Annotated in this window: 52 protein-coding genes (1 of these 52 cut by a window edge); 13 read left to right on the forward strand and 39 right to left on the reverse strand. The window is 62.4% G+C overall.

Going from position 1 to position 56824, the window contains the following annotated elements:
• From ACTJGZ_RS01890 to ACTJGZ_RS01900, 3 genes are all read right to left on the reverse strand, one after another.
• The coding region (locus tag ACTJGZ_RS01890; protein WP_441661268.1) for a styrene monooxygenase/indole monooxygenase family protein at window positions 1-592 on the reverse strand (592 nt) is incomplete at its 3' end.
• A gap of 129 nt (window positions 593-721) precedes the next feature.
• Window positions 722-1510: an SDR family oxidoreductase gene (locus tag ACTJGZ_RS01895; protein ID WP_441661269.1), complete on the reverse strand. Its 789-nt coding sequence runs from the start codon at window positions 1508-1510 to the stop codon at window positions 722-724.
• 255 nt (window positions 1511-1765) lie between these two features.
• The gene (locus ACTJGZ_RS01900) at window positions 1766-2674 is read right to left on the reverse strand and encodes a SphA family protein (protein ID WP_441661270.1); all 909 of its coding nucleotides are present in this window, start codon (window positions 2672-2674) and stop codon (window positions 1766-1768) included.
• A 437-nt stretch (window positions 2675-3111) separates the two neighbouring features.
• Here ACTJGZ_RS01900 and dctP point away from each other — a divergent pair, with 437 nt between their 5' ends.
• The 4 genes from dctP (at window position 3112) to ACTJGZ_RS01920 (ending at window position 6977) form a co-directional block, all read left to right on the forward strand.
• The gene (gene dctP / locus ACTJGZ_RS01905) at window positions 3112-4098 is read left to right on the forward strand and encodes a TRAP transporter substrate-binding protein DctP (protein WP_441661271.1); all 987 of its coding nucleotides are present in this window, start codon (window positions 3112-3114) and stop codon (window positions 4096-4098) included.
• A 78-nt stretch (window positions 4099-4176) separates the two neighbouring features.
• On the forward strand, window positions 4177-4710 hold the full coding sequence (locus tag ACTJGZ_RS01910) for a TRAP transporter small permease (protein ID WP_441661272.1): 534 nt from the start codon (window positions 4177-4179) through the stop codon (window positions 4708-4710).
• 2 nt (window positions 4711-4712) lie between these two features.
• Window positions 4713-6032, forward strand: coding sequence for a TRAP transporter large permease (locus tag ACTJGZ_RS01915; protein ID WP_441661273.1), 1320 nt, complete (start codon window positions 4713-4715; stop codon window positions 6030-6032).
• A 12-nt stretch (window positions 6033-6044) separates the two neighbouring features.
• Window positions 6045-6977 carry a ketopantoate reductase family protein gene (locus tag ACTJGZ_RS01920; protein ID WP_441661274.1) on the forward strand — a complete coding sequence of 311 codons (933 nt, stop codon included), beginning with the start codon at window positions 6045-6047 and terminating at the stop codon, window positions 6975-6977.
• A 42-nt stretch (window positions 6978-7019) separates the two neighbouring features.
• On the opposite strand, the gene ACTJGZ_RS01925 is transcribed toward ACTJGZ_RS01920, so the two are convergent.
• The 7 genes from ACTJGZ_RS01925 to ACTJGZ_RS01955 all read right to left on the reverse strand — a co-directional run bounded on the left by ACTJGZ_RS01925 (window position 7020) and on the right by ACTJGZ_RS01955 (window position 16198).
• Window positions 7020-7736, reverse strand: coding sequence for a response regulator (locus ACTJGZ_RS01925; RefSeq protein ID WP_441661275.1), 717 nt, complete (start codon window positions 7734-7736; stop codon window positions 7020-7022).
• Window positions 7733-10498, reverse strand: a complete 2766-nt coding sequence (locus ACTJGZ_RS01930; RefSeq protein ID WP_441661276.1) for a DUF4118 domain-containing protein — start codon at window positions 10496-10498, stop codon at window positions 7733-7735. The genes ACTJGZ_RS01925 and ACTJGZ_RS01930 overlap by 4 nt, the downstream gene beginning before the upstream one ends.
• A 60-nt stretch (window positions 10499-10558) precedes the next feature.
• Window positions 10559-12580: a potassium-transporting ATPase subunit KdpB gene (kdpB, locus tag ACTJGZ_RS01935; RefSeq protein WP_441661359.1), complete on the reverse strand. Its 2022-nt coding sequence runs from the start codon at window positions 12578-12580 to the stop codon at window positions 10559-10561.
• Window positions 12581-12643: 63 nt separating this feature from the next.
• Complete coding sequence (gene kdpC, locus ACTJGZ_RS01940) at window positions 12644-13339, reverse strand: potassium-transporting ATPase subunit KdpC (protein WP_441661277.1); 696 nt, start codon at window positions 13337-13339, stop codon at window positions 12644-12646.
• 13 nt (window positions 13340-13352) lie between these two features.
• On the reverse strand, window positions 13353-15056 hold the full coding sequence (gene kdpA / locus ACTJGZ_RS01945) for a potassium-transporting ATPase subunit KdpA (protein WP_441661278.1): 1704 nt from the start codon (window positions 15054-15056) through the stop codon (window positions 13353-13355).
• Between the two features lie 131 nt (window positions 15057-15187).
• Complete coding sequence (gene kdpF / locus ACTJGZ_RS01950) at window positions 15188-15283, reverse strand: K(+)-transporting ATPase subunit F (protein ID WP_441661279.1); 96 nt, start codon at window positions 15281-15283, stop codon at window positions 15188-15190.
• A 159-nt stretch (window positions 15284-15442) separates the two neighbouring features.
• Window positions 15443-16198: a type 1 glutamine amidotransferase gene (locus tag ACTJGZ_RS01955; protein ID WP_441661280.1), complete on the reverse strand. Its 756-nt coding sequence runs from the start codon at window positions 16196-16198 to the stop codon at window positions 15443-15445.
• 322 nt (window positions 16199-16520) lie between these two features.
• Here ACTJGZ_RS01955 and ACTJGZ_RS01960 point away from each other — a divergent pair, with 322 nt between their 5' ends.
• On the forward strand, window positions 16521-16823 hold the full coding sequence (locus ACTJGZ_RS01960; RefSeq protein WP_441661281.1) for a monooxygenase: 303 nt from the start codon (window positions 16521-16523) through the stop codon (window positions 16821-16823).
• A gap of 117 nt (window positions 16824-16940) precedes the next feature.
• On the opposite strand, the gene ACTJGZ_RS01965 is transcribed toward ACTJGZ_RS01960, so the two are convergent.
• The 20 genes from ACTJGZ_RS01965 to ACTJGZ_RS02060 form a co-directional block, all read right to left on the reverse strand.
• The gene (locus tag ACTJGZ_RS01965) at window positions 16941-17981 is read right to left on the reverse strand and encodes a TRAP transporter substrate-binding protein (RefSeq protein ID WP_441661282.1); all 1041 of its coding nucleotides are present in this window, start codon (window positions 17979-17981) and stop codon (window positions 16941-16943) included.
• 76 nt (window positions 17982-18057) lie between these two features.
• A complete protein-coding gene (locus ACTJGZ_RS01970) occupies window positions 18058-19350 on the reverse strand; it encodes a TRAP transporter large permease (RefSeq protein WP_441661283.1) in 1293 nt (430 codons plus the stop codon).
• A 1-nt stretch (window position 19351) separates the two neighbouring features.
• On the reverse strand, window positions 19352-19882 hold the full coding sequence (locus ACTJGZ_RS01975; RefSeq protein WP_441661284.1) for a TRAP transporter small permease: 531 nt from the start codon (window positions 19880-19882) through the stop codon (window positions 19352-19354).
• 152 nt (window positions 19883-20034) lie between these two features.
• Window positions 20035-20763, reverse strand: a complete 729-nt coding sequence (locus ACTJGZ_RS01980; RefSeq protein ID WP_441661285.1) for an SDR family oxidoreductase — start codon at window positions 20761-20763, stop codon at window positions 20035-20037.
• Window positions 20760-21248, reverse strand: a complete 489-nt coding sequence (locus ACTJGZ_RS01985) for a Zn-ribbon domain-containing OB-fold protein (RefSeq protein ID WP_441661286.1) — start codon at window positions 21246-21248, stop codon at window positions 20760-20762. The genes ACTJGZ_RS01980 and ACTJGZ_RS01985 overlap by 4 nt, the downstream gene beginning before the upstream one ends.
• Entirely contained in the window at window positions 21245-22456 is a 1212-nt protein-coding gene (locus ACTJGZ_RS01990) for a thiolase family protein (protein ID WP_441661287.1), read from the reverse strand. The genes ACTJGZ_RS01985 and ACTJGZ_RS01990 overlap by 4 nt, the downstream gene beginning before the upstream one ends.
• Window positions 22453-24147 (reverse strand): AMP-binding protein, encoded by a 1695-nt coding sequence (locus ACTJGZ_RS01995; protein ID WP_441661288.1) that lies wholly within the window; start codon window positions 24145-24147, stop codon window positions 22453-22455. The genes ACTJGZ_RS01990 and ACTJGZ_RS01995 overlap by 4 nt, the downstream gene beginning before the upstream one ends.
• Before the next feature lie 10 nt (window positions 24148-24157).
• On the reverse strand, window positions 24158-24634 hold the full coding sequence (locus tag ACTJGZ_RS02000; RefSeq protein WP_441661289.1) for an aromatic-ring-hydroxylating dioxygenase subunit beta: 477 nt from the start codon (window positions 24632-24634) through the stop codon (window positions 24158-24160).
• Window positions 24631-26049, reverse strand: coding sequence for an aromatic ring-hydroxylating dioxygenase subunit alpha (locus ACTJGZ_RS02005; protein ID WP_441661290.1), 1419 nt, complete (start codon window positions 26047-26049; stop codon window positions 24631-24633). Before ACTJGZ_RS02005 ends, ACTJGZ_RS02000 begins: the two co-directional genes overlap by 4 nt.
• Window positions 26050-26121: 72 nt before the next feature.
• Window positions 26122-27090, reverse strand: coding sequence for a PDR/VanB family oxidoreductase (locus ACTJGZ_RS02010; protein ID WP_441661291.1), 969 nt, complete (start codon window positions 27088-27090; stop codon window positions 26122-26124).
• A 361-nt stretch (window positions 27091-27451) separates the two neighbouring features.
• Window positions 27452-28243 (reverse strand): cyclase family protein, encoded by a 792-nt coding sequence (locus tag ACTJGZ_RS02015; protein ID WP_441661292.1) that lies wholly within the window; start codon window positions 28241-28243, stop codon window positions 27452-27454.
• A 146-nt stretch (window positions 28244-28389) separates the two neighbouring features.
• Window positions 28390-29148, reverse strand: coding sequence for a maleate cis-trans isomerase family protein (locus ACTJGZ_RS02020; RefSeq protein ID WP_441661293.1), 759 nt, complete (start codon window positions 29146-29148; stop codon window positions 28390-28392).
• A gap of 6 nt (window positions 29149-29154) precedes the next feature.
• Entirely contained in the window at window positions 29155-30174 is a 1020-nt protein-coding gene (locus ACTJGZ_RS02025; protein ID WP_441661294.1) for a carbon-nitrogen hydrolase family protein, read from the reverse strand.
• Window positions 30175-30192: 18 nt separating this feature from the next.
• On the reverse strand, window positions 30193-31116 hold the full coding sequence (locus tag ACTJGZ_RS02030) for a fumarylacetoacetate hydrolase family protein (protein ID WP_441661295.1): 924 nt from the start codon (window positions 31114-31116) through the stop codon (window positions 30193-30195).
• Between the two features lie 151 nt (window positions 31117-31267).
• Window positions 31268-32401: a cupin domain-containing protein gene (locus ACTJGZ_RS02035; RefSeq protein ID WP_441661296.1), complete on the reverse strand. Its 1134-nt coding sequence runs from the start codon at window positions 32399-32401 to the stop codon at window positions 31268-31270.
• Between the two features lie 63 nt (window positions 32402-32464).
• Window positions 32465-34792 carry a bifunctional salicylyl-CoA 5-hydroxylase/oxidoreductase gene (locus ACTJGZ_RS02040; RefSeq protein ID WP_441661297.1) on the reverse strand — a complete coding sequence of 776 codons (2328 nt, stop codon included), beginning with the start codon at window positions 34790-34792 and terminating at the stop codon, window positions 32465-32467.
• A 148-nt stretch (window positions 34793-34940) separates the two neighbouring features.
• Window positions 34941-35396: an acyl-CoA thioesterase gene (locus ACTJGZ_RS02045; protein ID WP_441661298.1), complete on the reverse strand. Its 456-nt coding sequence runs from the start codon at window positions 35394-35396 to the stop codon at window positions 34941-34943.
• 38 nt (window positions 35397-35434) lie between these two features.
• A complete protein-coding gene (locus tag ACTJGZ_RS02050) occupies window positions 35435-35956 on the reverse strand; it encodes a MarR family winged helix-turn-helix transcriptional regulator (RefSeq protein WP_441661299.1) in 522 nt (173 codons plus the stop codon).
• A 342-nt stretch (window positions 35957-36298) separates the two neighbouring features.
• Window positions 36299-37831 carry an indolepyruvate oxidoreductase subunit beta family protein gene (locus tag ACTJGZ_RS02055; protein WP_441661300.1) on the reverse strand — a complete coding sequence of 511 codons (1533 nt, stop codon included), beginning with the start codon at window positions 37829-37831 and terminating at the stop codon, window positions 36299-36301.
• Between the two features lie 90 nt (window positions 37832-37921).
• The gene (locus tag ACTJGZ_RS02060; protein ID WP_441661301.1) at window positions 37922-40258 is read right to left on the reverse strand and encodes a thiamine pyrophosphate-dependent enzyme; all 2337 of its coding nucleotides are present in this window, start codon (window positions 40256-40258) and stop codon (window positions 37922-37924) included.
• A gap of 324 nt (window positions 40259-40582) precedes the next feature.
• Between ACTJGZ_RS02060 and ACTJGZ_RS02065 the strand changes: the two genes are divergently transcribed.
• Window positions 40583-41032 carry a MarR family winged helix-turn-helix transcriptional regulator gene (locus ACTJGZ_RS02065; RefSeq protein WP_441661302.1) on the forward strand — a complete coding sequence of 150 codons (450 nt, stop codon included), beginning with the start codon at window positions 40583-40585 and terminating at the stop codon, window positions 41030-41032.
• Window positions 41033-41047: 15 nt separating this feature from the next.
• On the opposite strand, the gene ACTJGZ_RS02070 is transcribed toward ACTJGZ_RS02065, so the two are convergent.
• The 6 genes from ACTJGZ_RS02070 to ACTJGZ_RS02095 all read right to left on the reverse strand — a co-directional run bounded on the left by ACTJGZ_RS02070 (window position 41048) and on the right by ACTJGZ_RS02095 (window position 47299).
• Window positions 41048-43054: an FUSC family protein gene (locus tag ACTJGZ_RS02070; RefSeq protein WP_441661303.1), complete on the reverse strand. Its 2007-nt coding sequence runs from the start codon at window positions 43052-43054 to the stop codon at window positions 41048-41050.
• Entirely contained in the window at window positions 43051-43512 is a 462-nt protein-coding gene (locus ACTJGZ_RS02075; RefSeq protein WP_441661304.1) for a MarR family winged helix-turn-helix transcriptional regulator, read from the reverse strand. The genes ACTJGZ_RS02070 and ACTJGZ_RS02075 overlap by 4 nt, the downstream gene beginning before the upstream one ends.
• Before the next feature lie 127 nt (window positions 43513-43639).
• On the reverse strand, window positions 43640-44317 hold the full coding sequence (locus ACTJGZ_RS02080; protein ID WP_441661305.1) for a class I SAM-dependent methyltransferase: 678 nt from the start codon (window positions 44315-44317) through the stop codon (window positions 43640-43642).
• Window positions 44314-44766 carry an Rrf2 family transcriptional regulator gene (locus ACTJGZ_RS02085; RefSeq protein WP_441661306.1) on the reverse strand — a complete coding sequence of 151 codons (453 nt, stop codon included), beginning with the start codon at window positions 44764-44766 and terminating at the stop codon, window positions 44314-44316. Before ACTJGZ_RS02085 ends, ACTJGZ_RS02080 begins: the two co-directional genes overlap by 4 nt.
• 200 nt (window positions 44767-44966) lie before the next feature.
• Window positions 44967-45191 (reverse strand): YbdD/YjiX family protein, encoded by a 225-nt coding sequence (locus ACTJGZ_RS02090; RefSeq protein ID WP_441661307.1) that lies wholly within the window; start codon window positions 45189-45191, stop codon window positions 44967-44969.
• A gap of 8 nt (window positions 45192-45199) precedes the next feature.
• On the reverse strand, window positions 45200-47299 hold the full coding sequence (locus ACTJGZ_RS02095; protein ID WP_441661308.1) for a carbon starvation CstA family protein: 2100 nt from the start codon (window positions 47297-47299) through the stop codon (window positions 45200-45202).
• 188 nt (window positions 47300-47487) lie between these two features.
• On the opposite strand from ACTJGZ_RS02095, the gene ACTJGZ_RS02100 reads away from it, so the two are divergent.
• From ACTJGZ_RS02100 to ACTJGZ_RS02130, 7 genes are all read left to right on the forward strand, one after another.
• Window positions 47488-48924 carry a cache domain-containing protein gene (locus ACTJGZ_RS02100; RefSeq protein ID WP_441661309.1) on the forward strand — a complete coding sequence of 479 codons (1437 nt, stop codon included), beginning with the start codon at window positions 47488-47490 and terminating at the stop codon, window positions 48922-48924.
• A 26-nt stretch (window positions 48925-48950) separates the two neighbouring features.
• Complete coding sequence (locus ACTJGZ_RS02105; RefSeq protein ID WP_441661310.1) at window positions 48951-49604, forward strand: response regulator; 654 nt, start codon at window positions 48951-48953, stop codon at window positions 49602-49604.
• A 143-nt stretch (window positions 49605-49747) separates the two neighbouring features.
• Window positions 49748-50158 carry an aspartate 1-decarboxylase gene (gene panD, locus ACTJGZ_RS02110; protein WP_441661311.1) on the forward strand — a complete coding sequence of 137 codons (411 nt, stop codon included), beginning with the start codon at window positions 49748-49750 and terminating at the stop codon, window positions 50156-50158.
• A 60-nt stretch (window positions 50159-50218) separates the two neighbouring features.
• On the forward strand, window positions 50219-51088 hold the full coding sequence (panB, locus tag ACTJGZ_RS02115) for a 3-methyl-2-oxobutanoate hydroxymethyltransferase (protein WP_441661312.1): 870 nt from the start codon (window positions 50219-50221) through the stop codon (window positions 51086-51088).
• 56 nt (window positions 51089-51144) lie between these two features.
• A complete protein-coding gene (gene panC, locus ACTJGZ_RS02120) occupies window positions 51145-51972 on the forward strand; it encodes a pantoate--beta-alanine ligase (protein WP_441661313.1) in 828 nt (275 codons plus the stop codon).
• Between the two features lie 483 nt (window positions 51973-52455).
• Entirely contained in the window at window positions 52456-52929 is a 474-nt protein-coding gene (locus ACTJGZ_RS02125) for a hypothetical protein (RefSeq protein ID WP_441661314.1), read from the forward strand.
• A gap of 32 nt (window positions 52930-52961) precedes the next feature.
• The gene (locus tag ACTJGZ_RS02130; RefSeq protein WP_441661315.1) at window positions 52962-54230 is read left to right on the forward strand and encodes an MFS transporter; all 1269 of its coding nucleotides are present in this window, start codon (window positions 52962-52964) and stop codon (window positions 54228-54230) included.
• Between the two features lie 174 nt (window positions 54231-54404).
• Here ACTJGZ_RS02130 and ACTJGZ_RS02135 read toward each other — a convergent pair whose 3' ends face one another.
• The 3 genes in view from ACTJGZ_RS02135 to ACTJGZ_RS02145 are tightly spaced (at most 43 nt apart) and all read right to left on the reverse strand, a layout consistent with a single transcriptional unit that may run on beyond the window.
• The gene (locus tag ACTJGZ_RS02135) at window positions 54405-55592 is read right to left on the reverse strand and encodes an acetate/propionate family kinase (protein ID WP_441661360.1); all 1188 of its coding nucleotides are present in this window, start codon (window positions 55590-55592) and stop codon (window positions 54405-54407) included.
• 43 nt (window positions 55593-55635) lie between these two features.
• A complete protein-coding gene (locus ACTJGZ_RS02140) occupies window positions 55636-56631 on the reverse strand; it encodes a phosphate acetyltransferase (RefSeq protein ID WP_441661316.1) in 996 nt (331 codons plus the stop codon).
• A gap of 15 nt (window positions 56632-56646) precedes the next feature.
• A protein-coding gene (locus ACTJGZ_RS02145) for a beta-ketoacyl-ACP reductase (RefSeq protein WP_441661317.1) crosses the window boundary here: on the reverse strand, window positions 56647-56824 show its end. It continues 560 nt past the right edge of the window; only the last 178 of its 738 coding nucleotides appear in the window; its start codon lies off the right edge, out of view; it ends in the stop codon at window positions 56647-56649.

Raw genomic sequence — 56824 nt, forward strand, 5'->3', positions numbered from 1 at the left:
CCACACCCGGCACGAAGTTGAAGGAAACACGCGAATATTCCGGCGTGGGCGCCAGGCCATGCACATAGGTCAGGGCCAGGGCACGCTGGGGCTTGTCGTAAGGCGAACGGGCGGCATCGCGTTCAAACAGCTTGACTACCTCGCCCTTGCCTGCCGCCAGAATGGTCAGGTCATGTTCCGCGCTGATGCGGTCCAGTTCCGCCACGCCAACATCTTCAATGACCAGATTGCCGCCAAGCTTGGCAAATTCCTCTAGCCAGGCCGGCATTTTCACGCGCTGATCCACCGCCTGCGCGACACGGTCCAGCCGGGCGCTCCAATCCACAGCCTTGCGGCCGGGGTGCTCGGGGTCGGGCAACGCAAAACCGATGCCCTCGACCGGCGGACAGTCCTTGGCCCAATGGTCTATGTCCAGCCCGGCTTCCACATCCAGCGCATTGGCAAACATGCACTGGCTGGACATCACTCGTCCGTGGCGGATGTCATCCGGCGTGCGGTTGGTATAGACCGATACCTCGTAGCCACGTTGCAGCAGCCCGAACGCAACCGGCATCCCTGCCTGGCCGCCACCGATAATTGCAATCTTGCGCATTGTCTTCTCCTGATATTTTATTTTTTTCCGGCCTGCCGGAAACCTGTCCGGCTGAGCGGGCTCTATCCATGAAAAACGGCGCCGTGCCGGACATGCCCTGCCTCTGTCCGCCCGGCCAGCGCCAGGCAATCACCCCGCCAGCAGCGGAATCGCCGGTTTGCCCTGTTCCGGCCCCATGGCGGAATAGCCGCCATCCACGGCGTAATCCGCCCCGGTCACAAAAGACGCGGCATCCGACAGCAGGAATGCCACGACCTCACCCACTTCCGCCGGGTTGCCGACCCGGCCCAGCATGTGGAACGGCGCTGCCACGCGATCCGTTTTGGCGCGGTCGCCACCGCTCAGCTCATCCATCACGCGCGACCAGATCCAGCCCGGCGAAACCGAGTTCACGCGTATGCCGTCCGCAGCGAAATCCAGCGCCATATTGCGCGTGGCTTGCAGCAAGGCTGCCTTGGACACGGGGTACAACCAGCGGCCGGTCTGCGCCGCCTTGGACGAAATGGAGGTGAAGTTCACAATCGCGCCGCCCTGCTGGCGCAACAGATGGGGCCGCACCGCAAGCGCTGCCTGAATGGCGCTGACCACGTTGACATTCAATGCCTGCAGCCAATCAGCGCGGCCCGACCCCGGGCCGTCATCCAGATACGTGCAGGCCAGGTTCACGAGGCCATCAATGCGGCCGAAGTGGCTGGCGACGGCTTCGATGGCTGCCTGCAGCGCCGCATCATCGGTAATGTCCACCTGATGGAACACGGCACGCTTGGCGTCATCGCCCGCTGCCCGGCGTCCGCCTTCCGCGTCGATGTCGAAAATCGCCACGCGCGCGCCATAGCCCCGCAATACATCGGCCACGCCTGCGCCTATGCGCGTCGCGCCGCCTGTGACCAGATACACCTTGTCTTGCAAACCTTTCATGTCCCGCTCCTTTTTTGTGCTGTTGCGCCGCTGGCGACCAGGGTGTCAAGGCGCCTCGCTATCCATGCTTTCCATGCTAGAAGCGCGCCGCCAACACTGCTATCCACCCTGTGCAGCCAGCATCCGTTTCGTGCAGGAAATTGACGTCCTGCCTGCGTTTTCAGGGCAAACCCTTAAGGCCGGCGCAGGGTCATTGCCCAAAAAAAACGCAGGCCGGAAAGGCCTGCGTCGTCTGCGTCAAACAGCGCTCATCAATCAGAATGGCAAAGAGGCCTTGACCAGGAAGGCGCTGCCTTCCGGACGGCTGCGCACCCCCATTTCGGTCTGCCATTTGGCAGTAATCATGAAGCCCTTGTCATTGGCATACCGCAGGCTAGGGCCGATGGCAAAGGCGCGCGCCTTGCCTGGCCCGGCGTTCGGGCCATGGTCTTCGCCAATCTGGCGGAACATGAAGCCGCCTATGCCGGTGACCAGGCCATTGCCCCAGCCCCAGCCGACGGCATAATCCACGTGCAGCGCATTGCCCGAACGGGTATCGGTATCGCTATTTTTCCGGTTGATATCGAACATGAACTTGGCATCGACGTTCAAACCGGAGGCAGGCATGTAGCTGAAGGCCGCGACGGGCTGGAACGCCCAGTAGTTGCGGCCCAGGTTGGCTGAATCGTCCTGGCGGTAGCGCCCGGTCGGCGCGTACACATCCAGGCCCAGCACATAGTGCATGCTCGCGCTTGGGTGATAGCCCAGCGCCGGCCCGAAGACAATATCGCCCAGGCCGCTCTTGCGCTGGCTCTGGCCCATGGCTTCCGCCTTGACCGTCAGCAAGGGCGCAATGGCATGGAAGGCCAGCTGCCCGCCCAGCACCTGCTGCTCCGTGACCCAGACCAGGCGCGGCGCGACCACCCCGACGTTGACCTTGAAACCCGGGATGGGGATCTGGTCGCCCGACGCATTGCGCACCTTGTTGTAGTGCAGCGCGCCGGCATAGGCCAGGAAATGCACGCCAGGCGGCGGCAAGGCCCCCGACATGAAGTTCTCCAGCCCATCGGCATAGACGGGCAGGCCGCCCCCTTCCGTGGCATTGGCCGCGCCCCCTGCCAGGGCGCCACAGAGCAGCCCCAGCGTGGCCAGCCGCAGCCTTGCCTGTTTTCCTTTATTCCGCATGCTTCTTGTCTCCGGTTGTTGTCTTTGGCTGCGGCTGATGCCACTGCCTGCATGGCGCGCCCGGCTGATGGCGGGCTCCGGCCTGCGCCGCCCCAATGTCGGGCAACGGCTGCGCCTGTTTTTCCAGGCCGATGGCGGCAATGCTAGAAAAGCCCCCTGGCCACAGCTATCCACTTTTTGCAGCTGTCATCCAATTCGCGCAAGGAAATCGGCTTTCGAGGGAAAACCCCGTCCCGCCAAGGGGATGCGGATCCGCCGCGAGGCCCGCGCCATCAGGGCATACGCGTAATGGTTTCCCATCATCCCCAAATTGATATGTTGATAAATAAAATATTCAATATGGAATTAAATCCATCGCTGGCATCTGCCCTGGGAAAATCCGGTGTCCAGGCAGGCGTCATTCAGCTTCCCCATGCGGTTTTCTCGGAACTTGCACCATGAGCAAAAAACACCTTGCCCTTACCCTGGCGGCCACTGTGCTGGCCTGTCACTCTCTGGCGATTCAAGCCGCAGAAACCACACTGAAAGCCGTCAGCGCTTTCAATACCGATACCTTTTTCACTGACCGCTTCAAAGTCTTCGTCGATAAGGTCAACGAAGATGGCAAGGGCATTCTGCAAATCCAGATGATTGGCGGCCCGGAAGCCATTCCGACCTTCGAAGTCGGCAATGCCGTGCGCGCGGGCGTCGTGGACCTGGCCAACAGTTCCGCCGTGTTCCACGCCAATATGGTGCCGGAAGCCCTGGCGATGACGCTGACCGATAAGCCCATCCAGGAATTGCGGGCCAATGGCGGCCATGCCTTGATGGATCAGATTCACCGCGAAAAAGCCAATATGCTCTGGCTGGGCCGCCTGACCGATGGCCTGCAATATCACATCTACAGCAACAAGCCGGTCAATAGCGTGCAGGATCTGAAAGGCCTGAAGCTGCGCAGCGTACCGACCTACCTGGCCTTTTTCCGTGCCGTGAATGCCTCGGCGCTGCAAATTCCGCCGGGCGAAGTCTATACCGCCCTGGAACGCGGCGTGGTGGACGGCTACGGCTGGCCTTCGGTCGGCGTGCTGGATCTGGGCTGGCAGGAAAAAACCAAATACCGGGTCGAGCCGGGCTTCTATAACGTCGAAGTCAGCCTGTTCATGAATCAGAAAAGCTGGGACAAGCTCGACGACGCGCAGAAGGCCTTTTTGAAAGAAAAAGTGGAATGGGCCGAATCCCTGAACAAGGAAGACCTGGCGCTGGCAGTCAAGGAAAAGGAACGCCAGGCCCAGGCAGGCGTGCAAACCCTCGCGCTGCCTGAAGCTGAAGCCCAGGCCATGCGGGCCGTGGCCTATCAGGCCGGCTGGGATGGCATTGCCAAGACCGGCTCACGCCACGCCGCGGAAATCGAACGCCTGTTCGGCCACGGCGACGCCCAGCCCTGAGCCTGAAGCGCCCGCCACCCGCTGCCCCCCTCTCTCCGGACGCTGCCCTGGCGTCCGGACTTTTCCGAAAGGCATCCCATGCATACCCCTGCCACAGCCAGCCAGGAGCGGCCGCGCTCGCCCCTGGCCCATGCCTACCTGCTGCTCATGTCGGCCTGCGGCGCCGTTGGCGCCCTGACCTTTGGCCTGATGGCCCTGCTGATCGGTTGCGATGTGATTCTGCGCAACCTGGGCCTGAGCTGGCTGCCCTCCAGCGTGGAAATTTCCGAATACATGCTGATGATCGCCACCTTTGTGGCCGCCCCCTGGCTGTTGTACCAGGGCGGGCATATCCGCATCGACGTGCTGGTCACCAAGCTGCCGCGCCTGACGGCACAACTGTGTGAAGTGATTTGCGATCTGGTCGGTGTCATTGTCTGCGCCGTGCTGGCCTGGCAATCGCTGCTGGTCGCCATGGATGCCGCCGCGCAAGGCAGCCTGGTCTTCAAGGAAATCGTGTTCCCCGAGTGGTGGCTGAACCTGCCGCTGATGTTCGGCGCCAGCCTGCTCTGCATCGAGTTTCTGCGCCGTCTTTACCTGTCCCTGCAAGCACTGCGCCACCAAGGAAACTAATCATGGACTGGTACTACGCACTGGCCCTCATGCTGGGCACCCTGTTCTTCTTCATGGCTATCGGCACACCGGTGGTCTTTTCGTTCCTGGCCGTCAACCTGATTGGCGCCTTCACCTTCCTGGGCGGCGAGATCGGCCTGGGGCAATGGGTGCGCAACACCACCTCTTCGCTGATCAGTTTTTCGCTAACCCCCATTCCGCTGTTCGTGCTCATGGGGGAAGTGCTGTTCCATACCGGGCTGGCCTTCAAGGCTATAGATTCGATTGAAAAAGCCATAGATAAAGTGCCTGGCAAGCTATCCATTGTCAGCATTCTGGGCGGCACCACCTTTGCCACGCTGTCTGGCTCCTCCATCGCCAATACGGCCATGATGGGCGGCGTGATGATGCCGGAAATGATGCGGCGCGGTTACCACCCGACCATGTCCATGGGGCCTATCATGGCGGTAGGCGGCATTGCCATGCTAATCCCCCCTTCGGCGCTGGCCGTGATGCTGGGCAGCCTGGCCGGTATTTCCATTGAACGCCTGCTGATCGGCGGCATTTTGCCGGGCATGCTGATGGCTATCGGCTTTCTGGGCTATGTCATTATCCGCAGCCGCCTGCGCCCGCAAGATGCACCGGCCTCGGAAACAGACGGCACGCCGCTGTCCGGCATGGAAAAATGGCTGCCGTTCGTCAAGAATGTGCTGCCGCTGCTGGGCATCTTTATTGCGGTGGTCGGCTCCATGCTGGCCGGCTGGGCATCGCCCACGGAATCCGCCGCCATCGGCGTGCTGGCTTCCGTCCTGGCCACATTCTGCTATCGCGCTTTTTCCCTGAAAGCGCTCTGGAAGAGCCTGATTGAAACGGCCAAAGTGTCGGTCGTGATTCTGTTCATCCTGGCAGCGTCCACGACCTTTGCGCAGTTGCTGAGCTTTTCCGGCGCCAGCACCGGTTTTCTCAGCCTGATCAAGGATATGAACCTGCCGCCCGCCATCCTGGTGATCTGCATGCTGCTGGTGCTGCTGGTGATCGGCATGGTGCTCGACCAGATCAGCATGATGATGATTACCCTGCCCTTCTTCATGCCGCTGGCGCTGGCCGCCGGCGTGGATACGGTCTGGCTGGGCGTGATGATTCTGATCGCACTGGAAATCGGCTTGCTGACACCCCCCTTTGGTCTGTTGCTGATCGTCATGCAAAGCGTCGTGCCGCCGTCTATCCGGCTGCCGCAGATTTATGGTGCCGCCGTTCCCTTCCTGGTGATAGAACTGGTGATTCTTGCCAGCGTATTCCTGATTCCCGGCATCGCGACCGGCCTGCCCAACCTCATCAACTAGCGGGAAGCGCTCATGAAAATCGCCATTATCGGTGCCGGTGCGATGGGCAGCCTCTTCGGGGGCATGCTGGCCCGCACCTGCCAGCCCATCCTCTATGACCTCAATCAGGCCCATGTCGCCGCGATCCAGTCCCGCGGGCTGCGCATGAGCTTTGACACAGGCGACGAAGTCGCGCAGGTGACGGCCACCAGCGACGCCGCGTCGCTGCCTGCCATGGATGCCGTCATCCTGTTCGTCAAATCGCCGCACACCCGCGCGGCGCTGCTCGACGGCCTGCAAAGCGCCATTACGCCAGACACGCAGGTCATCAGCCTGCAAAACGGCCTGGGCAATATCGAGCTCATGCGCGAGCTGCTGGCTCCGTCCCAAATTGCTCAGGGCTTCAGCACCTTGACCAGCGACCTGGCCGGCCCCGGCCATATCCATGTCACCTGCGACCTGAGGCTGCATACGGCCATGTGGCCGCTCAATCACCAGCCGGACGCCCGCTTGCAGGAACTGTGCGCGCTGATGAACCAGAGCGGCCTGCATACCCTCATTTCCGATCAGGTCGAACGCGAAGTCTGGATGAAGCTGCTGGTCAATGCCTCGCTCAACAGCCTGTGCGCCATCACCCGGCAAAACGTCGGCCATGTGGTCGATCATCCGGGCACCCGGCAAATGCTGGAACGCATTGTGTTCGAGACAGCCGACATCGCCAATGCCAAAGGCCTGAATATCTCCCGGCAGGCTGCTTTGCAGCATGTGCTGCATGTGGCCGAGAAAACCCGCGGCCATATTCCGTCCATGGCCACAGATGTGTTCAACCGGCGCCCAACCGAAATCGAAGCCATCAACGGCGCCATCGTCCGCGCCGGGCAAGCGCTGCACCTGGACGCCCCGGCCACCGAATGGGCCGCCCATCTGGTGCGCTGCCTGGAACGCTACGACAACTGGGCAGGCTAGCCGTGAGCGGGCGGGTGAGCAAGCTAGCGGGCTAGCGCCTGCTCACCCCTGATGCCCCTCTATGGATAAACCGGACAGGCGATACCCTACCTGCAATTCCGTCAGCAAATACCTGGGCTGCGACACATCCTGCTCCAGTTTCTGCCTCAGCTGCATCATATAGACCCGCAGATAATGCGGCCGGTCCGAGTAGGAAGCGCCCCAGGTTTCATGCAATAGCTGCTGGTGCGTCAACACTTTTCCATGACCGCGTATCAATGCCGTCAGCAGCCGGAACTCAATCGGCGTCAAATGAACCGGCTGCCCTGCCCTGGCCACCTCGTGCGTGGCCAAATCCACCGTGACATCACCGAAACGGACTTTCGATGAAGCCGCCTCGGTATTGGCCACCACCTGGGAGCGGCGCAGCAAGGCCCGAATCCTGGCCATCAATTCCGGCACGCCGAATGGCTTGACCAGATAGTCATCCGCCCCAGCGTTAAGCGCTTCAACTTTCTCTTCTTCACGCTCGCGGGCCGACAGTACAAGAATCGGCGCGAACATCCAGCCCCGCAATTCCCGGATCAGATCCTTGCCATCTTCATCCGGCAGGCCCAGATCTACAATAATCAGATCGGGACGGCGCGTCACCGCTTCCATGCGGGCCTGCGTGCCCGTCGTGGCTTCAAAGGCGCTCATGCCTTCTTGTTCCAGCGCGATCCGGACAAATCGCCGAATGTTCGATTCGTCTTCAACAATCAATATTTTGTTCCGGCTCATGTTTTTACCTCCTCGGCATCCACGGCAGGCGCAGCATGCAAGGGCAAACGGATTTCGAAGGTCGCGCCCCGGGAATGCCCCGGCTTGGCGCTGATCGTACCGCCATGCGCCGCCACAATAGCGCGGCACAGGCCCAGCCCCAGGCCGACACCGGCAATGGACGATTCTTTTTGCCCCCGGGTAAACCAGCCAAACAGTTTTTCCGGATCCCCCGGCGGCAAACCCGGCCCGTCGTCGCTCACCAGCAGGTACATGAATGCGCCTGCGCTCATGGCACGAATCGTAATCGTGCTGTCGGGCCCGCTGTATTTAAGGGCGTTATCCAGCAGATTGGCCAGGACGCGTTCCAGCAGCAAGGCATCGACTTCCACCAGCGGCAAATCGGGCGGCAAGTCCGTGACCAGGCGCCGGCCGCCCAAAGACGCAGCCGCCCGCGCCAAGGCGCTGGCGACGATTTCAGCCAAGGCGTGCCATTCTTTTTGCAGCCTGACCCCTTCGCTTTGAATCCTGGCCAGATCCAGCAGACTGCCGACCAGACGGCGCAACTCATCGGATTCGACGCGTATGGCGCAGGCAATATCGGCTTGCTCCTGAGCCGACAAGCCATCAGGGTGTTCCAGCGTTTCCGCCAGGCCCCGTATGGCTGTCAACGGCGTTTTCAAATCATGCGAAACCGCCGAGAGCAAGGTATTGCGCATTTTCTCGCCTTCCATACGAACGATGGTGTCCTGAGCCACTTCAACGAAGTGAATGCGCTCCAGCGCTTGCCCGATGGCAAAGCAGCAGGCATCCAGCAGGCGCCGGCTGGCGGGGGTCGCCGCCAAAGCCGGTGAGCCTGGCAGCACCGCCAGGACCCCGCGCGGCGCCATCGGGCCTTTCAGCGGCAGGTACAAGGCCTGCGCCCCATTCAGGGTCTGGGTGCCATAGCCCGCTGGCTCTTCGTGCTCAAACGCCCACTGGGCCACGGACAATTCGGCAAACCCCGCATGCCAGGCCGAAAACAGACGGCCGGCGGGATCGGGCAAGATCAAGGCCAGTTGCGTTTCAAACAAGGGCGCAATGGTTTCGCGGCACACATCGGCGACCTGCTCGACGGCAATGGCCCCGGCCAGTCCCCGCGTGACACGCACCAGCGCCGCTGCCCGGCGTTCGCCATCCCTGGCGCTCCGGGCTTCTGCCTTGAGCTTGGCGGCCAGTTGCCCGATGATCAGGGCAGCGGCCAGCATCAGGCCCGAGGTAAAGAAATATTGGGTATCCCGGATCGAAAACGAAAAACGCGGCTCGACGAAAAAGAAGGTAAAGCACCCCACCGACAACAGCGACGCCCAGGCGCCCGCCAGCCGCCCCAGCCTCAGCGCAATGGCCACGACGGTCATCAGGAACAGCATCACGACGTTGGAAAGATCGAAAAAGCGCAGCAGCTGGCTGGCAAGCGCCGTGGTGGCGACACATGCCAGGGTTGCCAGCGCCAAAGCCAGCGCCGGCCCTGGCGGATGCCCAGGCGCTCCGCGCCGCCCGTCTGACGCCCCAGCAGCCCCAGCAACCCCAGCAGCCCCACGGCCAGCCCCACCGCCAGCCCCACCGCCAGCCCACCAGCCAGCCCAACCGCCGGGCCGGGCAGCTTCGATACGCACCAGCATGATGCCCATTTCAGGGTTTTCGCGCGCCACGCGTTCCGCCCAGCGGCGCCGGAAAGGCAGCGGCATCCAGGCAGCGCGATTGCCTCTATTGCCCATCAGCAATTTGGTGACATTGCGCTGCCGGGCATAGCCAAGAATCATTTGCCCGACGTCCTGCCCGGCAATATTGACGAACTCCGCCCCGACATGCTGGGCACTGGCTGCCAGCCGCAGCAAGGCCTCCTGCGCCTTGAAATTGCCCTGTTCATGCGGCAAATCCACATGCAGCACGATCCAGGGTGCCTGCAGCTGCTGCGCCAATCTGGCCCCTTCACGAATCAGGGCTTCCTGGGCAGCGTCAGCGCTCACGCAAATCATCAGTAACTCGCGGGTAGGCCAGACACGCCGGATGGCATGGGAAATCCGGTAAACATGCACATCGGCATTCACCCGGTCGGCCATGCGCCGCAGGGCCAATTCACGCAAGGCAATCAGATTGCCGCGCCGGAAGAAATTCTGGCGCGCCTGCGCCGCCGAGGGCGGCAGATAGACTTTGCCAGCACGCAGGCGCGCCAGCAAGTCGTCAGGCGGCAAATCCACCAGTACCACATCGGCTGCACGGTCGAAAATCCGGTTGGGGACGGTTTCGCGCACTCGCACGCCGACAATCCCGCCCACCACATCATTCAGGCTATCGAGATGCTGCACATTGAGCGCGGTATAGACATCTATCCCCGCATCCAGCAATTCTTCGACATCCTGCCAGCGTTTGGCATGCCGGCTGCCCTGGAGGTTGGAATGCGCCAGTTCATCCACGATCAGCAGTTGGCAGCCAGAAGCCAGCGCGCCTTCCAGGTCGAACTCCGTCATGCTGCGGCCATGATGCCGCTGCGTCTTGCGCGGCAAGGCGGGCAGGCCTTCGGTCAGCGCCAGCGTTTCCTGCCGGCCATGCGTTTCCACAATCCCGATCGCCACTGCCACGCCTTCAGCCTGCGCCTGATGCGCCGCCTGCAACATGGCACAGGTTTTACCCACCCCGGCGCATGCGCCAAAGAATATCTTGAGCTGTCCCCGCCGGGACCGCTGCAAGCCGTCTTCGAGACGCTGCAGCAGTTCGTCGGGATCAGGGCGATCCTCTGTCATTCTTTACCTCGCAATGCGATGTGCCGTGCCGGATACCAGCATGCCTGCCGGTATCCAGCGTCAGAAAAACGGAATCAGGGCCAGGTCGATCAGTTTGATCCCGATAAAAGGCGCAATCAAGCCTCCCAGGCCATAAATCAGCAGATTCCGCTTTAACAGGCGGCTGGCTGGTTCCGCGCGGTAGCGCACCCCTTTCAAGGCCAGCGGAATCAAGGCAATCACCACTAGCGCATTGAAGATGACCGCTGCCAGAATGGCCGAACCCGGGCTGTGCAGATGCATGATATTCAAGGCATCCAGGGCCGGATAGGTGGCCACGAAAGCGGCCGGAATGATGGCGAAGTACTTGGCCAGATCATTGGCCACGCTGAACGTCGTCAATGCGCCACGCGTCATGATCATCTGTTTGCCAACCTCCACCACCCGCAGCAGTTTGGTCGGGTTGCTGTCCAGATCCACCATATTGCCGGCTTCCTTGGCCGCCTGCGTGCCGCTGTTCATCGCGACGGCCACATCGGCCTGCGCCAGCGCCGGCGCATCATTGGTGCCGTCACCGGTCATGGCAACCAGCCTGCCCTCACTTTGGTATTGGCGGATCAGCCGCAGCTTGTCTTCGGGCGTCGCTTCGGCCAGATAGTCATCCACCCCGGCTTCCGCCGCGATGGCTGCGGCCGTCAAAGCGTTATCACCCGTGATCATCACAGTCTTGATGCCCATGCCGCGCAGCTCAGCAAAGCGCTCCTTGATGCCGCCCTTGACGATATCCTTCAGTTCCACGATACCCAGCACCTGCTTGCCGTCCGCCACAACCAGCGGCGTGCTGCCACGGCGCGCGACGGCTTCCACCTGGGCGGCCAGTTCACGGGGAAAGACCCCGCCCAAGGCCTCGACATGAGCCCGAATGGCGCTGGCCGCCCCTTTGCGAATCTGACGCCCGGCGATATTGATGCCGCTCATGCGGGTATGAGCGCTGAAGGCCAGGGTTTCGGCGCCTTGCAGCGCGCGCCCGCGCAAATTGAATTGCTGTTTGGCCAGCACGGCAATGGAGCGGCCCTCGGGAGTTTCGTCCGCCAGCGACGCCAATTGCGCAGCATCGGCCAGCGCCAGCTCGCTGACCTGCGGCGCCGGCAGAAAAGCCGCCGCTTCGCGGTTGCCCAGTGTGATGGTGCCGGTCTTGTCCAGCAGCAGCACATCGACGTCGCCTGCGGCCTCGATGGCGCGGCCGGACGTCGCCAGCACATTGGCCTGCATCATGCGGCTCATGCCGGCTACCCCGACGGCTGACATCAAGGCGCCGATGGTGGTGGGAATCAGGCAAACCAGCAAGGCAATCAGCACCGTGATGGTGACAGGCAGCCCGGCCCCTGTCATGACGGCCGCAAATTGCGAGAACGGCAGCAACGTCACGCACACCAGCAAAAACATCAGGGTCAGGGCCACCAGCAAAATATTCAAGGCGATTTCATTGGGCGTCTTGCCCCGCTTGGCCCCTTCCACCATGGCAATCATGCGATCCAGAAAAGCTTCGCCTGGCCTGGCCGTGACCCGCATCACGATCCAATCGGACAGCACACGCGTGCCTCCGGTCACGGAACAGAAATCACCGCCAGCTTCACGGATCACCGGCGCCGATTCCCCGGTAATCGCCGACTCGTCCACTGAGGCCGCGCCTTGCAGAACCTCACCATCGGCAGGAATGATTTCCCCTGCCTCCACCTGGACATAGTTGCCCACGGCCAGCTCGTCGCTAGGCACCGGGCGCGGCGCACTGCCGCGTTCCGGCGTTTTCAGCACCTGCGCCATCACCCGCTGGCGGGTGGCGCGCAGCGCATCGGCCTGGGCTTTGCCGCGCCCTTCGGCCAGGGCTTCAGCCGCATTGGCGAACAAAACCGTGAACCAGAGCCAGGCGCAAATGGCCCAGATAAACCCGGCGGGTGCTTCCCCCTGCCCGGCCAGCGCCTGAACGCCCAGCACGGTCGTGAGCAGGCTGCCGAGATACACCACGAACATAACCGGGTTCCGGATCTGCGCCCGCGGCGACAACTTCCTGAAGGACGCGAGCAGCACCGCTGCCCACGGCATTGATTGGCAAGCAGCACGGCCCGTTTCAGAGGGCGGCGCCTGAGTTTCCATGGATACCATTTTTCACTCCCTGGACGATTGCGCCGCGTGCCCGGCCAGACCGGCGGCATCTAGCGCGAGATTGAGTTCCAGCACATTGACACGGGGCTCGCCCAGCAAACCGAATTGACGTGCCTCGGTGTGCTGCGTCAGCCATTGCAGGACGCGTTCTGGCGGCAAGCCGCGCGCCCGGGCGACCCGCTCGGCCTGCAAGCGCGCATTGGCAAGCGAGATATGCGGATCCAGCCCGGAGGCCGAGGCCGTCACCGCATCCACCGGCACAGGTGTCTGCGCGCTGACACCGTTGGCGCTGCGGTACGCGGCACTGCGCGCGGCCACATCCGCCAGCAACTGCTGGCTGAGCGCCCCCTGATTGCTGGCCCCACTGGCAGCCGCGTTATACGGCTGCGCGACCGTCTGCGCCGGATTTTCGGGGTCGGCGCCCAGTGTTGCGCTGGGGCGGCCATGGAAATAACGCGCCTGTGTAAACAGCTGCCCGATCTGGCGCGAGCCAACGGCCATGCCCTTGGCGTGTATCAGGCTGCCCTGGGCCTGCTCGGGAAATAGCGCATTGGCAACGCCAGTGGTAGCCAGCGGATAGGCGATGCCGGTCAACAGCATGAAAAAAACCGCCGAACACAGCACAGGCCGGATCAGCCCCTTAAACAAAGGCTGCGGCAAGGTTTCCGCTGCTTGCGCAGGGGTAGCGAAAGATTGCATGAGATTCATCCTCTCAGAATGTGGCGCCTGCGAGCATGAGCAGGTGCTCGACGATCGGGCCCAAGGCCAGTGCGGGCAGGAAAGTCAGCCCGCCCACCACCAGCACCACGAAAATCAGCAGGCCAGTGAAGAGCGGCGTGGCCGTCGAGAGCGTGCCCGGCCCGGCAGGCACCGCGTTCTTGGCCGCCAGCCCGCCGGCCACGGCCAGCATGGGCAATAAGGTCAGATAGCGCCCCGCCAGCATGGCCAGGCCAATGGTCAGATTGAAGAACGGCGTATTGGCATTGAAGCCAGCAAAGGCGGAGCCGTTATTGGCCGTCCCGGAGGTATAGGCGTACAACACCTCGCTAAAGCCATGCGGCCCCCGGTTGGACAGACTGCCCAGGGTATCGGGCATCAGCGTGGCCAGCGCCGTGAAACCCAGGATGCTGAAGGCATGCGCCAGCAGCGCCAGCATCACGTACTTCATTTCACGCGCTTCGACCTTTTTCCCCAGAAACTCGGGGGTGCGCCCTATCATCATGCCGACCAGGAAGACCGTGAGAATGGCGTAGCTGATCAGGTTGATAAACCCCACCCCTATCCCGCCAAAAACGTTGTTCAGCATCATCTGCGCCATAGGCACCAGTCCGCCCAGGGGCGTCAGGGAAGCATGCATGGCATCCACCGATCCTGTCGTGGCCGCCGTGGTCACGGTGGCAAACAGGCTGGTCTGGGCAATACCAAAGCGCAATTCCTTGCCTTCCATATTGCCGCCGCCCTGCGCCAGGCCCGGTGCCTGATCTACCCCCAGCGGCGCCAGCAGCGGATTGCCCGCCTGTTCCGCGCTGTAGATCAGCGACAGAAAGCCCGCGAACATCAGCAAAAAGGCCGCAAAAAATGCCCAGCCCTGCTTTTTGTCCGCCAGCATGGTGCCAAAAGCGTAAGTCAGTGAGGCAGGCACCAGCAGCATGCTGAGCATGTGCAGCGTATTGGTGAGCGGCGTGGGGTTTTCAAACGGATGGGCGGCATTCATGCCGAAAAAGCCGCCGCCGTTCGTGCCCAAGTGCTTGATCGTCTCAAAACTGGCAACCGGGCCCAGAATAATCTGCTGCCTGACCCCTTCCAGCGTCGTCACGATGACGTCGGCATCCAGCGTCTGCGGCATGCCCTGCCAGACATACACCAGCGCCATCAGGAAACTGGCTGGCAGCAGCAGGCGATACAGCACGCGGGTGAAATCCACCCAGTAATTGCCGATATCCTGCGCGTTCCTGCGGCATAGCCCGCGCATGAAGCCGCCAGCCGCCGCCAAGCCGGTTGTCGCGCTGATGCACATCAGGAAGGTGATGGCAGCCATCTGCGACACATTCGATAGACTGGATTCGCCCGAATAGGCCTGCCAGTTCGTATTGGTGGTGAACGACACCGCCGTATTGAAGGCCAGATCCGGCGTTTGCGCCGCCCTCCCCAGCGGATCCAGCAGCAGCCCGCCCTGCAGGCGCAAGACCGCGTAGCCCAGCAACAACATGGCCGCGTTGCTGAGCAGCAGCACGATGCCGTAGCGCTTCCAGGACATTTTTTCGTCAGGGCGGATGCCCAGCAGCCGGTATGTCCCGCGCTCCAGCAAGCCATGGCCGGGACGGGTAAAAATACGGGCTATCCATTTGCCCAGCATGACCATCAGGCATCCCATGACGGCGAGGACAGCGACGAATTGCATCAGATCGTCAAACATGCCGATACCTATCAGATTTTATCAATACCTGCCGCCACGCCGACGGCCAGCACAAAGAACACAATAACCACTGCGATAAAAAGAACATCATCCATTGCCCCACCTCATTAATGGCGCACATTCCGGCCAACTCAGAATTTTTCGGCCCGAATCAATGCATAAAAAAGATAAACAAACAATCCCGCGGAAACCGCCGCCGCCAGAATTGCCACCCAGGATCCGTGCATATTGATTCCTTTAATATTTCAATTCGCTCAATACCGGCACACCGGCAAACCCACCAGCCGGCCAGAAAAATTCTAGGATTTTCGATATAAAATCGGGGCAGTGTTTTGCGGGGAAGCCATAAAGACGGCATATGGAAAATACTTTTCCGCCCCGTGGCATTAAGCCGGCTGCCAACACCCGGCCGGCCATGCTGGCGCTCCGCCAGCAAAAAACAGCGGCCGATCCAGCTGGCGGGTCCAGGCCTGATAAGTGCGGTATGCGATGCGGTGCAAAGCAGGCAAATGCCTGGCAAGCTCTGCCAGGATGCGGGTTTCGCTCTGCGCTGCCGGGCCGCCCGCGCGCAATAGCTCCTGCCTGCCCGCGCGGCACCAGTTGGAAATCCCTTCCTGTGTGACCTCCAGGTGCCCCTGAAACGCCCAATGCCGTGCCTGGCGGAAACCCTTGTTGCGGCAATGGCTGCCCATCATGGTCCGCACGGCGCCCCGGGGAATATCGAAGGTGTCGTAATGCCAGTGAAACAAGACGGCCTGCGGCGGCAAGCCCATGGCCTGCTGCGCGGACTGGCTGATCCACACCTCCCCCCAGCCGATATTGGGGCAGGTATTTTTTCTGACGCCCGCCCCCATGGCCTTGGCCATTAGTTGCGCGCCGAAACAATGTCCCAGAATGGGTATATCCCGGCAGAGAGCATCTTGCAGAAAAGACTGTTCCTGAAGAATCCAGGGCAATGATTCATTGGCGCAATGATCGCTGCCCAGCACGACCACGCCGCGGAATCCCCGGGCGCGGAAAGAGAAATTTCTTTCGGTCTCCGGGAAAATAATCCGGTAAGGCATATCATTTTCCTCAAGATAATCCCGCAACCGGCCAGGGCCTTGAGTAGATTCATGCTGAAGAATGGCAATGGGTCTCATGGATATGAATGACCTGCTTGGCAAGCCTGAAGTCAGGGAGACCAAAATTTATAATTACCGCCATGTATTCAGCGTTCTATTTCCGCCGGCCTCCATTCAGACCGCATCAATTGTTGCAACAATAAAGAATCCTCATTCAGCCAATCTTTATTGCCATTTCTTTGGCGCAACCCCATCCGGCAAACCGGTATGTCAGCCGTCCTGCATAGCGCGTCCATCCCCCGCGCGGGCAGCGCGGAACGCGCCGCAACCGCTATGATGCAAAGATCCATCGCGTCACCCGGCACAGCGGTACTTTTTTGTTCTGGCAACGGAGCCAACCATGCCTTATCTTCTGCAAGTCGATTTCCCCTATCCCGGCCCCTGGGGCGCTGCCATGACCACTGCCATGGCTGACCTGGCGCGTTCCATCGCCACGGAGCCCGGCCTGATCTGGAAAATCTGGACCGCCAATGAAGACACCGGGGAAGCTGGCGGTATTTATCTGTTCGATAGCCAGGCGACGGCGCAGGCCTATTTGGAGATGCATCGCGCCAGGCTAGCGTCCTTCGGTATTGCGCAGATCAATGCCAAGATTTTCGCCGTTGACCAGACCCTGTCATTGCTGGACCGCGCGCCGCTCTGATCCGGCCGCGCCGTCACAGGCAATAAAAAAAGCTGCCGGCATGTGTCATGCCGGCAGCTTTGCTGAACCGCAATTTTGGCGGGCCCGGGCGCGCTGCGCTCAGGCCCGTGGCCAGGATCAGGAACCTGCTTTTTCTTTTTCCAGCTCGGCGATCTGCTCACGGTAGTATTGCAGCGCCGCCTTGCCATCCACGCCCTTTTTCTCGGCCGTGGCAATCCAGTCATCTTCAATGGATTGCAGGCGTTCACGCAGCGTTTCCAGTTCAGCCCCTTCCAGCTTGGTGGTTTTCAGCCCGGCATCGGTCAGGCGCTTGATGGCTTGCTGCTCGGATTCATTCCACTTGCCGCCAAATGCCCTGGCGATATGTTCGCCCGACAGTTTTTCGATAGCGGCGCGGTCAGCCTCAGACAGACGGTTCCACTTGCGCTCGTTCATGAACATGTACTGGCTGCTTTTGCCAAAGCCGCCGGGCGCCTGCAAAGCGCTGCGCGTCAGGCGGTCCAGTTTGAAATTTTCGATCTGATCGTACTGGAAGTACATCCCGTCAATCACCCCGCGCGACAGCATTTCATAGCTTTCCGAGGCCGGCGCATTCACCGTCACGAAGTTCAGCTTCTGGCCGATGGTATCGAACAGGGGGCTGGGGGAACGCAGTTTCAGGCCTGTCAGGGAGTCCAGGCCGTCGAGCGAATCCTTGGTGGTGAAAATCACCGTCGCCGGGCTGGTCCATAAGCCCAGCAATTTGACGCCCCGGTGCTCCCCCGCGTCCTTCATGAATTTGTCGTAGGTCCGCCAATACGCGACCGAGTTCACTTCACCGTCTTCAGTGGTCAGCGGCAGCTCGGCAAACTCGATCAGCGGAAAGCGGTTGGCCGTGTAGCTATGCACCGACATGCCCATATCCGCCACGCCGTTGCGCACCAGATCCAGGTGCGCTGGCGGTTTGCCCAGCGCATTGATGAATTCCACCTTGACCCGCCCTTCCGTGGCCTGCTCGACATCGGCAGCCCAAGGAATCAGCATTTCCTGCACGATGTAATGGGTAGGCGGCAGCCAGTTGGAAAAGCGCAGGACTTCCTGGGCAAGCGCGCCGCGCAGCGGAACGACGGCGGCGGCCAGTGACACCGCGCCCAGACAGAGGATTTTGGATAGCTTCATGGCTTTCTCCAGAGGGGGAAGGATGCATGCGTACGCATGCAGAAACAAAAACGGACGGCAATGAACACGCAGGCGCTCACCCCATGCTGTTGGGCAAGACCATGATGATCCAGGGCAGCAGAATCAGGATCAGCAGGCGCGTGATGTCTGTCAGGACAAAAGGAATGGCGCCGCGTATCAGCGTGCCCAGACCAATCTCCGGCATGATGTTCTTGATCATGAACAGGTTCAGGCCCAGGGGCGGCGTAATCAGGCTGATTTCAGCGGCCACCACCACCACGATGCCGAACCAGATCAGGTCGTAGCCCAGGCCTGCGACGACAGGAAAAAATATCGGCACGGTCAGCAACACCATGGACATGGTTTCCAGGAAGCAGCCCAGCACCAGATAGATCAGGCAGATCGCCAAAATCACCACCAGCGGCGGCACATCCATGCCTTGCACCCAGCCTTGCAAACCGGCAGGCAGGCCCGCGACATTCAGGAAGTTGTTGAACGCCAGCGCACCGATGACCAGCGCGAACATGACTGCCGTGGTCTGGGCCGCTTCGATCAGCACGGTCAGGTACAGGCGCGGCTTCCAGCCCCGGCGGTACAGCGTCATCAGAAAGGTGCCGAATGCCCCGATGCCTGCCGCTTCGGTGGGGGTAAAGACCCCGCCATAGATACCGCCCATGATGCCGACGAACAGCACCGTAATCGTGATGACGCCTTTGGCGGCCGACAGGCGCTCGCGCCATGATGTCCGCTCGCCAGGCTTGCCCAGCGCCGGATTGATGGCGGTGATGATGACAATGGTGAGCAGATACATCAGGATGGCCAGGATGCCGGGCAGAAAGCCAGCCGCAAACAGCTTGCCGATGTCGGTATCGGTCAGGATGCCGTAAACCACCATCATGACGCTGGGCGGAATCAAGATGCCCAGCGTGCCGCCGGCCGCAATACTGCCTGTGGCCAGGCGGTCATCGTACTGGTAGCGCCGCATCGCTGGCATGGCCACGCGCCCCATGGCGGCTGCGGTAGCCATGCTGGAACCGCACAGCGCGCTGAACGCGCCGCAGGCCAGAATGGTCGCCATCGCCAGGCCGCCGCGGAAGTGGCCGATGAAGGCATAGGCCGCGCGGTACAGATCATTGGACAAACCGGACGCATTGACCAGATTGCCCATCAGGATGAACAGCGGCAACACCGTAAAGCTGTAGCTCATGACGGTATCGAAACTGAGTTGCGCTGCCATGGCGAGCGCCGCCTCCATCCCGGAAAAGAAACTGAAACCAACCACACCCACCAGCAGCATGCCCCAGGCAATAGGCAAGCCGATGAACAGGCAAATCAACAGGGCCAGCAGGCCGAGCAGGGATATGAGCATCTCAGGCTCCCTTGTGAGTATCGGGCGCCGCCAGGCGGAAGAAGAACGGCCGCAGCAAGGCTGCGCAGGCTGCCAGCGCCGTCAGGGCGGCAATCAGCCAGGCCAGCGGCGCCAGCGGGAAATCCAGCGCATTGCTGCGGTCGCCAAATTCGGCCATGCCATTGGCATGCAGGTAGAGCTGCCAGGCCAGCACGGCCAGGATGCCGCCAGACACCCAATCCATCACACCCTGTTTGATCCGGCGCCCATGCGAGGAAAAAAGGCTGTCCACCATGGATACCGTCAGGTGCGTGCCGTGCCAGCTGACGCGCGGCAACGCGGTAAACACCAATACTCCCAGCAGCAGTTCATTACTTTCATACGCCCCATGCAGCGGGGAATGAAAGAAATAGCGGCCTATCACATCCACGGTGGTCACCATCATCATGATGAACAGCAGCGCGCCCGCCACCCAATCCAGAATGGCCTCCAGAATCCTGGCCGGCCCGCTGGAACAGGCGACGGCCACCACGGGCAAGTCATTGTCTTGCATGGAAACTCCTTTGTCTCCTGCGCCGGCCGTGCGCTATCTGGCGCGGTCCGGCCGCTTTGTCTTGTTTTTCATGCCAGGCCCGCCTGAGATAGCCCGCCCTGGGGCGAACTTCTCAAACGCGGCGCCAGCTTTTTTTATTGCGACTGCCCAGCTCAAATCACCAGCGTGCCAACACTGGCCCCGCCACAGACATACAACACCTGCCCGGTCACAAAGCCATTGGCCCGGTCACCGAAAAACATGACGGCGCGCGCCACATCATCCGCCCGCCCCAGGCGCTGCACCGGGATGGACGCGGCAATCTTGCGTTCGCGCTCACTGCCTGCTTCCACGACATCGTGGAACATATCCGTCTGTACCGGGCCGGGCGCCACCACGTTCACCGTAATGCCCTGCCCCGCCAATTCCAGCGCCCAGGTTCTGGCCATGCCTATCATGCCGGCCTTGGTGGCGGAATACGCCGTGCGCGTTTGCAGGCCCAGCGCGCCGCGTGAAGACATCAGCACCACACGCCCCCAGCCGCGCTCACGCATGCCAGGCAAAACCGCCTGCATGATGTCGATGGCGGCCCCCAGATGCAGCTGGGTCAGGCCCTGCAATTCCTCTTGCGTCACCTCGCCCAGCAACTTGGGCCAGATCACCCCGGCGTTATGCACGAAATGCGTCACGGCATGCTGGCCCGCGATTTCCTGCGCCGCCTGCCGGGTCGCGCCCGCATCCAGCAAATCGACCTGCACACTGCGCAAACGCGCATGGCTCCAGTCCGGCGCCCGGCGGGCCAGCGAAATGACCTCATAGCCGGCATCCAGCATCTGGCGGCAGATCTCTGCCCCGATCCCGGCACTGCCGCCGGTCACGACTGCGATATTGGGTTCACTCATGATTCATCCTTATTGGCAGCCGTGGATTCGGCTTGCCCGAACAGCACGCCCATGCCAGCGCCATCACGCCGCAACACGACGTGCAGGCGCTCGCCTGGTTCGCCGCGGCAAGCTTCATGCAAATGCACGACGGCAGCCGGGCCGCAATCCAGCCTGACCATGGCAATGCGCCATGGCAGCCGGGCCTGGAAATACGGAAAATGACTGTGATGCAGCGTCGTACTGGACACCAGCCGCGCGCCCGCGGCCACCTCCTGCCAATCAAGCTCACCGTCCAGGCAGGCCACACAGACATCGCGCGGCGGATACTGCACCTGCCCGCACCCTTGGCACACCTGCAGGCGCAAACGCCCCAAGCCGGTCGCGCCGGACAAAATCTGCCCGGCCGCGCTGCGCAACTGCGGCGGCAGTTGATCGGCAGGCAAATTCAGGGGCGCTTGCGGCCAACGCTCGGCAGCCGCTGCGGCTTTTTCGTCATGGCTCATGACGCCTCCTTTTGCAGCATGGCGGCTGCGGTACACAGCCCCCGGTCGTAATTGATCATGCCGAAACCGGAAACAAGCCCGACCTGTGCGCCCGCCACCTGCATGGGGCCCGCCTGGCCGGTGAGCTGCCGCAAGGCCTGCACCAAACCGAGATACCCCCCTGCCGCCCCGGCCTGCCCCGCCGACAACTGGCCGCCGGAGGTATTGAAAGGCAGCGAGCCCGTCAGGGTAAAATCATGCTGCCGCACAAAGGCCGCCGCTTCGCCTTTGGCGCAAAAGCCCAGGTCTTCCAGCTGCAGAAAATTGATGACCGGGTAGTCGTCATAGGCCTCGAAAAAGTCCGCGTCCTCCGGCCCCAGACCGGCTTGCGCATAAAAGGCGTCGCAGTCCATCGCCCAGCCGCCCCGGTACTGGATATCGTCTTGCGGAAAGGCGTTGTGGCGTTCCTGTGTCGCCAGGACACGCACTGCCGGCAAGCCCAGCTGTCTGGCACGGTCGGCGCTCATCACCAGATAGCCTTCCGCACCGGCGCAAGGCATCACGCAATCGAATAAATGAATCGGTTCGGCAATCGGGCGGGCATCCAGATACTGTTGCAGGCTCAACGGTTTTTTCATCAGCGCATGCGGATTGCGCAAGGCGTTATCACGCTGGGCCACGCACAGCTTGCCGAAATCGGCGCGTGTGGCGCCATAGCGGCGCATGTAGTAATCCGTCAGCAAAGCAAAACTGGCATTGGGGCCGCCCGCCCCATAAGGCAGTACGGCATCCTGGCTGAAACGCGAGAACTGGCTGATGGTTTCCTGAAATGAACCGGCCTGATTCGAATCTCCCGCGATGCAGGCCACGATGTCCGCGTCCCCGGCCTGAACAGCGCGTGCCGCGCGCCGCAAAGCCACCACACCGCTGGCGCCCCCCATGGGAATGTGCTCCAGAAAACGCGGCGACAAACCGAAATGCTGCACCAGCCCGACGGCCGTATCGCTGCCCAGCGTGAAACTCGATACGCACAGGCCATCGACCTCGTTTTTATCCAGGCCCGCCCCTTGCACCAATTGCCGCAAGGCCTGCCCCAGCCACCAATGCGCAGTCTGGGCCGAGAATCGCTGGTAGGGAATGGTGACGGGCATGACGACCGCCACGCCCTCATAGCCCCGCGCGCGCCCGCCTGCGCCTGCGCCCGGCTGAGCTGCTGCGGCCGCCGTCATGCGGCCTCCTGGCGTTTTTTCATGGCGCGCGTATCCGTCACCGCCCCGGCTTGCGCCATCAACTGGCGCGCCAGTTCACGGATTTCGCCGCGCTGGATTTTATTGGTCGCTGTCAGAGGCAAGGCATCCACCCAGGCGACATAGCCCGGCACCTTGTAATACGCCATCTGCCCCAGCGCCCATTGCACCAGCGCTATCGCCTCGGTCTGGCGGGATGGCGCATCCTCCACCATGGCATGCGGCACGACCAGCGCCAGCACCTCATCGCCGCGCACGTCGTCGGGCACGGCGGCGACCGCCACGGATTTCACCGCAAGATGCTGCAACAACACGGTTTCCACATCCACCGCGGATATGTTCTCGCCGCTGCGGCGAATGACATTTTTCTTGCGGTCCACAAAATGCAGCTGGCCGTCTTCGCCGCGGCTGACAATATCCCCCGTATGAAACCACCCGCCCTGCCAGGCTTCCTCGGTGGCTTGCGGGTCTTTCCAATAGGCGCTGAAAAAACCGTCACGCGGGTCCGCCCCGCTGCTGCGCACCCACAGTTCGCCCGGCATGCCCGGCGCCGCTTCGCTACCGTCATCGGCCACCAGGCGCACTTCCATCGCGGCGGCCTCCTTGCCGAAACAATGCGTGCCCACATGCCGAGGGTCGTGGTTGGCGATCACCACCGCGCCCGCGCCGGTTTCCGTCATGGCCCAGGCTTCCAGCAGCGGGAAACCGAAACGGGCTTCGAAAGGCGCATGCAATTTGCCGTCCACCCCCGCGCCAAAACCGAAACGCACGGCATGCAGGCTATCGTTGGCCTCTGCTTGCGCTTTCATCAGAATGGCGGGCATGACCCCCAGGTAATGCACCACCGTCGCCGCCGAATCCCGCACGCTTTGCCACCAGCTGCGCGGATGAAAACGATCCAGCGCAATCAGGCAGCCGCCCGTCATCACCATGGCCATGGCGGAAGTGGCCATGGCATTCATATGATTAAGCGGCAAAGGCGTGAGCATGCGTTCGGCGCCCGGCCGCAGCGAGACCAGCCCGTCCAGCTCCGCATACCATTGCCCGGCACGCAGAAAATAGCGGTTAGACAGCATGCAGCCTTTCGGGCGCCCGGTCGTCCCCGAGGTATAGAGCAAGGCGCATTCCGTACGCAGATCCGGTTCGCCAGCCATAGGCGCTGGCAGCAGCGCGGCCGGCGGCGTTTCGTCTGCCGTCATCACGGCCAGCGGCCTGCCAGCCCGTGTCGCGGCGGCCAGCAAATCGGCATGGCGCCCCGGCAAGGACACCGCCAGAATCAATTCGGAATGGCCGATCAGGTATTCCAGTTCAGAAGCGCGCATCTCCGCGCTGATGGGCACCACCGATACCCCCAGCCGGTTCAGCGCAAACCAGTGCGAAAAAAACACGCGGCGGTTTTCCAGCAGCAGACCGACGCGATGCCCGTGGCCATAGCCTGCCCCGGCATAGGCCTGCGCCAGCGCATCGACTTCGGCCAGAACCTGCGCGTAAGTCCATTCACCCGCCGGTTCGCCGTAGATACCGGCAGTTTCGGGCAAGACACAGAGAAACGGCCGCTGCCGCCAGCGCGCTGCCGTGCGCGCGAACGCTTCATATACCGAAGGCGCCTGCGCCGGGTGCGCCAGCGGATCGGCGGCGGCTTGCGCCTGAAGGGAACTTGAGCTGTGAGTCATCTCTGCCTCGTTACATGAAGAGCTGGATATTGCTGAAAGGGGCGTCGCAATTGAGCAGATCGACACGCTTCAGACGGATGCGCAAGCCATCTGGCGTTTCCACCAGATGGTGGCGGGCCCAGCCCACATACATGGTTTGCTGGTCCTGCCGGGTTTCTGTGTAGTGAAAAGCGGTACGCACCACATGCTCTCCCTGCTCGCCCCACTGTTCAATGACAGGCCGCTGCAGCAAGTGATGGCAGCGGCTTTTGGGCTGCTGGGAAAAGGTGCGCTGGCCTGCCAGACGCTCGACCCGGATACGCAGCAGCAGCCCGTCTTCATACATCAGCGAGTTTTCCAGCAAAGGGTCGGTCTGTCCGTGGCTGAGCGGCATCCAGTAACGGCCGTCCTCGGTAAAAAGCGCCAGCCATTCTTCAAAGTGCTGTTCATCCAGCAAATGCGCTTCGGCATAAACGAAATCCGCCAAATCTTCCCGGGTCACGCTCATGCCTGCTCTCCTTGCATATCGGCCAGCATGTAGCGCAGCCAGGCGCGAAACTGCGCGCGCATCTGCATTTCATTAGTGCCGTTGGTCACGACATTGCTGAGTCCGTCCTCGCCCGCTTCAAACAGGCGCCCGACATTCATCCAGTCCCGTCCGCGCGATTGCAGGCCTTCCTGGGCGCGTTCATACATTTCCAGATCGTCATGCCCGACCACTGAGGTCGGCGCATTGATCAGGCGGTTGTACATCAGCGTGCGTTCCAGCAATTTGTCTGGCGCCCCGACCAGGCGGAAGGTCCAGGACTCCACCAGTGTTTTATCGACCGCGACGGGTTTGAAAATACGCAGCGTCTGGATGGGGCCTTTCACCATGATGTGCGGGAAATAAACCGTGTTATGCCGGACATCACCCAGAATCTCCTTGGCCCGTTCTTCGCCATAGGCTGCGACCATGCCATCCCAGTACTCCGGGATTTCCGAGTACGAAGCATGAATGGAATCCGACACGCCCGTATGGCCGTGGCCGTTTTGCCAGACCCGTATGCCCATGCCTTCGAAAAATTCATAGGGCGACATAAAAGGGGCGAACAGTTCAACCGCCATCGGCTTGGGCGTGCCGGCCGGCGCTTCGTTCCAGACCTTCACGGCCGTCCCGGCGGAGGATTCATGCGCCACCATCGGATGACAGGTATCCGTCTGGTTATCGACCAGCATTTTCCAATTGCAGTGGTGCATATAACGCACCACGCCGCCCGCCACTTCCAGGCGCCCTGCTGGCGAACGGTCCACCATGTTGTCCAGCGTGGACAGGGAGTCGCCAAAGAAGCTATGAAAATCTTCCCCTTCCGGGTTCAGGCGGCAGAACACAAACTCACGGTGAACGGCCACCGCCCCCACCGCGGCCATGCCTTGCGTGGCTTCGCTGTTTTCAAAGCCGGTATTCTCGTAGCCCTTCTTCAGGGGAATGGCCAATAGCCGCCCATCGGTACGGAATGTCCAGGCGTGATAGGGGCAACGGAAAAATTTGCCCGTATTGCCACAGGACTCCGCCGCGATCTTCACCCCTTTGTGCGGGCAGCGGTTGTAAAGCACCTTGATGCTGTCATCGCTGTGCCGCACCATGATGACCGGCTCCGTGCCGACTGTCGTGGTGTAGAAATCGCCTTTATTGGGAATCTGACTGGCATGCCCCACATACACCCAGGTGTTGGCAAAGAGATGGCGCATCTCCAGCTCGAACAGTTCCGGGTCGATATACAGATCCTTATGGACCTCGGTATCGCGTACCAGAGCGCGTATCGCCGCCGGCTGATTGCGGTACTTGCCGCCAGTTTCCTCAGCGCGGCCAGCCTGGCCGCCGCAACCGCCATGCAACGCCGCAGGCGCTGACACGGCGGGGCCTTGAGTTTCCGTCGTCATGCTAGTCTCCCTAGGATTGTCCTGCTCCCTGCCCGGCCGCACCCTGGCCTGGCAGACACATCAAGGTTCACGCTACAGGTCGAGCACCAGGCGCGGGCTTTTGGCGCGTGAAATGCAAATTTGAATCACCTTGCCCGCGGCTTTTTCTGAATCGGACAGGAAATAATCACGGTGATCGGGAATGCCCTCCAGCACATCTACCGAGCACACGCCGCACTCACCGCGCTTGCAGTCGTACATGGGGTCGCAGCCCGCCGCTTCCAGCACATCGGCAATGGTCTGATCCGCAGGCACCTGCAACACCATGCCGGATTGCCGGAGTTCGATTTCAAAAGGCTGATCGCCTGCCTGCGGCGCCGCGGTTTCAAACAACTCGAAATGCAATTGGCATGCAGGCCAGGCCAGCGTCTTGCTGTGCTCCAGCACTTCATCGAGCATGCGCCGCGGGCCGCAAACATAAAGGTGGCTGTCGCGCGGCAAACCAGCCATGAGCGCGGCCAGTTCCAGCCGGCCATCCGGCGTATCTGCCGCATGCAGCGTGAGGCAGCCGTCAGCCGCGGCCTGCAGTTCATCCAGGAAAGCCATGTGTTCACGGCCGCTGGCGCAATAGCGCACCTGGAAAGGACGCCCGGCCTCGCGCAAGGCGCCAGCCATGCTGAGAATGGGCGTAATGCCGATACCGCCGGCAATCAGAACAGCTGGGCCGGCATGGTCCTGCAGAGGAAAATCATTGCGGGGCGCGCTGGCTCTGACGCTGTCGCCCGCCTGCAAACCATGCATGTAACGTGAGCCGCCTGCGCCCTCGGGTTCCAGCCGGACGCCCAGACGGTATGCCTGCACGCCCCCGCTCGTACAGGATTCGGCCTGCGCCAGCACCAGCGAATAGCTGCGCGGCTCATCCAGCCCCGGCACGGAAACCTTCACATGCGCCCCGGCCTGCGTTGCCGGCAAGGCCTGGCCGTTCGCCGCACGCAAGGTAATCTGCCGCACCAGCGGGGTTAATTGCCTGACGTCGCTCACTACCAGATCCAGGATTTCCATCTTTGCGTCTCCTACATGCCTGGCCCTGGACGCCAAGGCCCAGGACTTATATCAGTGATGAATAGTTTATTTCTAAACATATTCCACTGAAAATGGTAGGAAACCATTAAGCGTATGTCCTGATAGAAAAAACGCTTGCAAAATGATTGAAGAAAAACGTGAAAAATAACGTAATAGAGCCCGTCAGCCCAACCGCGGATATCCATTGAACATCCAGGCCGGGATGCTGCGCTGCACAGGCCGCAGACAAAAAAACAGCGCCAGGCAAATACCAGACGCTGCTATCAATACGCCGTCCGAGACCGGGAGGCGTTCCCCACATTGCGCGCCAGCCTGCCAGCTGGCGCGCGGATGGCCTGGCTTAGGCGCCGGGCACCAGTGCCAGCACGCGCAAGGGGCTGCCGGAACCGCCTTCGATTTTCAGCGGCGCGGACAAAATCACTGCCCCTTGCGGCGGCAGCTTATCCAGATTCTTCAGGCATTGCAGCCCATAACGGTTGGCGCCATGCATCAGGGTGTGGCACGGATAGGCCACCGGCCACGCATAGGATTGGCCAGCGTCCGTGTTAATGGTTTCAACGCCAAAACCATGCACCTTGCGCTCATGGATCATCCATTCCACGGCCGCCTGTGACGGCCCGGGCGTGTGGGCGCCATCTTCGCGCATGCCCAGGAAGGCCTCCGCGTCATCGGCCCGCAACGACCAGTCGGTGCGGAACAGCACCCAGGCGCCCTCGGGAATGCGCCCGTGGCGGCTTTCCCATTCCTGCAGAAATTCCGGGGTGAGGATCCAGTCGGGATCCTGCGCCACTTGCGCGCTGGCATCGACGACAACCGCCGGACGCACGAAGTTTTCCGCCGGAATGGTATCCACGGTATTGCCAGGGTGGTCCTTGCCGGTAATCCAGTGCGCCGGCGCATCAAAGTGCGTGCCGGTATGTTCACCACAGGTGAAATTATTCCAGTACCAGCCCGGCCCGTTTTCATCGTAGCGGCTGATGCGTTCGATACTGAAGCCAGCTGTCTGGCCGAATTGCGGCGGCAATTGCAGCGACGGAAAACGCGGCGACAGCACTTGGGTAAGATCGACCACGCGCACGCCGCCGTTCGCCAGCGCCTGCACCATGGAACTCAGGACTTGTTCTCCAGCCATTTGTTGCTCCTCCTCTTGCGCGGCAGGCTTCACCGAGCCACCGCTGCTTTTTATGAATGCCCGCCCGGTCTCATGCCTGGCGGGTCACGCTGCCCACCTGCCCCGGGACAGGCTGCCCGGATAGCAGGCCGAGCTGGCGGACAGGCTCAGTATTTGCCCGACAGCAAAGAACCGAACCCCGGTACCGAGGTATCCAGCCCCAGGCGTTTGAGCATCATGTAGGTCGTGGCAACCGACGAGGACACAACCGGCAGGCCAACGCGGTCTTCGATGGCCTGAATCGAGGCCAGCGAAGGCATCTGCACGCAAGCCGATGCCACCACCGCATCCACGCCCTTGGTGTTGAGCTTCTTGGTGATTTCGATAGGCGCGCGCGAGTCTTGCCGCCCCACTTCCAGGTTGTCAGGGATTTCCAGCGAAATGCTGTCCACCACTTCTATCCCTTCGCTCTCGATGTAGTCGATCACCAGGGCCGTCAGCGGCTTCATGTAGGGCGCCAGCAGCGACACTTTCTTGGCGCCGATGGCATGCAGGCCATCAACCAGCGCGCCAGCGCTGGTCACGATGGGCGCCGGGCCGCCATTTTCCACGGTGCGCAGATGCAGACGCTCTTCTGAGACACGGTGATACCCGCGGCCCATGCTCATGATGGCGACCAGGCAGGCATAGCCCAGCACATCCACACGCGCATCGGACAATTCCAGCGCGCAGCGGTCGCTGTCGCCGTCCATTTTGCTCAGTTCTTCCTTGGTCACATGCTTCATGCGCATGCGGCTGGAGTGGAAAGTGAAACGTTCTGGCGCCACCCCTTCACGGGCGCGCAGGATGGCCGGAATCTCGGTTTCCATCGTCGTGTTCGACGACGGCACAATCTGGCCGATGCGGTAATTCATCTTGTTGCTCATCTTGCTTTACTCCGCGTCGCCGGAACGAACCGGCTCGAGGTCAAATTCAGGAAGCGGCATGCCGCCATCGTTGAACTGGGCGGCTTCCAGCGGGCGCCGGTTGACGCGCAGATCGAACACATCAAAACGGTTGTAGTGGCCGGTGATATCGTGCATCTGGCGCGGCTGAATGCAACGCGACAGATCCAGCTCCGCGTACACAATGCCTTCCTCGTCGATCAGCGGCGTGCCGATCACGCGCCCGTCCGGGCCGAGAAAGCCGGAGAACGCGCTGTTGCGGCGGCTCAGCAGTTCGCGCGCCTGCGGGTGCGACGCTTCCATGGCCGCAATGATTTCTTCGGAAACCGTGGAGCAGGACACGATGGTGAACAGCTTGCCTTCAAAGCAGTGTGCCGCCGCGCGCACCTTGATGGCTTCCGCCATGTCGTAATCCGCAGGCGCCACCGGCAAGGCAATGTAGCTGGCAACGTGCACCAGCTCGCCTTGCGCCAGCAAGGAAAAACGCGCCAGCGTGTTGGTGTTTTCGCCGCAGGCCAGCGCGCCCAGCGGGCCGACACTGGTCTGGTGCACACGCAGCGCCGAGCCATCGCCCGGCGCCCAGGTCAGTTTTTCCGCCCAGGTCGGCACCAGTTTGCGGTGACGGCCCAAGATGCGGCCCTCATCACTGATGGTGACGATGGTGTTGTAGATCGTGCCGATGCCATAACGCGAACGCTCATTGACGCCTATCACCACATTGATCTGGTGACGCGCCGCCGCCTGAGCGATTTTGGCTATTTCCGGGCCGGGAATTTCGATGGAGGAGCGCACCAGTTTTTCAAACCAGGGGCTGCCCTCCACCGGATTCATGATCCAGCTCCAATAGGGATAACCTGCCACGAAGACTTCCGGGAAGGCAACCAGCTTGGCGCCGTTGCCGGCAGCTTCGCGGATCAGCGCGCAAACCTTATCGACGGTTGCGTCGGTATCGAGGAAAACCGGCGCCGCCTGTACGGCAGCTGCCTTGAAACGGGGAAGATCCAGCATGACAGGCCTCTTTTCCAGTTAGTCCAGCGGCGTGGCGTCAACCACGGGATGGCGCAATTCGCCAATACCTTCGACCACGGCATGCACCACGTCGCCCGGCCACATCCATTCCTGCGGCGAACGGCCAGCGCCCACGCCTTCAGGCGTGCCGGTCGCGATGATGTCGCCCGGCTCCAGCGTCATGGCCGCGCTGATGTCGGCAATCAGGGTGTCCACCTTGAACAGCATGTGGCGCGTGTTGGAGGATTGCTTGGTCACGCCGTTGAGCGTCAGGCTCAGATCCAGCACATGGGGATCGGGAATTTCATCGGCCGTGACAATGACCGGCCCGAAGGGCGCAAAGGTGTCCTGGCCCTTGGAATAGATCCACTGCCCGGCGCGGCGGCAGTCGCGCGCACTGACGTCGATCATGACGCTGTAGCCGAACACATATTTCAGCGCTTCTTCTTTCTTCACGCGGGTGGCGCGGGTGCCGATAATGGCCGCCAGTTCCACTTCCCAATCCAGCTGCTGGGTGATCTTCTTGTTGTGCTCAATGGCATCCCCCGGCCCGATGATGCTCGTGGGCGGCTTGGAGAAAATCACCGGCTCTTTGGGCAGTTCCTTGGAGGTATCCAGGGTGCGGCTGGATTCGGCAACGTGCTCGACATAGTTCAGCCCGATACCGAAGATGTTCTTGCGCGGGCGCGGAATCGGCGCCAGCAGTTTGACGTTGGCCAGCGGCAGCGCCACGCCAACCGGGAACTCTTCTTCCATCTCCGCCAGCAATTGGCTGGTGAGCTTGACGGCCGCTGGGCCCAGGTCAATGAAGTCCAGCATATTGTCGGGCAGAGGCTGGCCAGCAACATCGCCGAACAGTTCAAGATCCACCACCAGATCGCCGACAATGGCGCCCAGGCGTCCGGCGGCTGCCGGTTCGGTACGGTAAGTGACAAGACGCATTTCTTTTCTCCGTAATGGGCCGACGGTACGCTGCGGCCCTGATTCCCGCCGCCGTCTCCGGCGGCACTGCTGGACCGCGCAAGCCCTCATGGCTGCGCGGCGGTATGACTGAAAACTGCCCGGCGGACTGACGCCCGCCGGCATGACAGCATTATTCCTGCGACAGCACCGGCTGATGGCCGCCGTTGTCGGCCAGGGCTTCCTCGCGGTACAGCCCGAGTTTTTCCATGACAGGCAGGTCGTTGAAGCAGAACAGGCAGGCATCTTCCGTTTGCGAGGCATTGACATGCTCGTGCCAGGCCCAGGAGGGCACGCAGAAGATATCCCGCTCCTGCCAGTCAAAACGCTGGCCATTGATGATGGAATAACCCTTGCCCTTGGCAACCTGGTACAGGAAGCTGCCGGTATGGCGGTGCGCCTTGCCTTCGAAACCGGGGCGCAGCAGTTGCATGCTGGCGCCGATGGTGGCCATGACATGGCCGCCACTGACCGGATTGGTGTAGTGCATCAGCGCGCCGTCGTAGGGGTTATCTTCGCGCGCGCCGGACAGTTGACGCAGCGCTTCGTAGGTCGGTTCCCACTGGTACTTGAAGAGCGGCGAATACGGCTTGGTCCAGCCGACATTCTGCGGCCGCAGGCCGGCTGCGCCCCAGATGGACACGGAATCATCCACCGGGTAACCCACCGCCTGGCTCAGGTCCGGGTGCACGGCATAGAAACCGGCTTCCAGCGCATTGACCAGCGGAATATCCAGGCCGTCCTGCCAGATGCAGGGCAGCCCATCGGCTTCCACGCCATGTTCATGCCAGGTGCCATTGGGCGTCAGGACGAAATCATTGGCGCCCAGCGTCATTTTGTGGCCATCGACGATGGTGTAGGCGCCCCGCCCTTCCATGATGAAACGCAGCGCCGACGACGAGTGCGCGTGCGCGGAGGCGGCTTCGCCCGGATGCATCACCTGCAGGCCGGAATACAGCCAGCCGACCGCCGCCGACACCTCCTGCCGGCCTGGATTGTTCAGATAGATCACGCGGCGGCCGGCCTTTTCGGGGGTCACCAGCGACACCGAACGCAGCACGTGGTCGCGCAGCTCGCGATAGCGCCACAGCACCGGCACCGAATCCGATTTCGGCTGCCAGGGTTCGATCTTGTTGGCCACCGTCCAGAGCGCCCCGGCTTTCAGGCGGTCCAGGTCTTTGTAGTAGGCGACCAGCTCCGGCGTATCTTCGACATCCGCACGGCCAGCCACGCTCTCGCGATAAGTGTCGTAACTTGTATTGCTCATGATGTTTTCCTTTGCCTGACTCCGGGCCGGCCTGCGCCAGGCCCGGCACTCACCTGCAACGCCTTATGCCGCGACGGCGCCGCGCTTGCCCAGCCGTTCCTGCCAGTCCTGCCCCCAGAAATACGCCGCTGGCCAGGGCGCATCCTTGCTGCCCAGTTGCGCCGCTTCACGCAGCAGCCAGTTCGGATCCGCCAGCAGCGGCCGCGAAAGCGCGCACAGATCCGCCCGCCCCGAGGCAATAATGCCGTTGGCCTGATCCAGCTCGCTGATGTTGCCGACCGCAATGGCGGCCACCCCGGCCTCATTGCGGATACGGTCAGCGAACGGGGTCTGGAACATACGGCCATACACCGGCTTCTGATCCGGGGTCACTTCGCCGCTGGAACAGTCCACCACATCCACCCCCGCCGCGCGCAACATCCCGGCGATCGCGACGGCCTCATCCACCGTGGTGCCGCCCTCGGCCCAATCCGTCGCGGAAATACGCACCGACAACGGCAGATCCTCCGGCCAGGCCGCCCGCACGGCACGCACCACTTCCAGCGGGAAGCGCATGCGGTTTTCCAGCGCGCCACCGTATTCATCACTGCGCTGATTGGTCAGCGGCGAGATGAAGCTAGACAGCAGGAAGCCATGGCCAGCCTGAATTTCCAGCCAATCGAAACCGGCCTGCGCGGCACGCTGCGCGGCCTCGGCAAACGCTTGCGTCACGGCTTTCATACCGGCCAAGTCCAGCGCCTGAGGCACTTGCGTGCGGCCAGGCTGATACGCCAGCGCAGAAGCCGAAACCAGCGGCCAGCCGCCTTCAGCCAGCGCCTGGTCTGCTTGCCGCGGGTCGGCCTGCGTCGCGCCGCGGCGGCCGGCATGCCCCAGCTGCACGCCGATACGGCTGCCGCTGTGCTGGTGCACGAAATCCGTCACGCGCTTCCAGGCCTCAGCCTGCGCATCGCTCCAAAGGCCGGGGCAAGCCGGCGTAATCCGGCCATCCGGCAAGACAGCCGCCATTTCCGTCATCACCAGACCGATACCACCAAGCGCGCGAGCGCCCAGATGGGTCAGATGGAAGTCGTTCGGCATGCCCTCGCCATTCACGCAGGAATAGGTGAGCGTCGGCGAAAACACCATGCGGTTAGGCAAGGTGACGCTGCGCGCCCGGAACGGCGTGAAGACCGGCATGGCGGCCTTACGGCCTGCCTGGACGGCGCTACCAGCCTGTTCGGCCAGCCAGGCTTCGTACCCTTCCAGCCAGGCCGGGTCACGCAGCCGCAGGTTTTCATGCGACAGACGCTGTGAGCGCGTCAGCAGCGAATAGGCGAATTGTTCCGGCGCCAGGCCCGCGTAGCGCGACACGTTTTCAAACCATTCGGTCGAGTTGCGGGCGGCGTTCTGAATTTTCAGTACTTCCACGCCGCGCAAGGCCTCGTAATCCTTCAGCGCTGCCTCCAGCGGCTTGCCGCGCAGGCGCTGCGCCAGGTCGATCGCATCTTCCAGCGCCAGCTTGGTGCCCGAGCCAATGGAGAAGTGCGCCGTATGGGCAGCGTCGCCCATCAGCACGACAGGAACGCGGCGGCCAGGCTCCGGCTCGGTCCACTGCACCCAGTTGCGGCAAATGACGCGCGGGAAACGGATCCAGATGGCGGAACCGCGCAAATGGGTGGCGTTGCTGATTAGCCCGTGCCCATCCAGGTAGGGCGCGAACAGCTTTTCGCAATAGGCAATGCCCTCTTCCTGGCTCATTTCGCCGATACCGGCTTTCTGCCAGGTTTCTTCCGGCGTTTCCACAATGAAGGTCGATGTGCCGTCTTCGAAACGGTAGGCATGCGCCTGGAACCAGCCGTGCTCGTTTTCCACGAAGATGAAATTGAAAGCGTCGAACACCTTATGCGTGCCCAGCCAGACGAAGCGGCAATTGCGCTGGTCGATATCGGGCTGGAAGGTCTGTTCATAGCGCTTGCGCACGATGCTGTTGATGCCATCGCAGGCAATGACCAGGTCGGCCCCGTACTCACGCGCCAGATCCTGATCGTCGGTCACATGGGTTTCGAATACCAGCTCGACGCCCACTTCTTCGCAACGGGCTTGCAGAATGTTCAGCAGTTTCTTGCGGCCGATGCCGATAAAGCCATGACCGCCGCTGCGCAAGGCGCGGCCCTTGAAATGGATTTCGATATCGTCCCAGTGATTGAAGGCATCACCAATCGTCTTGGCCGACACGGGATCGGCCTGCCGCAGGTTTTCCATCGTGGCGTCGGAAAACACCACGCCCCAGCCGAAGGTGTCGTAGGGGCGGTTACGCTCCACCACGATGACTTCATTGGACGGATTCTGCAGCTTCATCAGCAATCCGAAATACAGGCCCGCCGGCCCGCCACCCATACATACGATCTTCATGGCTCTCTCCACACCTGTTCCACATCCGCCGCCTGTTCCGGCGCGGCCTGCCAGAGCAGGAAAACTACCGTGTGATTATTTTTATTGCTGAATATTTTATTTATAAAGTATATGGGCAAAAAAATTGCCCCGTATATGCTCCTTTTCCCTAGGCCGTTCCTTCACCGGCGACTGCCTCCTGGGGCAGCACATAAGCCTGCATGGCCTGCCGGATGGCCTCGGGGATCTGGATCGCCTTATGGGTCACCAGCGAGGTCGTCACGATGACCTGATTGACCTGCATGCGCAGCACGCCATCCGTGCCAACACAGCGTAGCACCAAACGCAGCGAACGGCTGCCCAGGTGTTCCACCGCCAGACTCAGCACGACATCGTCGCCCATGCGGCTGATCGCCTTGAAATCGGCATCCAGATGCACGGTCGGCATGCCGACATGCTGCTTGCCTATCATGTCGTGAAAACCGCCGGTCGTGATGGCGTCCACCCAGGCTTCGAGCAGATCATTGAACATCACGAAATACTGCGGGTAAAACACGATGCCCGCCGGGTCGCACTCGGAGAACCGGATGCGGTGCGGGCGCTGGAATACAGTTGTCTCAGTCATCTGCCACCTGTCATGAAATTTGCGAAACCGGCCCAGGCCTACTGGCCGGCCGCCTGATTGACCAAGTGGACCCGCAAGGCGCCCAGATGCTGATGCAGCTGGCGAACCGCCTCGGGCTCCAGCCCGGAAAACATCTCGGTCACCCAACCCGCATGGGCCTTGGCCATGACCTCGAAACTGCTGCGTCCTTCGGGCGTCAGCCTCAGGATCCAGGCGCGCCGGTCTGTCGGGCTGCTGGCGCGCGACACCAGGCCTTCACGCGACAGCTCATCGGTCAGGCCGGTGATATTGCCGCCAGTCACCATCAGATAGCGCGACAGCTCGCCCATCTTCAGGCCGTCCGGATAGCGGTACAGCTGCGCCATATAGTCAAAGCGCGCCAGGGAAATATCGAAATTCAGGCGCAGGCGGCGGCGGATCTCATCTTCCACCTGCTTGGTGCATGCCATCATGCGCAGCCAAAGCTTGAGGCTGGCGGGATCCTGCGAGCGCGCACGCCCTTCGTAACCCAGCTCCTGGGCTTCGTGCAGCAACGCGTGCGAACTATCCTTATGCTCCATGCTGATGTCTTCCTGCTTTTTGGCTATCCGTCCCTGGCGCCGGGCCGGCCCGGCTTTGGGCCTGGCCGCCTGAGGCTGCCTGGACGCCAGCAATATGCCTTGATGCGCATGCTGCTGGGGTAATGTAGGTTCAGTGGACGCCGCCGGGCCAAAGGCCGGCAATTCGCCACCGCGACGTTGAGGAGCCGCAGGCTCCTGCTGAGCACTGCCTGGCTTGAATCCGCCCGCAATGGCGGGCATAAGGCTTCGGCGTGTGGTCATAGTCATTCTACATTAATTACTTGATAGGTAAACAATTCAGAAGCACAAATACTTGATCTGGAGCAAGCGGTTTGAGCCTGCCTAGGCCAACGCAAAACGGCGCAATGCCGAATCCAGTTCGCGGCCATGTTCATCGGCCAGCGCCGCCTCGCGCAGACTGCGCAGGGTATCCGGCGCCAGCGCCTCGCGCTTGCTGGACACGGCTCCCATCAAGGTCTGGAAATTTTTCCAGCCGCGCACATGGGTATCGCCGTATCCCTTGACCAGACGCTGGCACTGCACCACTTCCAGCGCCAGCGCCGGGTGCGCCGGCGCGAACACGGCCACATGGCCCAGCCATTCCTCAATGCGCTGCTGCTCCGTGGCGTAGCGCAGCGTGTTGCGGCGCCAGCGTTTGAACCCCGACAGCAGGTAAAGCGGCAGATAGCCCCGCACCGAACTGGTGCGCATGATGCGGCCTTCGCGGGTGAAACGGCGCACCAGCCAATTTCCCCAGGTAGGGCGCATCAGCCAGCGGCCCAAGGCCGCCACCGGCAGGATTTCGCTGATTTCCTCGACGCGTGGGTGCATGAACTCCTGAATCGCCAGGATTTGCTCGTCCTTGGCCCGCACCTCGCCGCGCACCCGCTGAAAACGCGTATCACGAGTTTTCAGCTCCGCCACGCGGATGGCATCTTCATAGGACATCCAAAGCGCCAGATAGCGCGCGGCTTCACGCAGCAGCACGGCGTCATCCCGGCGGGCCGCATCGCGCACACGCACCAGGCGGTCCAGATACAAATCGGCATATGCCGCATCCTGGTAATCCACCAGACGGCGCACGCCCTCCAGGGCCAGATCACGCGCTTCGGCCGGAATGTCGCGCGCCAGGCGAGCCAGCAATTGCTTGAGCACCGGATCCTTGGGCTCGCCCGCTGGCCGCACTGCCGTGCTCACGGCCGCGCCATCGGCAGCAGCCTGCCCGGCGGCATCGGATTGCGTCTTGCCCACCCGGTCAAACGCATAGCCAAACGCGCGCAAGCTGGGTTTGACGCCCACCCCGCCGCGTTCAATCGTGGCCTCGAACTGCTCCCGTGAAAATGGCAGCACGCCTGCCGAAGCCAGCGCGCCGAACAGCACGGCGCTGATGACACTGCCAGTTTCTTCGGCGGCCTGCTCCATATTGAAATGGATGAAGCGCCGCGACGCCTTGGTGGCATGGCGAATCAGCGCCTGATTATCCACCCGGCCATCGCCCATGGCTGATTTTTCAGCAATGGAATACACCCGGTGAGTGGATGCCAGCAAGGTGGTGCGATCCGGCGTGACCAGGCCGCGCTGCACGGCGCGCCCGGCCTCCATCAACTCCGACGCCAGCACCACATCCACATCCCCCGGCATGGGCATCAAGGCCAGCACCGGCTGCTTGCCATTCTTCTGCGCCTCGGCTTCGGGGAACAATTCGACGTAGTAGATGGTGGCGCCCGTCCGCTGTGCCACCCCGGGCACAGAGGTCGTCTGGGCAATATAGCCATTGTGCTCGCCCAGGCTGACGATCCAGTCGGCCAGCACGCCGCCGCCCTCGCCGCCCATGGCCAGAATGGCAATTTTGATCGGTTGAATGTTTGTCTTCATAGTCTTATCCTGCCGCGCGCCCGGGCAGCCCCCGGCACACCTTATTGTTCCTGCGCCAGCCCGGCAACTCTGCCAGGCTGGCCGCCCGCCTCAGAATGCCAGCCGTTCGCGGCGCTGCGCATCGCGGCGCTGCAACCAGCCAATCAGGCCTTCGCGCAAGGTCTGGCGGAACTTGTCCCAGCGCGTCGGGTTGGTGATGATCTGCGCCCGGTAGAACGAAGGGCACAGCACCGCGGCATGCGACACTTCACCGCACAGGCCGCAACCCACGCAGCTATCCATCACGCGCGCCACCGGGTCGGTCCGCAAAGGATCGGGATTGGGGCGGATGCTCAGCGACGGGCAACCGGACAAACGGATGCAGGAGTGGTCGCCCGTGCAGGTATCCGGGTCCACGCCAAAGCGTTCACGCACCACACGTTCGCCTGCGGCCACGGCCTTGCGCACCTTGGGTTTCTCGCGGCGCTGCAGGTTCAGCATGCATTCGCTTTGCGCCACCAGCACTTTGGGGCCTTTCTCGGGCGTCGTCAGTGCCTCGCGCAATGTGGCCGTCATGGTTTTCAGGTCATAGGTGCGCTTGACGGTACGCACCCATTCCGCGCCGACGCCGCGCACGGCCTTTTCGATCTCATGGCCGGTGCTGCGCGTGGCATTGAGCGCCTTGGAAGACAGGATATCCTGCCCGCCAGTCGCTGAGGTATAGCTGTTGTCGATCACGATGGTCAGGTTATCGCTGCGGTTGAACACCGCATTGGCGACCCCGCTGACCAGTCCGTTATGCCAGAAGCCGCCATCGCCCATCACCGAAATGGCGCGCTTGCCCGCCTGGGTATTGAGCGCGGCTGCGCCCGCCCCCCCAAGGCCGTAACCCATGGTGGTATTGCCCAGATTGAACGGCGGCAGGATAGAAAACAGATGGCAGCCGATATCCGCGCTGACGTGGTGGGGGCCCAGTTCCCGCTCGACCAGTTTCATGGCCGTGAAAATGGGCCGCTCCGGGCAGCCGGTACAGAAGCCTGGCGGCCGCGCATGCACATGCTGATCCAGCGTATCGGTTTCCGGCGCCTGCTCCATGGCGCTGGCCGCGCCCTGGCCTTGCTGGCTGCCCGCCGCCGCTTGCGCAATGGCCACGCTGGCCGCGACTGCGGCATGGCTTTCCGTCAGGTCTTCTTCGACCGCCAGTTCGGCGCGCTCCGCAACAGCGGTGCCGCCCCCCTGGCCGCCAGGCGCAGGGCGTTCACGCGACACTTGCTGGGCCACCAGCGGGATCACTTTGCGCGGCACAGGCTGGGCTTCGATGCGGCCATAGCGCTCGAAGAAGCTGCGCATGCCCTTCACCATGGTGGCGGTGTTGTACTCGCCCGCCATAGGCAGCATGTCCTTGCCATGCAGGGCCGTGTCGCAGCCTTCCTGGCGCAGGATGGTCGCCATATTCTGTTCCAGGAAGTTGGGCTGGCCCTGCTCCAGCAGCAGCACCGCGCGCTTGCCCTGGCAGAACCGCAGCACTTCCTCGTCCACGACCGGATACACCACATTCATCACATACAGCGGAATGTCGGTCTGGCCATAGACATCGGCCAGGCCCAGCTTTTCCAGCGCGCGGATGGCCGTGTTGTAATCGCCGCCAGGCACAATAATGCCCAGCTCATCCTTGCCATCGGCAAGAAACTCATTGAGGCCACGCTCCTGAATGAAGCGCACGGCATTGGGCCAGCGGTCACGGATTTTTTCCTGCTCATGCAGGAAGCTGGCGGGCGGCAGCACGATGCGGTTGACATCGCGCTCCGGATTTTCCAGCGCTTCCTTGAGCGTGAAACTGGCGCGCTTGTTGTCAGAGGCGACAAACTGGCCGTGCACATGACAGGCACGGATACGCAATTGCAGCATCACCGGCGTATTGCTGGCCTCGGAGAGATCGAAGCCGTCCTTGACGGCCTGCACAATACAGGGAAGACTGGGGCGCGGATCCAGCAGCCACATCTGCGACTTCATCGCAAAGGCATGACTGCGCTCCTGCATGATGGAGGAGCCTTCACCGTAATCTTCGCCGACAATGACCAGCGCCCCGCCCTTCACCCCGCCAGAGGCCAGGTTGGCCAGCGCATCCGACGCCACATTGGTTCCGACAGTTGCCTTGAAAGTCACGGCGCCGCGCAACGGATAATTCACCGACGCGGCCAGCGTTGCGGCAGCGGTGGCTTCACTGGCGCTATTCTCGAAACGGATACCGTTTTCCTGCAGGATATCCTGGGCATCGGCCAGGACATCCATCAGGTGCGAAATAGGCGCGCCCTGATAGCCGGCGACATAGGACACACCGGATTCCAGCAGCGCCTTGGTCACGGCCAGAATGCCTTCCCCGCTGAATACCTCGCCCTCGCCCAGACGCAGTTTTTTGACTTCTTCGACAAATGACCTTTCCGCCATGTCAGTTCCCCTGTGCGCTAGTCACACATGCATTTGCAATTAATTCCACATGAATATATTTATTTATGAACTAATTTAAAATCATGGTTTTCCCTAGACGCAAGCCTCAGGGAAATCCTTCATTCAAGCGGGAAAGCCGCAGCAGGACTGGCTTTCAGGCAGACAGGGCAGTCTGGCCAAAAAACCGGCAGGCAGGAAAACCCCAATCGCCTGCCGCCCGGCACCCTGCCTTTACCGGGCGCCAAACGCAGCGCGCGGGGAAACAGTTATAGTCGTGCCAGCGCAATGACATGGATGCGACGCGGCATCCATCAAACCGACAATATGCCCGCAGAATCCACGCACACTTTCATCGACGACTACCTGCCCGCCTTATTGGCGCAGGCCAGCCAGCTGATCTCTACCGAATTTCATGAAGTCGTCCGGCGCCATAATCTCTCTGTCACGGAATGGCGGATTCTTTCCACCCTGCTGGGTGCCGGGGAAATCAGCATAGGCAATCTGGCGCAAGTCACGCTGACCAAACAGCCGACCGTCACCCGCCTGCTGGATCGCCTGGAAACCCTGGGCCATTTGCGCCGCATCGCCCATGAGTCCGACCGGCGTATTACCCTGGTCCGCATTACGGATACCGGCCAGGCCCTGATCGCCGACCTGGCCGTGCAAGCCAAACGCCACGAAGAAGAAGTGCTGGAACGCCTGGCGCCGCTGGACAGCGAAGCGCTCAAGGCGACCTTGCGCCGTGTGATCGCGGAATACCGCGAACCGATTTAAGCGCCTGGCGTTCTCTCAGGAGGCTCTGCCAGCCTGCCCTGGCCGGCCGCGCTGGCTGGCCGGCGGCACTAGCGTCTGCGCCAGGGCCTGCGCGGCATCGCGCAGCAAAGCCGTGTCCACTCCCGGCGCGTCTGTCAGGCTGGCAGCGCAACGGCGCAGGGCCTGCACCGCCCGCTCCGGCGCATCCTCAAGCCGCTGCAAACGGATCAGTGTCGCCGCCAGACGCCGCGCCGCCACGCGTGTCAGCCCCGGTGTCAGCAGCACCTCATCCATATGCAGAATGGATGCGCCCAAGAGCATGGCCGCATAGCCTTGCTGAATCACGGCGTCCCGGCTGCGCCCCGACTTATCGGCCCAGCGCACCAACGCCAGCACACGATGGCTCAGGCGGATACGCCAGCCCGTACGGCGGCGCGACACCCCGCGCCGCGCTGCCATTTTCTGCAATTCCTGCGTCATGGCCGCGCTCAGCGCGCGCATGCGGCGCGCGCTATCTACTGGAAAGACCAGCGCAAACGCCAGCAGACCCAGCAAAGGCCCCAGCACCACGGCCAATCCCGTCTGCGCGGACAACAGCGCCACCGCCGCATCCGGGGCAGGCAGCGGCCAATCCGGCTGCAGCATCAACAGCAGCACCATGCTGAAATCAAACCCCAGCGGGCCTGCGCCCCGCCGATGGCCCATGAATAGCCCGCCCAGCAAGACAAATGGCAGCATTGAAAACACCAGCCCGGCCGCGCTATCCATGTGCGGCCACACCAGCCAGCGGCACACCAATGCCCCCAGCACGCCCAGCGACTGCCCCAGCACCACCAGGCGCAGCAAACGCACCGGGTTATCCGCCGTGGAAAAAATCGTGGTCATGATCGCCACGCCCAGCAGCATGAACGGGCCGGCCTCCCATTGGCTCCACTGCCAGGCCGCCCCGGCAAACAGAATGGCCAAGGCCGCCCTGGCCCCGGCCTCGCGGCCGCCGCGCCAATCCCGGTGCAAGGCCACATCCGCCTGCCGGCTGGCGCTGCCAGGCCAGCGCGCAGCCACCTGCACCGCAGCCATACCGCGCCGGCCCGCCGTGCTGACTTCCGCCTGGTCATAACGCTTGCAGGCCTGGGCCATGCCAGCCAGGGCATCCTGCAAAGCGCGTGACTGCGCCAGCCCAGCTGCACGGCTCAAGGCCACGCCTGCCTGGCGCGCGCTCCCGCCACTGGCCAGCACAGCCGCCGCATCCCGCACCGCCTGCCCAAACGCCGCGCTTTCCTCCCCTTGCGGCATACGCCGCATCCAGAGCAGCAACGCCACCTGCGCAGCCAATTGCCGGCGCAAGGCCCGCACCGCCGCCCTCGCCTTCAGCGATCCAGCCCCCTGGCCATCGAGCGCTTCCTCCGCCGCCGCCATCTCTGTCAAGAGTTGCAGGCTGCGGCGGTGATCCGCCGTCTTGCCCGGCATCAAGGCCTGCGCCAGCAATTCCAGCACTTCCCTGCCCTGTTCACGCGCCTGCCGGGCCAACTGCCGGTAATTACTCTTGCGTGCAAAAAACCAGCCCAGCGCCAGAGCCACCAGCACGCCCAGCAAGACGGTCAGCAAGCGATCCAGGCCCACGGCAAAAGGATTGCCAGCCTGCCGGCTATGCAGCAAGGCCACCATGGCCGCCGAATAGCCCGCCAGCATCGCGCCATAGGAGGCAAACCCGCGCACGACATTGCCCGCCCAGGCGCACAGCCCTATCCATAGCGCCAGCCCCAGAATCAATACCCAGGCCTGACCCTGGGCCGCTGCCAGCAAGCCGGTGCCAAACAAGGCGCCCAGTATCGTGCCCTGCACGCGGAACATGCTCTTTTCCAGCAGTTGCCCGCGCATGGGCTGCGACGCCGCCCACACTGTCATGCCCGACCACTGCGGATGTTCAAATCCGGCCAGCCAGGCCAGCACCACCGCGCAGCAGGCCGCCACGGCCGTGCGCAGCGTGAAGCCCAGGCGCGCGCGGTCAAACCCCCAACGGTCCAGACGCTCCGCCATGTTCATGCTTGCCCCTCCAGCTCGCGTTCGGCGCGCAAACGCTGGTCCAGCTGATCCAGCCTGGCAGTCAGTTGCTGCATGGTGCCGTCATCCCAGTCCGCCAGCATGCGCCCTTCCGCCTCTTCCAGCACCTGTTGAATACGCGCCACCATGGCATGCCCCGCCGGGGTCAGATACAGCAGATTGGCGCGTCTGTCTGAAGGGTCCTGGCGGCGCTCTATCCACCCTTTGGCAGAGAGGATATCGAGCAGGCGCACCAGCGTAGAGGTATCTATTCCCACCCTGGCGGCCAGCTCTTTCTGGCTGATTCCGCCGCCGCTGCGGCCAATATGCACCAAAGGACTCCAGGTCGCATCCGACAAACCGACCTCCGCCAGGCTGGCATCCAGCGCGGCACGCCAGCGCCGCGCCACACCGACGAACAAACAACCGAAACGCTGACGCGGAGTTTCCTGATAAGGCATTTTCTATTTTGATCAAAATAATTTGAATTCAAATTATATAGGCAAGGCCATGCTGCGTGCATCACCGCGCTGCCGCACCCTCGCACCCTCGCACCACCGCACCCCGCACCATCGCACCACGCGGCCATCACGCCTTGCGCGCCACCCAGCCCCGGAAGGTCAATGCGCCATAGAAAAGGTCGATATCGCTGAACCCGGCCTGAGCCAGCAGCGCTGTATCCTGCTGCGGTGTCAGTACAGGCAGCTTCTCTTTGAAGGCGGCAATGCTGCTGGCCGCCTGTGCTGCGCAGGCGCCATTGGCCGCGGCAAACGCCGCATAACGCGCCAGCCACCGCTCCCCTTCGCTGCCGCTGATGGGAAAACTATGGTGCGCAAGCACCAGGGGCGCACCGGGCTTGAGGCGCTGATGTATCTGCTGCAAAGTGCGCAAGCGCTCCGCCCTGGGCAGAAAATGCAGCGTCAACAGACAGGCCGCGCCATCAAACGCTTCCCTGGGTGTGCTGTCGATATAGCCTTGATGCCAATGCACACGCGCGGCCAGGGCCCCTAAAGTCACCTTGGCCTGGTCCAGCATCGCGGCAGAAGGATCTACCCCGGTGAAATGCCAGCCGGGCTGCATTTGCGCGAAAGCCTTCAGTTCCAGCCCCCCGCCTGCGCCCAGTACCAGAATCCGGGCATGATCAGGCACGCATTCGGCCAGCAGCACACCCGCCATCCGGTGCAAGTCCTGCAAACCCGGCACCAGGCTCGCGGCTTTCCCGGCATAGTCCGCTGCCGCTGCCTGATCAGAAAAAGGTGCTGTCACCGCGGCAGCTCCGCGCGCGCAGGCGCCGCCGCCTGCCGCCGAGCGAAATCGGCAGCCAGGTCAGCCAGCGTGATTTCTGAAAACCGCTGCCGCAGCAATGCTTCCGCTTCGGCAAATGCCGTTTCCAGCGCGGCATTCACCGTCTGTTCAACCAGGCAATCGGGGGACTCATTGCGGTTGCCAATCGCAAACAGGGCCGGTTCACCCAGCGCTTCGTGCAACTGGCGCAGGCTGATGGCGCCCAGGTCAGCCTGAATGCGCCAGCCGCCCGCATGCCCACGATCCGAGGCCACAATTCCTGCCTCCCGGAGATATCCCATCGTGCGTCTCACCACGACAGGATTCGTCCCCAGGCACCGCGCCAAGGCGTCCGAGGTAACAGGGCCTTGCTGCTCGGCCATATGCAGCAGCGCATGCAGGACAGAAGATAAACGGCTATTTCGTTTCATGTAACTTATGATGTTTCATAAAAACAGGCCTGTCAAGCAAGTCTCCCGCCGCCGAATCTCTCTCGCGCCGCCGGCGCACAAACGGAATGCGGCCCGGCGGCGCGGACGCCTGCGCCTGGCGCCCCCAAAAAATCAGCGCCAAAATAAAAACAGGCCCGCAAATCCATGCGGGCCTGTCTGGCGCTATGCGCGGCAAGGGATCAGCAACAACCTATCCTGCCCTTCCCGCCATATCGCGCTTCCTGGCGTTCCTTGAAAAACGCCTCGTAGCTCATGGGTTCCTGATCCGGGTGGTTACGGCGCATATGAGCCACATAGGTCTCGTAGTCCGGCACGCCCACCATCAGACGCAAGGTGCGCCCCAGGTAGCGGCCAGCCTCCCCGGCGGCGGAAGCCGCCCCGGAAAAGCGCCCGGTCAGGTTCATGCGCGCCATCAGTGCGCCCCTGTCGCCACGGCCGCTTCCGGCGGCAAGGGCTCATACGGCGTTTCATTGGCCGTCGGCTGCGACTGGCGGCGCGCCTGGAAGACGGAACGGATACCGAACACCAGGATGCTCAACACGACAAAGATGAAAATGCCGCACAAGCTTGCATTCACATAGTCGTTGAAAATCACGCGGCTCATCTCGGACAGCGATTTAGCCGGCGCCAGCACCTTGTCTTCCGCCAACGCCTGGGCATACACCTTGGCATGGGCCACGAAACCGATCTTCGGATTGCTATGGAAGATCTTCTCGAAACCGGCGGTCAGCGTGCAAGCCAGCAGCCAGATCGTCGGCAGAATCGTCACCCAGGCATAGCGGTCACGCTTCATCTTGAAGAGCACCACCGTGCCCAGCATCAGCGCCACCGCAGCCAGCATCTGGTTGGCAATCCCGAAGAGCGGCCACAAGGTATTGATGCCGCCCAGCGGATCCACCACCCCTTGATACAGGAAGTGCCCCCATGCCGCCACGCAAAGCGCCGTCGCCAGCAAGTTGGCAGGCAGCGACTCCGTGCGGCGCAGGCTGGGCGCGAAAGTGCCCAGCAGGTCCTGCAGCATGAAGCGGCCTGCCCGCGTGCCGGCATCGACTGCCGTCAGGATGAACAGCGCTTCGAACAGAATGGCGAAGTGATACCAGAACGCCATCATGGCCTGGCCGCCTATCAGTTGCTGCAAGATATAGGCCATCCCGACTGCCAGCGTCGGCGCGCCGCCCGCACGCGAGATAATCGTGCCTTCGCCGACATTGGCCGCCATCTGCGTCAGCTGATCCGGCGTAATCAGGAAGCCCCAGCTGGAGACCACCTGGGCAGCCTGTTCAGGCGTGGTGCCGATCAGCGCCGCCGGGCTGTTCATCGCATAGTAGATACCCGGCTCGATCACGCAAGCCGCCACCAGCGCCATGATCGCCACAAAGGACTCCATCAGCATGCCGCCATAACCGATATAGCGCGCCTGGGTTTCATTTTCGATCAGCTTGGGCGTGGTTCCCGAAGAAATCAGGGCATGGAAACCGGACACGGCGCCGCAGGCAATCGTAATGAACAGGAAGGGGAACAGATCGCCGGACCAGACCGGGCCTGTGCCGTCGATAAAGCGCGTGGTCGCCGGCATCTTCAGTTCCGGCGCGACAATCAGGATGCCCAGCGCCAGCCCGATGATCGTCCCGATTTTCAGGAAGGTGGACAGGTAATCACGCGGCGCCAGCAGCAGCCATACCGGCAGCACTGCCGCAATAAAGCCGTAAATAATCAGCGCCCAGGTCAGTTGCGGGCCGTCCAGATCAAACACCGGCGCCCATTCGGCGCTGGCGGCAACATCCTGGCCAAAAATAATGGCGGCCATCAGCAGCACAAAGCCGATGATGGAAATCTCGCCGATGCGTCCGGGCCGGATATAGCGCAAATACACGCCCATGAACAGCGCGATGGGAATGGTGGCCGCCACCGTGAACGTCCCCCAGGGGGAGTGCGTCAACGCCTTGACGACGATCAGCGCCAGCACGGCCAGAATGATCACCATGATCATGAAGGCGCCGAACAGCGCAATCACGCCTGGCACCTGGCCCAGTTCGCTCTTGATCAGATCCCCCAGGGAGCGGCCATCGCGGCGGGTGGAAATGAACAGCACGATGAAATCCTGCACCGCACCGGCGAACACCACCCCTGCCAGCAGCCACAGCACACCGGGCAGATAGCCCATCTGCGCGGCCAGCACCGGCCCCACCAGCGGGCCCGCGCCCGCAATAGCGGCAAAATGGTGGCCGAACAAAATATGCTTGTTGGTTGGAACGTAATCCAGACCGTCATTGTGTTTCCAGGCCGGCGTCATGCGCGTCGCGTCCAGGCGGAACACATTGCGTGCGATGAAACGGCTGTAATAGCGGTAGGCAATCAAATAGACGCAAACCGCGGCAATGACGATCCATAGCGCATTGACGGTTTCACCCCGGGTCAGCGCCACGGTGCCCAGGGCAAATGCCCCGACCACCGCAACCACGATCCAGGCGATTCCTTGCGCCCATCCTCTCTGCTGCTGCTGGGCATGCATAAGCTCTCTCCTCCTGTTGTTCGGATAGGCCAGACCGGCCGCCGGCCCTGCTCCGCACTCGGGCATCATTTAAGTAGAATTAGATATAGCGCCGGGCCCCGTCAGTATTTCGATTTTCTACGGGGTGAACAAGCGTGGAGCTACTTAAGGCATATGCGTACTACCACGCAGGGGAAAACCATCAGCCTATGAAACTTCGCCTGAAAATCCTGCTGTTGGCCATTCTGCCTTTCCTGATTGCCATGGCCGCCATTTCCGCTGTCACCCTGCATCAGGGGCTGGCGCTGGCCGACAAAGAAAAAGACGCCATCCGGCAAGCCTGGATGCAGGGGCGGGAAAACGAATTGCGCCATTATGTGCGTATTGCCCAGAGCGCCATTGCGCCGCTGGTTGCCGCCACGGCGCATGCCCCCGACGACACCGCCGCCCTGCAGCGCCAGGCGCTGGGCTTGCTGCAGCGCCTGGACTTCGGCCCTGATGGCTATTTCTATGTTTACGACCAGCAGGGTGTGAACCTGATGCATCCGCGCCAGCCTGAACTCGTTGGGCGCTCGCTGTGGGATCTGCGCGACCCGCAAGGCCAGCCCACCATCCAGCGCCTGCTGGCCGCCGCAAAACGCAGCGGCGCGCACGGCGAAGCGCTGCCTTATTACTGGGAAAAGCCCTCGGCCCGCCAAACCACGGAAAAACTGGGCTATGTCGTGGATGTCGCCCCCTGGGACTGGATGATGGGAACCGGCCTGTACCTGGATGACATTGACGCCACGCTGACGCGCATAGACGAAACCGCCCTCAACAATATCCATACCACGCAAATGCGGATTGCCGGCATTGCGCTGCTGGGTGTCGCCCTGGTCATGCTATGCGGTCTGGCGCTCAACATCAGTGATCAGCGGCAATCCGACGCCAAGCTGCAGCGCATGGCCCGCCAGGTCGTTCACTCCCAGGAAGAAGAACGCGCCCGCCTGGCGCGCGAACTGCATGACGGCATCAGCCAGCTACTGGTTTCCGTCAAGCTGATCCTGGAGAGCGCCCGTCACGCGCTGAACCGCCATGCCGGCATTTGCCAGGCGCCGCGCGGCAATCTCGATGAAACACTGCAACAGGCGCAGGACAGGCTGAACACGACACTGGCGGAAGTGCGGCGGATCTCCCATAACCTGCGCCCCACCCTGCTGGATGACCTGGGGCTGGATGCCGCCCTGCGCCACCTGCTGCAGGAACTGCCCGATGCCGCCGCAACGGCCGGCGCCCTGCCTTTGCGTGCCGAGTTCAGCAGCCACGGCCAGTCCCGCCCCTTGCCCGACACCCATGCCACCACCTTGTTCCGGATCACCCAGGAAGCCCTGGTCAATGTGCTGCGCCATGCCAAGGCGCACAGTGTCCGGGTGATCCTCAGCTACAACACCGGGGATATCTCTCTGTATATTGCCGACGACGGCCAAGGCTTCGATTTCGACAGCGTTCACAACGACCCCATGCGCGGGCTGGGGCTGCGCAGCATGCGCGAGCGCCTGGAAACCCTGGGGGGCAGCCTGTATATTTCTGCCGGCGGCCATGGCACGACCGTCATGGCGAAAATTCCGCTGCCGGACACGCGCGCCGCCCCCCGCCAATCTTCCTGATGAATCGCTACCCAAGGACCGAGGCTATGCTTGCCCCCATACGCATCATGCTGGTGGATGACCACGAACTGGTACGCGATGGCATCCGCCTGTGCCTGAGTTCGCACCCGGAACTGGAAATCATCGGTGAAGCCTCAGGTTACGACCCGGCGCTGACGCAACTGGCGCTGCTGGCCAGCCAGGCCGGGCCGGCCGGGCTGCCGGATCTCGTCCTGACCGACCTGAACATGCGCGGCACCGATGGCCTGGCGCTGATTGCCGCCATTCATGAACGCTGGCCCCAGATTGCTACGCTGGTCTTGTCCATGCATGACAATACGGAATACATCACCCGCGCCTTGCGCGCTGGCGCCCGCGGCTATCTGCTGAAAGATGGCCCGTCACAGGAACTGGTGCAGGCCATAGGCGCCATCATGAATGGCCAGGCCTATTTCAGCGCGCCGGTCATGGCGCAACTGGCCCGGCATCACCCTTACGGGCCGGAGCCGCTGCTCACACAAAGGGAAAAACAGATTCTTGCCGCCATCGGCAGCGGCCATGCCAGCAAGCAGATCGCGCGCGAACTGGATCTGTCCGTGCGCACGGTGGAAACCCACCGCCAGAACATTCGCCGCAAATTGCAAATCGACGGGCAGGCCGAGCTCATCAAGTATGCCGTCGAGCACAAAGACGCTCTGTAGCGCGCATCCCGGCCGAAAATCGCATCAGCAAGCGCCAATTCCGCGATAATGCCATTCATGGGCAGCCCGCCATGGCGCGGCGCCGTCCTGCCGGCGACATGCCGCGCCTCCCGGAACCACTAGAATAACGACGCCAGACAGCCATGTACCGCACCCTGCTAAAAGCCAAGATCCATCGTGCCACCGTCACGGACTGCGAACTGCATTACGAAGGATCCTGCGCCATTGATGAAGACCTGCTCGATGCTTCGGGCATCCTGGAAAATGAACAGGTCCACATCTGGAATATCAATAACGGCGAACGCCTGATTACTTATGCCATCCGCGGCAAGCGCGGCAGCGGCGTCATCTCGCTCAATGGTTCGGCGGCGCGCAAGGCCTCGACTGGCGACCTGGTGATCATCGCCGCCTTTGCCCAGGTCAGCGAGGCTGAGCTGGCAGCCGGCTACAAGCCGCAACTGGTGTTTGTCGATGCCGATAACCGTGCCGTGTCCGCCCGCGACCACGTTCCCCTGCAGGAAAGCGGCGGCCTGACACAAAACGGCGCGGGCTAAACCGCGCCCTACCGGCATCGGCGCCTGGCCGGCCGGATAACAACAATACCCGGAGACGACTTGAGCAGCACACCCCAACCCGGCGCGCCAGCCCGGCGCCCGACAGTGACCCTTAATAGCCTGGCGGCCCAGCGCGCGCGCGGCGAAAAAATCGCCATGCTGACGGCCTACGATGCCACATTCGGCCTGCTGGCTGACCGCGCCGGCATGGATTGCCTGCTGGTGGGTGATTCGCTGGGCATGGTCTGCCAAGGGCTGTCCAGCACCACGCCGGTCAGCCTCGATACGATGGTTTATCACACCGAATCCGTGGCGCGCGGCCTGCGGCACGGCGGCGGCAGCGCCTGGCTGCTGACCGACCTGCCCTTCGGCAGTTACCACCTGTCGCGCGAGCAGGCCTTGGCCAGCGCCTTGCGGCTGATTCAGGCCGGCGCCCAGATGGTCAAACTGGAAGGCGGCGGCTGGACGGCTGAAACCGTTGCCTTTCTGGTCGAACGCGGCGTCCCGGTTTGTGCCCACCTGGGCCTGACGCCGCAAACCGTCCATGTGCTGGGCGGCTATCGCCTGCAAGGCAAGGAAGATACCGCCGCGCACAAGCTGCTGGACGATGCCGTCGCCCTGGAACAGGCCGGCGCGGCCATGGTTGTGCTGGAAATGGTACCGGCACTGCTGGCGCGCCAAATCACTGCCGCGCTCTCGCACTGCGCCACCATTGGCATAGGCGCGGGCAGCGGCACCGATGGCCAGGTGCTGGTCGTGCATGACATGCTGGGCGCCACCAGCGGCAAATTGCCCCGTTTTGTCCGCAATTTCCTGGCTGATGCCCAACCTGGCAGCGGGCCTGACAGCGGTATTGCCGGGGCCATGAGCGCCTATGTTCAGGCCGTCAAAGCCGGCCACTACCCGGATGACAGCCAGCACGCCTGGTAGCCACTTATTCGCGCCCGTCCCCGCCCCTGGCAGAACGGGCGCCAGGAAACGCTTCGATGAAAATCGTCCATACCCCCGCAGAACTGCGCGCCGCCCTGGCGGGCAGCCAGCGCCCGGCTTTTGTCCCGACCATGGGCAACCTGCATGACGGCCACCTGTCGCTGATCCGCCAGGCTGCAGAACTGGGCGACACGACCGTCGCCAGCATCTTCGTCAACCGGCTGCAATTCCTGCCGCATGAAGACTTCGACAGCTATCCGCGCACCTGGGACGCAGATTGCGAAAAACTGCGCCAGAACGGCTGCGACATCCTGTTCGCCCCGCGTGAAGGGGATCTTTACCCTGAACCGCAGACCTTCAAAGTGCAGCCCGACCCGGCTATCGCCGACATTCTGGAAGGCGAATTCCGCCCTGGCTTTTTCACGGGCGTCTGCACCGTCGTCATGAAACTGTTCTGCTGCGTGCAGCCGGCCTATGCCGTCTTCGGCAAAAAAGACTACCAGCAGTTGCAGGTGATTCGTGCCATGGCACGCCAATTCGCCCTGCCCATAGAGATTGTGGCTGGCGCGACGGCCCGCGCCGCCGACGGGCTGGCGCTCTCCTCCCGCAATGGCTACCTGGCCCAGGCCGAACGCCAGGCCGCGCCGCAACTGCATGCCGCCTTGCAAACGCTGGCCGACGCCTGGCGGCAAGGCCGGCGCGACCTCGCCGCCATGGAAAGCGAAGCGCGCGCGCAATTGGCGGCGCAAGGCTGGAAACCGGATTACCTGACCCTGCGCCAGGCCGATACCCTGCAGACACCCGCGCAGGACGAAGCCCGGCTGGTCGCCCTGGGCGCCGCCAGGCTGGGCAACACCCGGCTGATCGACAACCTGGAGCTGTAAACCCGCAGGGCTTTTTGTTGTCTAGTGGCCTAGCCGCCCTGCGCGTTCTGGCGCAGCTCAGGGACACAGGGACACAGGGACATCAGGGGCCGCGCCTGGCGGCCAGCCGCGGACATGCTCCGCGGCATCCCGCTCTAGGCATATGCTTTTTACGCTATCTGCGTCTTATCGCATCGCCTTCTCACAGCCTATCCTGCTGCCCGCTTTCCGGCTGCCGCGCCCCGCGCTGGCCCTGCGGCAGACGCCGGGGGCTGCCCCGCCCCCGGGGCGGCCCTTGCCCCTTCTGCCTCTAGTCCTTAAGCGCTCCTTCAGCCGACTCGCGCTACACTCTTGAATAAGACTGCCTTTTTGTCCATGCAATATTCGACATTGTCGGTATCTGCGGCTTTCCGCGGCGCCTGCTGCGGCGCGCCGGGGTCATGGACAGCGGCCTTGCGCCTTTCCCTTCCCTCCCGGGCCTGCCCGGAACCAGGATCGCCATCCATGAGCATGCAAACCTCCGATTCATCCACTCCCTACGGCCTCCAGGACGATGCCCTGACCTTGAATGGCCAGGTGTATCCGCGCGAGCAAATTTCCAGCATCGCGTTCCATCCCAACGCCAAGATCACGGAACAGCGCATGGGCGGCTGGCTGCTGGGGGTCGTCGCATTCGTCGCCATCAGCATTTCTTTTGGCACCAGCATCGGCATCATGCTCAGCAATGGCGGGCCAGTGGTCTATGCATTCATCTTCGCGCTCGCCCTGGCTGGCGGCCTGTATGTGGGCCGGATCGGCCTGCCCAACCGTACCAAACACTTCACCAGTTATGCGGTTGCCATGCAAATGCGCGACGGCTCCCGCCTGAATTCGCCCATGACGCTGACGCCTGATCATGCCGCCCTGCTGCGCGACGAATTGGCACGCCGCTGGTCCATGCACGCGCAATGGCGCTCCCTGCCGTCCCACCAGGCCTAATCCTCCCAGCCCGCCTTTTCGAGAACGCTTCCATGAGCAGCACGGCCTCTTCCACCTTGCACGAAAGCGAACAGCCGCCCGCAAACCGCGACTGGCACACCATTACGCTGGTGGGCATTGCTCATGCTACCTCGCACTTCTTCCAGCTGGTCATCCCGACGCTATACACCTCGCTGGGCCTGGCCTTTGGCCTGGATTTCGCCCAGCTCGGCCTGCTGGTTTCGCTGTTTTTCGTGGCGTCGGGAGTGGGGCAAGCCTCGTCGGGCTTTATCGTGGACCGTATCGGCGCCCGCAGCGTGCTCTGGTTCGGGCTGGGCAGTTTCATGACGGCGGGCCTGCTAATCAGCGCCGCGCCCAATTACACGGTGCTGGTTATTGCCGCCCTGATCGCCGGCCTGGGCAATTCCGTCTTTCACCCGGTGGATTACGCCATCATTAATCAGCGTATCCACCCCACCCGCCTGGGCCATGCTTTCAGCCTGCACCTTCTGACTGGCAGCCTGGGCTGGGCGCTCGCGCCTATTTTCCTGAGCACCATCAGCGTCGCGGCGGGCTGGCGCAGCGCCGCCCTGTGTGCCGGGCTGCTGGCTGGCGTTGTCCTGCTGCTCTGTCTGCTGGGCCGCGACCACCTGGGCGATAGCCAGACGCGGCGCAAGCAAGCGACACATGCCGCTAAACAGGGTGTCCAAACTGCCCCTGCCAGCCTGATGTCCTTGCTGCGCAATCCTGTGCTCTGGGCCGCCTTTGCCTTTTTCGGCTTCAGTTCCCTGGCCTTTTCATCCGTCCAGAACTACACCATCCCCATTTTGCAGCAAGTTCACCACCTGACGGAAATCGTCGCCAGCTCGGCGCTGTCGGGATATATGCTCGCGTCGGCGCTGGGCATGCTGGTCGGCGGTTTCCTGGCCCGTTCCAACGCCCGCAATGAACTCATCATCGGCACGGCCCTGGTGCTTTCAGGCCTGATGCTGGTTTTGGTTGCGCTCAACTGGGTGCCCGGCTACGCCATCCTGCTCGCCATCGCGTCGGCCGGGTTTTTCTCCGGCATCGCCGGGCCTTCGCGCGACATGCTGATACGGCGTGTGACGCCCAAAGGCTCGGTGGGTTCCGTCTATGGCCTGGTCTATTCCGGGATGGACGTCGGCGCTGCGCTCGGCCCCCTGGCATTCGGTGTCATGATGGATGCCGGCCAATTGCAAGGCCCCTGGCTCGCCGCTGGCGCCGCCATGTGCTGTTCCGCCATGCTGGCGGCGGCTATCGCCCGGGGCGCAAGGCCCGCCGTCACCACCGCGGCGGCCTGAAACCAGACAGACTGCTGGCTTGCAGACAGTCATCGACAAGCCTGAAATCAAAAAACCTGGGCTGCCTTGTTTGGCAGCCCAGGTTTTTTCATGCGAGGCAGCACACAGATTAAGCGCTGCCATCAACAGTACCAGACCCAGCTTTGTGCTCAGTCCTGGTTTTCAATCCTGCATTCAGTGCAGCAAAGCCAGCGTATGCTCGGCAATCACCAATTCCTCATTGGTAGGCACGACATAAACCGACACCCGGCTGTCATCCGCCGAAATCACGGTTTCGTGCCCCTGATTCCGTGCCGCATCCAGCCTGACGCCCAGCCAATCCAGGCGCTCGCAGATCTGCGCCCTGGCCTGGGCATCGTTCTCGCCCACACCCGCGGTAAAGACCAGCGTATCCAGGCCGCCAGCGGCCACGCACAGACCCGCAATTCCCTCGGCCGTACGCCAGGCGAAATACTCGCGCGCGCGCCTGGCTGCCACGGTATCGCTGGCGGCAATTTCGCGCATATCCGCGCTGATGCCTGACAAACCCAGCATGCCGCTTTCCTTGTAGAGCACCCGCTGCACCTCTTCCGGGCTCATGCCGCGCTCCATCATCCACAGCACGACACCGGCATCCAGGCGGCCAGGACGCGTGGACATCGGCAAACCATCCAGGGCCGTAAAGCCCATCGTGCTGTCAACGCTCACGCCCTGCTTCATGGCGCAAGCCGACGCCCCGGACCCCAGGTGCGCCACAATCAGCCTGCCGGCGGCAGCCTCGGACGCCAGCTCGCGCATGCGGCGCTGAATATATTCGTAAGACAGGCCATGAAACCCATAGCGGCGCACTCCCTGGCTGAACATGGCTTCGGGAATGGCATAGCGGTCCGCCACCTCGGAGTGCGTCCGGTGAAACGCCGTATCGAAACACGCCACCTGCATCATGTCCGGCGCAATGCGGCGGATAACCTCGATGGCCTCCAGCGCAGAAGGCTGGTGCAATGGCGCCAAAGGCACCAGCGCATGCAGCTGCTGCAACACAGCGGCATCAACCCGCACAGGCTCGGTAAAATCCGGCCCGCCATGCACCACCCGATGGCCGATGGCCACCGGCGGATTATCCAGGCGGTCGGCCAGCCAATTGCTCAGCAACTCCTGAGCCGCGCCAATATCACGCGCCGCTTCCGGCGCCAGCGGCTCGTCGGCCAGTTTCTGGCCGTCAGCTGCCTTGACCTTGAAGCGCGGCTGGCGTCCCCCTATCCCCGATACCTGACCGTCCAGCAAAGGTTCCAGCGCCGCCGGATCGCGTGTCGCAGGCACGCCATAGAGCCGGAACTTGAAGCTGGAACTGCCGGCATTGACTACCAATATCGTATCGTCCATCACGACTGCAACTCCCGCTCTGCGTGCGATTTCAAACCCTGTTTCACGCCACCGGCCGCTGGCGCAGCAGGTAATTGGCATAAATGGCGCTGACTGCGCAGGATGCCAGACGGGCCTGCATATGCTCGGCACGGCTCGTCAGGATGATGGGAACACGCGCCCCCACGACCACCCCGGCGGAACTCGCCCCGGACAGGAAGATCAGATTTTTGGCCAGCATATTGCCCGCTTCCAGATCGGGAACGACCAATACCTGCGCTTGCCCGGCCACACTGGACTTGATGCCCTTGATCCGCGCGGCATCCATGTCAATGGCATTATCCAATGCCAACGGGCCATCCAGCACACCACCGGCAATCTGGCCACGATCCGCCATCTTGCACAAGGCTGCCGCCACAATCGTATTCGGAATCTGCGGCGTCACTTGCTCGACCGCCGACAGAATCGCCACGCGCGGCTCGCCCAGACCCAGGCCGATATGCAGGTCGATCACATTACGTACGATATCGGCCTTGGCTTCCAGATCGGGATTGATATTGATGGCCGCATCCGTAATGAATAAGGGATGGGTATAGGAAGGCACTTCCATCACGAAGACGTGGCTGATGCGCCGGCCCGTGCGCAACCCGGTTTCCCTGGCCACGACCGCACTCATCAGCTCATCGGTATGCAGGCTGCCTTTCATCAGCAAAGCCGCCCGGCCGCAGCGCACCTGCTGCACCGCGACTTCCGCCGAAGCATGGCTATGCGGCGTGTCGATAATCTCCACGCCATTCAAATCCAGCCCGGCCTGCTCCGCCACGCTGCGTATGCGCGCCTGAGGCCCGACCAGCAAAGGCTGCATCAGGCCCAGGCGGCCGGCCTCCAGCGCCCCCGAGAGCGACACTTCATCGCAAGGGTGCGCCACCGCGCAAACCTGAGCCTGCAAACTTCTGGCCTTGGCAATCAAGGCCTGATAATGCGCGCCCCCCTGCGCGCCCGTTTTCTGGGCGCCGGAGGCATTGCCGGCCAGCTGGCCGGCCACTGGTTGCTGTCCCATGACCGGCGCTCCGCCTTACATCATGTGCAGGCCGCCATTGACGGAGAAATCCCCGCCAGTGGCGAAACCTGCATCATCAGACGCCAGCCAGGCGACCATGGAAGCAATTTCCTCCGGCTCGCCCAAACGGCGCACCGGGATACCAGCCACGATTTTCTGCAGCGCTTCTTCAGGCACAGCGCGCACCATTTCG

Origin of the sequence: Kerstersia sp. (assembly GCF_052103615.1) — a bacterium.
Taxonomy (GTDB): Bacteria; Pseudomonadota; Gammaproteobacteria; order Burkholderiales; family Burkholderiaceae_B; genus Kerstersia.

Excerpts from the sequence above, each read along its gene's own strand:
- ACTJGZ_RS01895 (WP_441661269.1), bottom strand. The coding sequence starts at position 1,510 with ATGAAAGGTTTGCAAGACAAGGTGTATCTGGTCACAGGCGGCGCGACG.
- ACTJGZ_RS01900 (WP_441661270.1), bottom strand. The coding sequence starts at position 2,674 with ATGCGGAATAAAGGAAAACAGGCAAGGCTGCGGCTGGCCACGCTGGGG.
- dctP (WP_441661271.1), top strand. The coding sequence starts at position 3,112 with ATGAGCAAAAAACACCTTGCCCTTACCCTGGCGGCCACTGTGCTGGCC.
- ACTJGZ_RS01910 (WP_441661272.1), top strand. The coding sequence starts at position 4,177 with ATGCATACCCCTGCCACAGCCAGCCAGGAGCGGCCGCGCTCGCCCCTG.
- ACTJGZ_RS01915 (WP_441661273.1), top strand. The coding sequence starts at position 4,713 with ATGGACTGGTACTACGCACTGGCCCTCATGCTGGGCACCCTGTTCTTC.
- ACTJGZ_RS01920 (WP_441661274.1), top strand. The coding sequence starts at position 6,045 with ATGAAAATCGCCATTATCGGTGCCGGTGCGATGGGCAGCCTCTTCGGG.
- ACTJGZ_RS01925 (WP_441661275.1), bottom strand. The coding sequence starts at position 7,736 with ATGAGCCGGAACAAAATATTGATTGTTGAAGACGAATCGAACATTCGG.
- ACTJGZ_RS01930 (WP_441661276.1), bottom strand. The coding sequence starts at position 10,498 with ATGACAGAGGATCGCCCTGATCCCGACGAACTGCTGCAGCGTCTCGAA.
- kdpB (WP_441661359.1), bottom strand. The coding sequence starts at position 12,580 with ATGCCGTGGGCAGCGGTGCTGCTCGCGTCCTTCAGGAAGTTGTCGCCG.
- kdpC (WP_441661277.1), bottom strand. The coding sequence starts at position 13,339 with ATGCAATCTTTCGCTACCCCTGCGCAAGCAGCGGAAACCTTGCCGCAG.
- kdpA (WP_441661278.1), bottom strand. The coding sequence starts at position 15,056 with ATGTTTGACGATCTGATGCAATTCGTCGCTGTCCTCGCCGTCATGGGA.
- kdpF (WP_441661279.1), bottom strand. The coding sequence starts at position 15,283 with ATGCACGGATCCTGGGTGGCAATTCTGGCGGCGGCGGTTTCCGCGGGA.
- ACTJGZ_RS01955 (WP_441661280.1), bottom strand. The coding sequence starts at position 16,198 with ATGAGACCCATTGCCATTCTTCAGCATGAATCTACTCAAGGCCCTGGC.
- ACTJGZ_RS01960 (WP_441661281.1), top strand. The coding sequence starts at position 16,521 with ATGCCTTATCTTCTGCAAGTCGATTTCCCCTATCCCGGCCCCTGGGGC.
- ACTJGZ_RS01965 (WP_441661282.1), bottom strand. The coding sequence starts at position 17,981 with ATGAAGCTATCCAAAATCCTCTGTCTGGGCGCGGTGTCACTGGCCGCC.
- ACTJGZ_RS01970 (WP_441661283.1), bottom strand. The coding sequence starts at position 19,350 with ATGCTCATATCCCTGCTCGGCCTGCTGGCCCTGTTGATTTGCCTGTTC.
- ACTJGZ_RS01975 (WP_441661284.1), bottom strand. The coding sequence starts at position 19,882 with ATGCAAGACAATGACTTGCCCGTGGTGGCCGTCGCCTGTTCCAGCGGG.
- ACTJGZ_RS01980 (WP_441661285.1), bottom strand. The coding sequence starts at position 20,763 with ATGAGTGAACCCAATATCGCAGTCGTGACCGGCGGCAGTGCCGGGATC.
- ACTJGZ_RS01985 (WP_441661286.1), bottom strand. The coding sequence starts at position 21,248 with ATGAGCCATGACGAAAAAGCCGCAGCGGCTGCCGAGCGTTGGCCGCAA.
- ACTJGZ_RS01990 (WP_441661287.1), bottom strand. The coding sequence starts at position 22,456 with ATGACGGCGGCCGCAGCAGCTCAGCCGGGCGCAGGCGCAGGCGGGCGC.
- ACTJGZ_RS01995 (WP_441661288.1), bottom strand. The coding sequence starts at position 24,147 with ATGACTCACAGCTCAAGTTCCCTTCAGGCGCAAGCCGCCGCCGATCCG.
- ACTJGZ_RS02000 (WP_441661289.1), bottom strand. The coding sequence starts at position 24,634 with ATGAGCGTGACCCGGGAAGATTTGGCGGATTTCGTTTATGCCGAAGCG.
- ACTJGZ_RS02005 (WP_441661290.1), bottom strand. The coding sequence starts at position 26,049 with ATGACGACGGAAACTCAAGGCCCCGCCGTGTCAGCGCCTGCGGCGTTG.
- ACTJGZ_RS02010 (WP_441661291.1), bottom strand. The coding sequence starts at position 27,090 with ATGGAAATCCTGGATCTGGTAGTGAGCGACGTCAGGCAATTAACCCCG.
- ACTJGZ_RS02015 (WP_441661292.1), bottom strand. The coding sequence starts at position 28,243 with ATGGCTGGAGAACAAGTCCTGAGTTCCATGGTGCAGGCGCTGGCGAAC.
- ACTJGZ_RS02020 (WP_441661293.1), bottom strand. The coding sequence starts at position 29,148 with ATGAGCAACAAGATGAATTACCGCATCGGCCAGATTGTGCCGTCGTCG.
- ACTJGZ_RS02025 (WP_441661294.1), bottom strand. The coding sequence starts at position 30,174 with ATGCTGGATCTTCCCCGTTTCAAGGCAGCTGCCGTACAGGCGGCGCCG.
- ACTJGZ_RS02030 (WP_441661295.1), bottom strand. The coding sequence starts at position 31,116 with ATGCGTCTTGTCACTTACCGTACCGAACCGGCAGCCGCCGGACGCCTG.
- ACTJGZ_RS02035 (WP_441661296.1), bottom strand. The coding sequence starts at position 32,401 with ATGAGCAATACAAGTTACGACACTTATCGCGAGAGCGTGGCTGGCCGT.
- ACTJGZ_RS02040 (WP_441661297.1), bottom strand. The coding sequence starts at position 34,792 with ATGAAGATCGTATGTATGGGTGGCGGGCCGGCGGGCCTGTATTTCGGA.
- ACTJGZ_RS02045 (WP_441661298.1), bottom strand. The coding sequence starts at position 35,396 with ATGACTGAGACAACTGTATTCCAGCGCCCGCACCGCATCCGGTTCTCC.
- ACTJGZ_RS02050 (WP_441661299.1), bottom strand. The coding sequence starts at position 35,956 with ATGGAGCATAAGGATAGTTCGCACGCGTTGCTGCACGAAGCCCAGGAG.
- ACTJGZ_RS02055 (WP_441661300.1), bottom strand. The coding sequence starts at position 37,831 with ATGAAGACAAACATTCAACCGATCAAAATTGCCATTCTGGCCATGGGC.
- ACTJGZ_RS02060 (WP_441661301.1), bottom strand. The coding sequence starts at position 40,258 with ATGGCGGAAAGGTCATTTGTCGAAGAAGTCAAAAAACTGCGTCTGGGC.
- ACTJGZ_RS02065 (WP_441661302.1), top strand. The coding sequence starts at position 40,583 with ATGCCCGCAGAATCCACGCACACTTTCATCGACGACTACCTGCCCGCC.
- ACTJGZ_RS02070 (WP_441661303.1), bottom strand. The coding sequence starts at position 43,054 with ATGAACATGGCGGAGCGTCTGGACCGTTGGGGGTTTGACCGCGCGCGC.
- ACTJGZ_RS02075 (WP_441661304.1), bottom strand. The coding sequence starts at position 43,512 with ATGCCTTATCAGGAAACTCCGCGTCAGCGTTTCGGTTGTTTGTTCGTC.
- ACTJGZ_RS02085 (WP_441661306.1), bottom strand. The coding sequence starts at position 44,766 with ATGAAACGAAATAGCCGTTTATCTTCTGTCCTGCATGCGCTGCTGCAT.
- ACTJGZ_RS02090 (WP_441661307.1), bottom strand. The coding sequence starts at position 45,191 with ATGAACCTGACCGGGCGCTTTTCCGGGGCGGCTTCCGCCGCCGGGGAG.
- ACTJGZ_RS02095 (WP_441661308.1), bottom strand. The coding sequence starts at position 47,299 with ATGCATGCCCAGCAGCAGCAGAGAGGATGGGCGCAAGGAATCGCCTGG.
- ACTJGZ_RS02100 (WP_441661309.1), top strand. The coding sequence starts at position 47,488 with ATGAAACTTCGCCTGAAAATCCTGCTGTTGGCCATTCTGCCTTTCCTG.
- ACTJGZ_RS02105 (WP_441661310.1), top strand. The coding sequence starts at position 48,951 with ATGCTTGCCCCCATACGCATCATGCTGGTGGATGACCACGAACTGGTA.
- panD (WP_441661311.1), top strand. The coding sequence starts at position 49,748 with ATGTACCGCACCCTGCTAAAAGCCAAGATCCATCGTGCCACCGTCACG.
- panC (WP_441661313.1), top strand. The coding sequence starts at position 51,145 with ATGAAAATCGTCCATACCCCCGCAGAACTGCGCGCCGCCCTGGCGGGC.
- ACTJGZ_RS02125 (WP_441661314.1), top strand. The coding sequence starts at position 52,456 with ATGAGCATGCAAACCTCCGATTCATCCACTCCCTACGGCCTCCAGGAC.
- ACTJGZ_RS02130 (WP_441661315.1), top strand. The coding sequence starts at position 52,962 with ATGAGCAGCACGGCCTCTTCCACCTTGCACGAAAGCGAACAGCCGCCC.
- ACTJGZ_RS02135 (WP_441661360.1), bottom strand. The coding sequence starts at position 55,592 with ATGGACGATACGATATTGGTAGTCAATGCCGGCAGTTCCAGCTTCAAG.
- ACTJGZ_RS02140 (WP_441661316.1), bottom strand. The coding sequence starts at position 56,631 with ATGGGACAGCAACCAGTGGCCGGCCAGCTGGCCGGCAATGCCTCCGGC.